This is a genomic window from Mycolicibacterium chubuense, assembly GCF_001044255.1.
Lineage (GTDB): Bacteria > Actinomycetota > Actinomycetes > Mycobacteriales > Mycobacteriaceae > Mycobacterium > Mycobacterium chubuense.
Map to the genome: position 1 here is coordinate 229045 of NZ_JYNX01000031.1, position 42902 is coordinate 271946.

44 protein-coding genes, 2 tRNA genes and 3 pseudogenes (1 of these 49 running past the window's edge) are annotated in these 42902 nt (G+C 68.4%); 34 read left to right on the forward strand and 15 right to left on the reverse strand.

Going from position 1 to position 42902, the window contains the following annotated elements; all coding sequences use genetic code 11:
• The 7 genes in view from MCHUDSM44219_RS09410 to MCHUDSM44219_RS09440 are tightly spaced (at most 44 nt apart) and all read left to right on the forward strand, a layout consistent with a single transcriptional unit that may run on beyond the window.
• A protein-coding gene (locus MCHUDSM44219_RS09410; protein WP_048417952.1) for an ABC transporter substrate-binding protein crosses the window boundary here: on the forward strand, nucleotides 1–562 show its 3' portion. It extends 377 nt beyond the left edge of the window; the window shows 562 of its 939 coding nt (coding positions 378–939); its start codon lies beyond the left edge, outside the window; its stop codon occupies nucleotides 560–562.
• Nucleotides 563–577: 15 nt separating this feature from the next.
• Complete coding sequence (locus MCHUDSM44219_RS09415; RefSeq protein ID WP_048417953.1) at nucleotides 578–1495, forward strand: amino acid ABC transporter permease; 918 nt, start codon at nucleotides 578–580, stop codon at nucleotides 1493–1495.
• A 26-nt stretch (nucleotides 1496–1521) separates the two neighbouring features.
• Complete coding sequence (locus MCHUDSM44219_RS09420; protein WP_048417954.1) at nucleotides 1522–2274, forward strand: amino acid ABC transporter ATP-binding protein; 753 nt, start codon at nucleotides 1522–1524, stop codon at nucleotides 2272–2274.
• A gap of 38 nt (nucleotides 2275–2312) precedes the next feature.
• A complete protein-coding gene (gene macS, locus MCHUDSM44219_RS09425; protein WP_413783592.1) occupies nucleotides 2313–3392 on the forward strand; it encodes a MacS family sensor histidine kinase in 1080 nt (359 codons plus the stop codon).
• Entirely contained in the window at nucleotides 3362–4018 is a 657-nt protein-coding gene (locus tag MCHUDSM44219_RS09430) for a response regulator (RefSeq protein WP_048418014.1), read from the forward strand. Before macS ends, MCHUDSM44219_RS09430 begins: the two co-directional genes overlap by 31 nt.
• A 44-nt stretch (nucleotides 4019–4062) precedes the next feature.
• On the forward strand, nucleotides 4063–5814 hold the full coding sequence (locus MCHUDSM44219_RS09435) for a DUF2339 domain-containing protein (RefSeq protein WP_048417956.1): 1752 nt from the start codon (nucleotides 4063–4065) through the stop codon (nucleotides 5812–5814).
• Nucleotides 5815–5852: 38 nt separating this feature from the next.
• Entirely contained in the window at nucleotides 5853–6350 is a 498-nt protein-coding gene (locus tag MCHUDSM44219_RS09440) for a Dps family protein (protein ID WP_048417957.1), read from the forward strand.
• On the opposite strand, the gene MCHUDSM44219_RS09445 is transcribed toward MCHUDSM44219_RS09440, so the two are convergent.
• A complete protein-coding gene (locus MCHUDSM44219_RS09445) occupies nucleotides 6325–7599 on the reverse strand; it encodes an adenylate/guanylate cyclase domain-containing protein (RefSeq protein WP_236695407.1) in 1275 nt (424 codons plus the stop codon). The genes MCHUDSM44219_RS09440 and MCHUDSM44219_RS09445 overlap by 26 nt on opposite strands.
• A 40-nt stretch (nucleotides 7600–7639) precedes the next feature.
• Between MCHUDSM44219_RS09445 and MCHUDSM44219_RS09450 the strand changes: the two genes are divergently transcribed.
• Nucleotides 7640–8437, forward strand: a complete 798-nt coding sequence (locus MCHUDSM44219_RS09450; RefSeq protein ID WP_048417958.1) for a nitrilase-related carbon-nitrogen hydrolase — start codon at nucleotides 7640–7642, stop codon at nucleotides 8435–8437.
• Here MCHUDSM44219_RS09450 and MCHUDSM44219_RS09455 read toward each other — a convergent pair.
• Nucleotides 8388–9008, reverse strand: a complete 621-nt coding sequence (locus tag MCHUDSM44219_RS09455; RefSeq protein WP_048417959.1) for a DUF998 domain-containing protein — start codon at nucleotides 9006–9008, stop codon at nucleotides 8388–8390. The genes MCHUDSM44219_RS09450 and MCHUDSM44219_RS09455 overlap by 50 nt on opposite strands.
• Before the next feature lie 500 nt (nucleotides 9009–9508).
• Here MCHUDSM44219_RS09455 and MCHUDSM44219_RS09460 point away from each other — a divergent pair, with 500 nt between their 5' ends.
• Complete coding sequence (locus MCHUDSM44219_RS09460) at nucleotides 9509–10636, forward strand: PE-PPE domain-containing protein (protein WP_162232088.1); 1128 nt, start codon at nucleotides 9509–9511, stop codon at nucleotides 10634–10636.
• A 77-nt stretch (nucleotides 10637–10713) separates the two neighbouring features.
• On the opposite strand, the gene MCHUDSM44219_RS09465 is transcribed toward MCHUDSM44219_RS09460, so the two are convergent.
• Nucleotides 10714–10787, reverse strand: a tRNA-Leu gene (locus MCHUDSM44219_RS09465).
• Between the two features lie 95 nt (nucleotides 10788–10882).
• Between MCHUDSM44219_RS09465 and MCHUDSM44219_RS09470 the strand changes: the two genes are divergently transcribed.
• The 7 genes from MCHUDSM44219_RS09470 (at nucleotide 10883) to MCHUDSM44219_RS29950 (ending at nucleotide 17075) form a co-directional block, all read left to right on the forward strand.
• Nucleotides 10883–11512 carry a two-component system response regulator PdtaR gene (locus tag MCHUDSM44219_RS09470; RefSeq protein ID WP_178044636.1) on the forward strand — a complete coding sequence of 210 codons (630 nt, stop codon included), beginning with the start codon at nucleotides 10883–10885 and terminating at the stop codon, nucleotides 11510–11512.
• Nucleotides 11513–11713: 201 nt separating this feature from the next.
• On the forward strand, nucleotides 11714–12925 hold the full coding sequence (locus MCHUDSM44219_RS09475) for a branched-chain amino acid ABC transporter substrate-binding protein (RefSeq protein WP_048418016.1): 1212 nt from the start codon (nucleotides 11714–11716) through the stop codon (nucleotides 12923–12925).
• Nucleotides 12926–12997: 72 nt separating this feature from the next.
• Nucleotides 12998–14008: a branched-chain amino acid ABC transporter permease gene (locus MCHUDSM44219_RS09480; protein ID WP_048417962.1), complete on the forward strand. Its 1011-nt coding sequence runs from the start codon at nucleotides 12998–13000 to the stop codon at nucleotides 14006–14008.
• Complete coding sequence (locus MCHUDSM44219_RS09485; RefSeq protein WP_048417963.1) at nucleotides 14005–15174, forward strand: branched-chain amino acid ABC transporter permease; 1170 nt, start codon at nucleotides 14005–14007, stop codon at nucleotides 15172–15174. Before MCHUDSM44219_RS09480 ends, MCHUDSM44219_RS09485 begins: the two co-directional genes overlap by 4 nt.
• A complete protein-coding gene (locus tag MCHUDSM44219_RS09490; RefSeq protein WP_048417964.1) occupies nucleotides 15171–15998 on the forward strand; it encodes an ABC transporter ATP-binding protein in 828 nt (275 codons plus the stop codon). The genes MCHUDSM44219_RS09485 and MCHUDSM44219_RS09490 overlap by 4 nt, the downstream gene beginning before the upstream one ends.
• Entirely contained in the window at nucleotides 15982–16725 is a 744-nt protein-coding gene (locus MCHUDSM44219_RS09495; RefSeq protein ID WP_048417965.1) for an ABC transporter ATP-binding protein, read from the forward strand. Before MCHUDSM44219_RS09490 ends, MCHUDSM44219_RS09495 begins: the two co-directional genes overlap by 17 nt.
• 176 nt (nucleotides 16726–16901) lie before the next feature.
• Nucleotides 16902–17075: a hypothetical protein gene (locus tag MCHUDSM44219_RS29950; RefSeq protein WP_157868757.1), complete on the forward strand. Its 174-nt coding sequence runs from the start codon at nucleotides 16902–16904 to the stop codon at nucleotides 17073–17075.
• Between the two features lie 133 nt (nucleotides 17076–17208).
• On the opposite strand, the gene MCHUDSM44219_RS09500 is transcribed toward MCHUDSM44219_RS29950, so the two are convergent.
• Both MCHUDSM44219_RS09500 and MCHUDSM44219_RS09505 read right to left on the reverse strand, forming a co-directional pair.
• Nucleotides 17209–18408, reverse strand: a complete 1200-nt coding sequence (locus MCHUDSM44219_RS09500; RefSeq protein ID WP_048418017.1) for a lipid-transfer protein — start codon at nucleotides 18406–18408, stop codon at nucleotides 17209–17211.
• A complete protein-coding gene (locus MCHUDSM44219_RS09505) occupies nucleotides 18405–18839 on the reverse strand; it encodes a Zn-ribbon domain-containing OB-fold protein (protein WP_048417966.1) in 435 nt (144 codons plus the stop codon). The genes MCHUDSM44219_RS09500 and MCHUDSM44219_RS09505 overlap by 4 nt, the downstream gene beginning before the upstream one ends.
• Nucleotides 18840–18981: 142 nt before the next feature.
• On the opposite strand from MCHUDSM44219_RS09505, the gene MCHUDSM44219_RS09510 reads away from it, so the two are divergent.
• Nucleotides 18982–19326, forward strand: a complete 345-nt coding sequence (locus MCHUDSM44219_RS09510; RefSeq protein WP_048417967.1) for a hypothetical protein — start codon at nucleotides 18982–18984, stop codon at nucleotides 19324–19326.
• Here the strand turns inward: MCHUDSM44219_RS09510 and MCHUDSM44219_RS09515 are convergent.
• Nucleotides 19320–19997: an alpha/beta fold hydrolase gene (locus MCHUDSM44219_RS09515; protein WP_048418018.1), complete on the reverse strand. Its 678-nt coding sequence runs from the start codon at nucleotides 19995–19997 to the stop codon at nucleotides 19320–19322. The genes MCHUDSM44219_RS09510 and MCHUDSM44219_RS09515 overlap by 7 nt on opposite strands.
• Nucleotides 19998–20082: 85 nt before the next feature.
• Between MCHUDSM44219_RS09515 and MCHUDSM44219_RS09520 the strand changes: the two genes are divergently transcribed.
• Nucleotides 20083–20961, forward strand: a complete 879-nt coding sequence (locus tag MCHUDSM44219_RS09520; RefSeq protein WP_048417968.1) for a LysR family transcriptional regulator — start codon at nucleotides 20083–20085, stop codon at nucleotides 20959–20961.
• Here the strand turns inward: MCHUDSM44219_RS09520 and MCHUDSM44219_RS30260 are convergent.
• Complete coding sequence (locus tag MCHUDSM44219_RS30260; protein WP_053081219.1) at nucleotides 20948–21532, reverse strand: TetR/AcrR family transcriptional regulator; 585 nt, start codon at nucleotides 21530–21532, stop codon at nucleotides 20948–20950. The two genes, MCHUDSM44219_RS09520 and MCHUDSM44219_RS30260, sit on opposite strands and share 14 nt — an antisense overlap.
• A 2-nt stretch (nucleotides 21533–21534) precedes the next feature.
• Nucleotides 21535–22335, reverse strand: a complete 801-nt coding sequence (locus MCHUDSM44219_RS09530; RefSeq protein ID WP_048417969.1) for an alpha/beta hydrolase — start codon at nucleotides 22333–22335, stop codon at nucleotides 21535–21537.
• A gap of 123 nt (nucleotides 22336–22458) precedes the next feature.
• Here MCHUDSM44219_RS09530 and MCHUDSM44219_RS30865 point away from each other — a divergent pair.
• The 4 genes and pseudogenes from MCHUDSM44219_RS30865 to MCHUDSM44219_RS09540 all read left to right on the forward strand — a co-directional run.
• A partial coding sequence (locus tag MCHUDSM44219_RS30865) for a DNA polymerase (RefSeq protein WP_236695408.1) occupies nucleotides 22459–24209 on the forward strand: 1751 nt, incomplete at its 3' end.
• A gap of 1 nt (nucleotide 24210) precedes the next feature.
• Nucleotides 24211–25167 (forward strand): annotated as a pseudogene (locus MCHUDSM44219_RS30870) (DNA polymerase); the annotation flags it as partial.
• Nucleotides 25167–25355, forward strand: a 189-nt coding sequence (locus MCHUDSM44219_RS30875) for an acyl-CoA thioesterase domain-containing protein (RefSeq protein ID WP_413783593.1), incomplete at its 3' end; no start/stop codon positions are given. The pseudogene MCHUDSM44219_RS30870 and the gene MCHUDSM44219_RS30875, both read left to right, overlap by 1 nt.
• Nucleotide 25356: 1 nt before the next feature.
• Nucleotides 25357–25956, forward strand: a pseudogene (locus MCHUDSM44219_RS09540) (acyl-CoA thioesterase); the annotation flags it as partial.
• On the opposite strand, the gene MCHUDSM44219_RS09545 reads toward MCHUDSM44219_RS09540, so the two are convergent.
• Nucleotides 25953–26594 (reverse strand): trimeric intracellular cation channel family protein, encoded by a 642-nt coding sequence (locus tag MCHUDSM44219_RS09545; protein WP_048417970.1) that lies wholly within the window; start codon nucleotides 26592–26594, stop codon nucleotides 25953–25955. The pseudogene MCHUDSM44219_RS09540 and the gene MCHUDSM44219_RS09545 overlap by 4 nt on opposite strands.
• Nucleotides 26595–26610: 16 nt before the next feature.
• Nucleotides 26611–27720, reverse strand: a complete 1110-nt coding sequence (locus MCHUDSM44219_RS09550) for a PrsW family intramembrane metalloprotease (protein ID WP_236695409.1) — start codon at nucleotides 27718–27720, stop codon at nucleotides 26611–26613.
• 175 nt (nucleotides 27721–27895) lie between these two features.
• On the opposite strand from MCHUDSM44219_RS09550, the gene rpsA reads away from it, so the two are divergent.
• Nucleotides 27896–29341, forward strand: a complete 1446-nt coding sequence (gene rpsA, locus MCHUDSM44219_RS09555) for a 30S ribosomal protein S1 (RefSeq protein WP_043408891.1) — start codon at nucleotides 27896–27898, stop codon at nucleotides 29339–29341.
• A 57-nt stretch (nucleotides 29342–29398) separates the two neighbouring features.
• On the opposite strand, the gene MCHUDSM44219_RS09560 is transcribed toward rpsA, so the two are convergent.
• Together MCHUDSM44219_RS09560 and MCHUDSM44219_RS09565 are read right to left on the reverse strand one after the other, a co-directional pair.
• Complete coding sequence (locus MCHUDSM44219_RS09560; protein WP_048417971.1) at nucleotides 29399–30619, reverse strand: RNA polymerase sigma factor; 1221 nt, start codon at nucleotides 30617–30619, stop codon at nucleotides 29399–29401.
• Nucleotides 30620–30624: 5 nt separating this feature from the next.
• Nucleotides 30625–31323, reverse strand: a complete 699-nt coding sequence (locus MCHUDSM44219_RS09565; protein WP_048417972.1) for a YciI family protein — start codon at nucleotides 31321–31323, stop codon at nucleotides 30625–30627.
• 183 nt (nucleotides 31324–31506) lie between these two features.
• Here MCHUDSM44219_RS09565 and MCHUDSM44219_RS09570 point away from each other — a divergent pair, with 183 nt between their 5' ends.
• The 4 genes from MCHUDSM44219_RS09570 (at nucleotide 31507) to coaE (ending at nucleotide 34925) form a co-directional block, all read left to right on the forward strand.
• On the forward strand, nucleotides 31507–31818 hold the full coding sequence (locus MCHUDSM44219_RS09570) for a hypothetical protein (protein ID WP_048417973.1): 312 nt from the start codon (nucleotides 31507–31509) through the stop codon (nucleotides 31816–31818).
• A gap of 61 nt (nucleotides 31819–31879) precedes the next feature.
• On the forward strand, nucleotides 31880–33244 hold the full coding sequence (locus tag MCHUDSM44219_RS30880) for a sigma-70 family RNA polymerase sigma factor (protein ID WP_053081220.1): 1365 nt from the start codon (nucleotides 31880–31882) through the stop codon (nucleotides 33242–33244).
• Nucleotides 33245–33341: 97 nt separating this feature from the next.
• Nucleotides 33342–33677, forward strand: a complete 336-nt coding sequence (locus tag MCHUDSM44219_RS09580) for a hypothetical protein (RefSeq protein ID WP_048417974.1) — start codon at nucleotides 33342–33344, stop codon at nucleotides 33675–33677.
• A gap of 30 nt (nucleotides 33678–33707) precedes the next feature.
• Nucleotides 33708–34925 carry a dephospho-CoA kinase gene (gene coaE / locus MCHUDSM44219_RS09585; protein ID WP_048417975.1) on the forward strand — a complete coding sequence of 406 codons (1218 nt, stop codon included), beginning with the start codon at nucleotides 33708–33710 and terminating at the stop codon, nucleotides 34923–34925.
• Between the two features lies 1 nt (nucleotide 34926).
• On the opposite strand, the gene MCHUDSM44219_RS09590 is transcribed toward coaE, so the two are convergent.
• The 3 genes from MCHUDSM44219_RS09590 to MCHUDSM44219_RS09600 are packed head-to-tail and all read right to left on the reverse strand — an operon-like array spanning nucleotide 34927 to nucleotide 36805.
• Nucleotides 34927–35694, reverse strand: a complete 768-nt coding sequence (locus MCHUDSM44219_RS09590) for a MerR family transcriptional regulator (RefSeq protein ID WP_082162131.1) — start codon at nucleotides 35692–35694, stop codon at nucleotides 34927–34929.
• A gap of 54 nt (nucleotides 35695–35748) precedes the next feature.
• A complete protein-coding gene (locus MCHUDSM44219_RS09595) occupies nucleotides 35749–36288 on the reverse strand; it encodes an Rv2576c family protein (RefSeq protein ID WP_053081221.1) in 540 nt (179 codons plus the stop codon).
• Between the two features lie 10 nt (nucleotides 36289–36298).
• Nucleotides 36299–36805: a ribonuclease FAU-1 family protein gene (locus MCHUDSM44219_RS09600; RefSeq protein WP_165762008.1), complete on the reverse strand. Its 507-nt coding sequence runs from the start codon at nucleotides 36803–36805 to the stop codon at nucleotides 36299–36301.
• 72 nt (nucleotides 36806–36877) lie between these two features.
• On the opposite strand from MCHUDSM44219_RS09600, the gene uvrB reads away from it, so the two are divergent.
• From uvrB to MCHUDSM44219_RS09635, 7 genes and pseudogenes are all read left to right on the forward strand, one after another.
• A complete protein-coding gene (gene uvrB, locus MCHUDSM44219_RS09605) occupies nucleotides 36878–39040 on the forward strand; it encodes an excinuclease ABC subunit UvrB (RefSeq protein WP_048418025.1) in 2163 nt (720 codons plus the stop codon).
• Nucleotides 39041–39079: 39 nt separating this feature from the next.
• Entirely contained in the window at nucleotides 39080–40501 is a 1422-nt protein-coding gene (locus MCHUDSM44219_RS09610; protein WP_048417977.1) for an MFS transporter, read from the forward strand.
• A 60-nt stretch (nucleotides 40502–40561) separates the two neighbouring features.
• Nucleotides 40562–40632, forward strand: a tRNA-Cys gene (locus MCHUDSM44219_RS09615).
• 78 nt (nucleotides 40633–40710) lie between these two features.
• Complete coding sequence (locus MCHUDSM44219_RS09620; protein ID WP_048417978.1) at nucleotides 40711–41052, forward strand: DMT family transporter; 342 nt, start codon at nucleotides 40711–40713, stop codon at nucleotides 41050–41052.
• A 3-nt stretch (nucleotides 41053–41055) separates the two neighbouring features.
• Nucleotides 41056–41376, forward strand: a complete 321-nt coding sequence (locus MCHUDSM44219_RS09625; protein ID WP_048417979.1) for a DMT family transporter — start codon at nucleotides 41056–41058, stop codon at nucleotides 41374–41376.
• A 157-nt stretch (nucleotides 41377–41533) separates the two neighbouring features.
• Entirely contained in the window at nucleotides 41534–42211 is a 678-nt protein-coding gene (locus MCHUDSM44219_RS09630; RefSeq protein ID WP_082162126.1) for a cutinase family protein, read from the forward strand.
• 161 nt (nucleotides 42212–42372) lie between these two features.
• Nucleotides 42373–42902 (forward strand): annotated as a pseudogene (locus MCHUDSM44219_RS09635) (hypothetical protein); the annotation flags it as partial.

Sequence of the window (42902 nt, forward strand, 5' to 3'; positions counted from 1 at the left end):
GTCCATCCAGGGTGGCACCTTCAACGTCGGGATGTCGTCGTTCACCGACAGCAAGGAGCGCGAGCAGTCCGTCGACTTCGTGACCTACTTCTCGGCCGGCACGCTCTGGGCGCAGAAGCCCGGTGCCGGGATCGATCCCGAGAATGCCTGCGGCAAGAAGGTCGCGGTCCAGGCCACCACCGTGCAGGAGACCGACGAGCTGCCCGCCCGCAGCAAGAAGTGCACCGACGCGGGCAAGCCGGCGATCGAGATCGTGCCGTTCGACAGCCAGGACGCGGCCACCAACGCCGTGGTGCTCGGTCAGGCCGACGCGATGTCGGCCGACTCGCCGGTGACGCTGTACGCCATCAAGCAGACCAACGGCAAGCTCGAGCAGGCCGGCGAGACGTTCGATTCGGCGCCCTACGGCTGGCCCGTCGCGAAGGGTTCCCCTCTGGCCCAGTCGCTGCTGCAGGCGCTCGAGCATTTGATCGAGACCGGCAAGTACAAGGAGATCGCCGCGAACTGGGGCCTGGAAGAGGGCATGATCGACAAGCCGGTGATCAACGGCGCGGTCTCCTAGTCGAAGGCGGGATTCATGAGTGATGCCGGCGCGCCGCCACAGGCCATCGACGCTGTACCGCTGAAACACCCCTGGCGGTGGGTGGCGGCGGCCGTCATCCTCATCATGGCCTTCCTGTTCATCTACGGGGCGGCCACCAACCAGGCCTACCGGTGGTCGGTCTTCGCCGAGTACGTCTTCGACAAGAGGGTGCTGACCGTCGGGCTGGTCAACACCCTGCAGTTGACGGTCTACTCGATGGCCCTGGCGATCGCACTCGGGGTGCTGCTCGCGGTGATGCGCCTGTCGCCCAACCCGGTGTTCCGCTGGGTGTCGTGGGTGTACCTGTGGATCTTCCGCGGCACCCCGATCTACGTACAGCTGGTGTTCTGGGGCCTGATCCCGACGATCTACCAGCAGTTACGCGTGGGCGTGCCATTCGGCCCGACGTTCACCGTGATCGATCTGCAGAGCTTGTCCATCCCGTTCCTGCTGGCGACGCTCGGTCTGGCGCTCAACGAGGCGGCCTACATGGCCGAGATCATCCGCGCCGGCATCAGCTCCGTTCCCGAGGGCCAACTGGAGGCATCGACGGCCCTGGGCATGTCCTGGGGGCTCGCGATGCGGCGCACGGTGCTCCCGCAGGCGATGCGCGTGATCATCCCGCCGACCGGCAACGAGGTGATCAGCATGCTGAAGACCACCTCACTGGTGACCGCGGTGCCGTTCACCCTCGACCTGTTCGGCATCACCGCCAGGGAGATCGCCGCACGTACCTTCGAACCTGTGCCGCTGCTCATGGTCGCCGCGTTCTGGTACCTGATCGTGACCAGCATCCTGATGGTGGGCCAGTTCTACCTCGAGCGGTACTTCTCCCGGGGCGCGTCGCGAAAGCTGACGACCAAGCAACTCGAGGCGCTGGCGAAGGCGCAGGCAGGCACAGGTGCGATGTGACTCGATCGGAGAAGGCCGCTGGGCCCATGGTGAAGGCCGAGCTGGTGTGCAAGGACTTCGGCGCGCTGAAGGTGCTCAAGGGCATCACGCTGGAGGTGCAGCAGGGGGAGGTGCTGGTTCTGGTCGGACCGTCCGGGTCGGGCAAGTCCACGTTCCTGCGGTGCATCAACCACCTCGAGACGGTGAGCGCGGGCCGGCTCTACGTCGACGGCAAGCTGGTCGGCTACACCGAGCGCGGCGGCAAACTGCACGAGATGAAGCCCGGTGACGTGGCCAAGCAGCGCCGCGAGGTCGGGATGGTGTTCCAGCACTTCAACCTGTTCCCGCACCGCACCGCGCTGGGCAACATCGTCGAGGCGCCGATCAAGGTCAAGGGCGTCAACAAGAAAGAGGCGATCGAACGCGGCAAGGATCTGCTCGAGCAGGTCGGCCTGGCCGAGAAGGCCAACGCCTATCCCGCCCAGCTGTCGGGCGGACAGCAGCAGCGCGTCGCGATCGCCCGCGCGCTGGCGATGGATCCCAAGCTCATGCTGTTCGACGAACCCACTTCCGCGCTGGACCCCGAGCTCGTCGGCGAGGTGCTGGGGGTGATGAAGACGCTGGCCTCGGAGGGCATGACGATGGTCGTCGTCACCCACGAGATGGGCTTCGCCCGCGAGGTCGCCGATGAGGTGGCGTTCATGGATGCCGGCGTCGTCGTCGAGCGGGGCAACCCGCGCGAGATCATGGCCAACCCGCAGCACGAACGGACCAAACTGTTTCTCTCCAAGGTGATGTAGCGCCCGACCCCGCCACGCCGCTGTGGCGGGCGGCCCAGGTGTTCCGCCTGCTCAGCTGCCTGTACGCGCTGGGCTTCGGGTTCGCCGTCAACGCCGACCTGGAGCGGCCCGTCGGCGGCTGGCTGGTGTTCGCGCTCCTGATCGGGTGGAGCGTCGCCTGCGCGGTGGCCTATCTGCAGGGTTTCGGGCGTCGGCCGGCCTGGGTGCTGACCGAGATCGCCGTCGTGGTGGCGCTGGTGCTGTCCACCGAACTCGTCGCGTCCGACCGGTGGATCGCCGACAACCAGTCGCTGCCAACCACCCTGTGGGCCACGAACGCCACCATCTCCGCGGCCATCCTGTTCGGTCCGATCGGCGGCATGCTGACCGGCGTGGTGGTGATGTCGCTGGGCGCGGTGCTCAAGGGGTACGTCAGCGTCGACCTCGGCCGCAACGCGACCATCGTCATCGAACTGGCGGTCGGCCTCGCGGTCGGCATGGCCGCGCAGACGGCTCGCCGCGCGCACGCCGAACTCGAGCGAGCGGCCCGGTTGTCGGCGTCGGTGGAGGAGCGGGAGCGGCTCTCCCGGCACGTGCACGACGGGGTTCTGCAGGTGCTCGCGCTCGTGGCCCGGCGTGGGCGCGAGATCGGCGGGGAGACTGAACAATTGGCTGAACTGGCGGGCGAGCAGGAGCGTGCGCTGCGCCGTCTGGTGGTCGCGGGCGAGGAAGCGGCCGGGGACGGCGCGCAGGCCGACCTCGGTGCGATGCTGCGCCGCCGCGCCGCCGACCGGGTGTCGGTGAGCGTGCCCGCGCACCCGGTGGTGCTCGACGCGGCCGTCGCCGACCAACTCTGCGCCGCCGTCGGCAACGCACTGGACAACGTCGAGGCGCACGCCGGGGACGGGGCGCGGGCGTATGTTCTGCTCGAGGATCTCGGCGAGTCGGTGACAGTCAGTGTGCGCGACGACGGCGTCGGGATTCCCGACGGACGGCTCGCCGAGGCAGTTCGGGAAGGTCGGATCGGTGTCGCGAAATCGATTGTGGGACGGATGGATTGGTTGGGCGGGCAGGCGACGCTGCACACCGGCCCGGGGTTGGGGGTGGAATGGGAGCTGACGGTACCGCGATCACGGTGATGGTCGTCGACGACCATCCCATCTGGCGTGACGCGGTGGCGCGTGATCTCGCCGACGACGGTTTCGACGTGGTGGCCACAGCGGACGGCGTCGGTGCGGCCGCCCGGCGAGCGGCGGTGGTGCGACCCGCGGTGGTGGTGATGGACATGCGGCTGGCCGACGGCGACGGGGCACAGGCCACCGCGCAGGTGCTCGCCGTGTCCCCGTCGTCACGTGTCCTGGTGCTCTCGGCGTCCGACGAACGCGACGACGTGCTCGAGGCCGTCAAGGCGGGCGCGTCGGGGTATCTGGTGAAGAGCGCGTCCAAGCAGGAACTCGCCGAGGCGGTGCGGGCCACCGCGCAGGGCCGCGCCGTGTTCACCCCCGGGCTCGCGGGTCTGGTGCTCGGGGAGTACCGGCGCATCGCGCGGGACGAGACCGGCCCGGCGCAGCCGAGCCTGACCGAACGGGAGACCGAGATCCTGCGCCATGTCGCCAAGGGGCTGACCGCCAAACAGATCGCCGCCCGCCTGTCGCTGAGCCATCGGACGGTCGAGAACCACGTGCAGGCCACGTTCCGCAAGTTGCAGGTCGGCAATCGGGTCGAGCTGGCGCGCTACGCGATCGAGCACGGCCTCGACGAGTAGTTGTACTCATCCGCCGGGCGGGTGTGTGTTGTCACGCTGGGTTCATGACCGAACCGCACACCGCTGTCGTCGCCCGGCTCTCGGCGGATTTCGCCGCGCTGTCGCATCAGCTCGCCCGGGCCTCGGCCGATCTCGCCGAACTCGATCGTGTTCTCGGGCCGCGGCCGCCCTGGCCGTACCCGGTGCCCCCGCCCCCGCCGCAGTACGCGCCACCGCCGCCGCGGCCCGTGTCGCCGCCCCCGCCGCCGAAGGCCCCACGGGAGCGGTCCGATGGCTGGATCGGCAAGCTGCTGGCCGTCGCGGGCGTCGGGGTCACGCTCGTCGGGGTGGTCCTGCTGCTCGTGCTGGCCGCGCAGGCCGGGATCCTGCGGCCCGAATTCCGGGTGGCCGCCGGTGCGGTGCTCGCCGCGGCGCTGGTGGGCGCGGCCTGGTGGATGAGCGGCAGGCCCGGCGGGCGGGTGGGCTCGATCGCGCTCGCCGCCACCGGTGTCGCCGCCGCCTACATGGACGTCGTCGCCGTCACCGCGATCTACGACTGGGTGCCTGCGCCGCCGGCGCTGATCCTCGCCTCGCTCGTCGGTGGCGCCGGGCTGACGCTGGCGAGGCGCTGGGACTCCCAGCAGCTGGGCCTGCTGGTGCTGGTTCCGCTGGTGGTGCTCGCACCGATCGTGACCGACGGCATCACCCTGCTCCTCGTCGGTTTCATGCTGGCGCTGTCTGCGGCGTCGCTTCCCGTGCAGATCGGCAAGGACTGGGTGTGGTTGCACGCCGCCCGCGTCGCTGCAGCGACGCTGCCTCTCCTGGTTGCGTTGGTAGTGCGGTTCTTCGATGCGCGCAACGATCTCTGGCTCGTCGGCGGCTGCGGCATCGCGGCGCTGCTGGCGCTGGTCGGCGCGATCGTGGTGCTGCCCGGGACCGCGCACCGCGGCACGGTGGCGCTGCTGACCGCGGCGGGGGTCAGTCCGGTGCTGTGCGTGGGGCTTGCGGTCGACCGGGGGGTGGCGGCGCTGATGATCGCCGCGCTCGCCGGCGCGATGCTCGTCCTCGTGTTGGCCGGCGACCGCCTGCCCGGGGTACCCGGCGTCGCGCGGCAGGTGTTCTCCGCGACGTCGGCGGTGGCGGCCCTGATCGCCGTGACCGTCGCGTTCGACGGCCCGGTCGCCGGACCGCTGCTGCTGGCCATGGCCGCCGTCACGGCCGTCGCGGGCCGGCGCGACACCGTCGCACGCTGGGCAGCCCTCGGATTCGCGGTCGTGGGGGCGGGGGTCCATCTCTGTGAGGCGCCGCTGGACGCACTGTTCGTGCCGACCGGGGTCAGCGCCGCGGCCGGGGTGTCGACGCTGGTGTCCAGTGTCCTGCTGGCGCTGGCCGCCGTCGCGATCGCCTGGTCGGTGTCGGGCGCGGACCGGACCGTGTGGGCCGGCGCCGCGGCGGTGGTCGCCTACGCGGTCACCTCGTTCACCGTGACGGCGGGTGTGCTGATCGGCGGGACGAGTCGCGGGTTCTACGGCGGGCACATGACCGCGACCATCTGCTGGATCGCCATGGCCGCCGCGGTCTTCGGATATGCCGTCCGCCTGCCGCGCGCCGACCGCTCGGTGCCCATCGCGGGTGGCCTCGGTCTGGTTGCCGCGGCCGTGACGAAGTTGTTCCTGTTCGATCTCGGAACCCTCGACGGGATGTTCCGCGTCGCGGTGTTCATCGTCGTCGGCCTGATCCTGCTGGGGATGGGCTCGGGATACGCCCGGTTGCTGGATCGCCAGGACAGGCAGGTTGTGACAACGAATACCCGCTAAAATGGACTCATTCCAGACTAGGAGGCGTTGACACGATCATGGGTACAGCATCACCGTCACGAAAGACCGAAGCCGAGGTCGCCGGATTCCAGGCCTCGCCCGCGCTGCGCGAAGCGCTGCAGCGAGTCCTCGTCGATCTCATCGAGCTCCACCTGCAGGGCAAGCAGGCGCACTGGAACGTCGTCGGCACCAACTTCCGCGACCTCCACCTGCAGCTCGACGAGGTCGTCGACTTCGCCCGCGAGGGCAGCGACACCATCGCCGAACGCATGCGCGCGCTCGACGCCGTTCCCGACGGCCGGTCCGACACTGTCGCCGGCAGCACCTCGCTGCCCGAGTTCCCCGCCTTCGAGCACAGCACCGGCGAGGTCGTCGACCTGATCGCCGCCCGCATCTACGCGGCGGTGGCCACCCTCCGGGAGGTGCACGACACCGTCGACGCCGAGGACGCGAGCACCGCCGACATCCTGCACCAGCTGATCGACGGCCTGGAGAAGCTCGCCTGGCTGATCAAGTCGGAGAACCGGAAGGTGTGACGGCCTGGGCCCGGTGCCCCACCAGATACCAGGTGTGCATCGGGCCCTTGCCCTTGACCTCCACGTAGCCGCGCTCTTCGAGCACGAAGCTGTCCCGCAGCCGCTCGTACACGTCGTCGGGAACCTGGATCCTGCCCTCGACGTCGGTCGTCTCCATCCGGGAGGCGACGTTGACCGCGTCGCCCCACACGTCGTAGAAGAACTTCTTGGCGCCGACCACACCGGCCACCACGGGCCCGCACGCCATGCCGATGCGCAGGGGGACCGCTCGGCCCTGCGGGTCGGTGAGCCCGGTGACCGTGTCGGCCATGTCGAGGGCGAGCGCCGCTAGCGCTTCGAGGTGGTCGGAGCGGGGCGTGGGCACACCGCTGACCACCATGTAGGAGTCCCCGCTCGTCTTCACCTTCTCTAGGCCGTGCCTGTCCACCAACGCATCGAGATCGGTGTACAGGCGGTCCAGGAAACGCACCAGTTCGGCAGGTGAGGTGTCGCTGGCGCGCTTGGTGTACCCGGCGATGTCGGCGAACAGGATCGACGCGTCGTCGTACTTGTCGGCGATCACCGAGCGTGCCGGATCCTTGAGCCGGTCGGCGATCGTCTCGGGAAGGATGTTGGCCAGCAGCCGCTCGGAGCGTTCGTACTCGGCTTCCATGGCCTGTTCGGCCCGTTCGGTCTCGCGCAGGGTGTACCAGAGCGTCGCGAGGATCATCACCACCGACGACACCACCGAGCTGATGAACCCCACCGTCAGCATCCAGGCTGGTCCGATGCCCCGATCGTTGGGCACCGTCAGCTCCAGCGCGATGATCAGCACGACGCCGATGGCCGCGATCACCGCGGCCAGTGCGATGCGCTCGATCCCGAGCACCAGGACTACCAGGGATGCCGACACCAGGAAGTAGAACTGCAGTCCGGATCCGGTGCCCATCGTGTAACAGAAGAAGCCCACCGACAGGTAGGCGAAGACGACGAACGTCACCGGCGCGACGATCTCGCCGAGCGGGCACAGCCGCGGGATGCTGAGGAACGCCAGCCCGCACAGGATGTTGATGACGCCCAGCCACCACAGCGAGCCGCCGATCGTCAACTGGAAGGTGCCGAAGGTGACTGAGACGGCGGCGGCGATCCACCCGGCGATGGTCAGCACCCGAATACGCCGGGAGACGGCTTCGGCGCGGTGGCGGTTCAGGGAGGTCGCGCGGCCCTGCAGTGCCACCTCGGGCACGCAGACGGGCCGAACGTTCAGCACGGCCGGAGCTTATCGCTCCCGCGACGGATAACCTGCTGGAATGACGCGTATCGCGTGCTGTCAGATCGATCCCGTGATCGTCGACCTCGACGGGAACTCCGATCGCATCGCCGCCGCGGTGGCCGATGCGTCCGCGGCGGGTGCCGACGTCATCGTGCTGCCCGAGTTGGTGACGTCGGGGTACATGCTCGCCGACGACGCCGAGGCCCGCGCCGCGGCGCTGGCGCCCGGCGATCCTCGGTTCGCGAAATGGGCTGCAGCGGCAGGGAATTCATGGGTGGTGCTCGGCTTCTGCGAACTGGGTGACGACGGGTTGCTGTACAACAGTGCGGCGGTGCTCGACGGGGGATCGGTGACGGCGGTCTATCGGAAGACCCATCTGTGGGATCGCGAGAAGCTGATCTTCACCCCGGGCCGGGAGCTTCCCCCGGTGCTACAGACGCGGCACGGCGCCATCGCTGTGATGCTCTGCTACGACCTCGAATTCGGGGAACTGACCCGGCGCGCGGTGGTCGACGGAGCCGATCTGATCGTCGCGCCGGTGAACTGGCCGCTGTTCCCGCGGCCCGAGGGCGAGCACCCCGGCGAGGTCATCACCGCGATGTCGACGGCGCGTACCAATCACGTCGCGGTCGCGGCATGCGACCGTGCCGGTGTGGAACGCGGTCAGCGGTGGACGGAGGGGACTGCGATCGTGAGCGCCGACGGCTGGGTGGTGGCCGAGGCCGGACCGGGGGAGCGCACGGTGATGGCCGATCTCGACCTGTCGCTGAGTCGGGACAAGATGCTCACCGAGTACGTCCACCTGCTCGAGGATCGTCGGCTCGATCTGTACTGAGGGGACGAGACGTCAGGACCGCCACGGCGGCCACCAGCTGCCACGCGATGATCGGGTAGATCGCGCCTCGTTCGCAGACACCGGTCGGCAGGCGCGCGGCGACCAGCAGTGCGCCCGACAGCAGCCCGATGGTGCCCAGCCCGTAGCCGGCCCGGCGGAGGGCGCGCAAGTGGTGCGGTAGGCCGGCCCACGCGGCGATGAGCACGGCGAGATTGCCGCCGACGATGGCGGCCGCCGCGCCACCGACGTGCAATCCCTGTGCGTTGCCGGTGCCCCCGCTGGGGAACAGCCCGACGACGACGGACCCGGCCCCATAGACGCATGCCGCCACCACGAACGCCAGAGCGCCCCGGCGCGGCGGACCCGTCCGGACCATCAGTGCGCCGGCGACCACGAACGCCATTCCCTGCACGCGGAACGCTGCGTTCATCCACCAGGACAGGGGGGACTCGGGGCGACCGAGGTCGCTGATGTAGTCGACGAGGTAGCTGTACCCCGGGACCCGTGCCGCCGCGACCGCCTCCGTGGCCAGGTAACCGACACCGGCGCCGATCCACAGAGTGGCCGCCATCCGACGGACCGTCGTCGTCGTCGGAACGTGCACTGGTCCAGCGTGCCAGGCGATTGCTGACGGCCCCGGTTCATGCCGTCGCGCTCGACCGCAGCGTTGAATCCAATTTGCTTGCTGAAACAACTAGTCGTCGTTGGGTTCGGCATCGTGACACCGTCCCGCACCGCGGACCGTCTCCCTCAGGGCCGCGGCGTGACAACTCTCTCTGAGAATTTGCTGAAACCGTTTCGGCAAACATTTTTCGCTGATAGCCTGCTCTGAAGAAGTTGGAAAACAACTTCCTAGTTCTGATCCGGGGGAGGGATCTGATGGGAAATCAATACTGTTCGCAGCGCGCCCGCAGGCAGTCTTTGGGGCTTGCCGGAGCCACGATGGTCGGAGCGTTGATCTTTGCTCCCGTCGCACATTCTGCAGATTCGGGCGCCTCGACCTGCCCGGGGGGGCCGTCGAGCACCAACGGGGTCACTGCGCTACTGGTCGGCGGACAGGGGTCGTACGCCGTGCTGACGCCGGAGCAGATGTGCACGGCGTTCGGGGGCTACTTCGCGCCGTACGACGACCGGATCAGCGTCCCGTTTCCGGGGGATGCGGAGTTCAACGACTCCATCCCCGAGGGTGCCACCAACCTCTACAACGCGGTTCTGGCCCAACCCGAAGGCGCGGTGCTGACGATCGGCGGGGGCAGCAAAGGTGCCCCGTCGGTGATCGAGGCGCTCCGGCAGTTGGAAGCGGCTCGTGAGAACACCACCGATGGCATCGACGTGCCCGACGCCGATCACATGAACGTGATGATCTACGGCGCGCCGAGCCGCATCTACTACTCCGGCGTGAAGTACCGCCCCAACCTTCCGGTCACGCCATACGACGTGTACATGGTGTCGGCGGAGTACGACGGCGTGGCGGACATGCCCGACAACCTGTTCAACATCCTCGCCGTGCTCAACGCGGCGCAGGGCGCGGACATGCTGCATGTGGACGCGGCGTTCAACACCGATTTCGCGAATGATCCCATGCACTACAAGGTGGAGACCAACGCCGACGGCGGGACGGTCACGACGATCCTCATCCCCTATACGGATCCCATTGTGCCGCTGCTGCATCCGATGCTCGAAGCCGGTGCGGACCCCGTGCAGCTGGCCAAGTTGAGCGCGATCCTCAAGCCGATCATCGACCGCGGATACACGCGCAACAACGCCTTCGAGAAGAAGAAGTGGATCAACGGGGTGGTGAACATTCCGCTCCCGGCGGCCGCGACGCAGACTCCGGGCGGCACGACCGTGGTCACCACCGCTGCCACCGTCGCGAAGGATCAGAGCGAGGTGACCACCGCGACCCCGCCGGCGCAGTCGACGGAGTACGTCGGCAAGCACCGGGCGGCCGAGCCGACCGGCGACGACACTTCGGCCAAGGACACCAAGAAGGTCGGGCGTGACTTCGTCAAGCAACTGAAGGACGACATCAAGAAGCTCACGACGAAGAAGGACAAGTCGGAGTCGTCCTCGTCATCCAAGGCCGACGACAAGACCGAGGCGAAGTCCGAGGAGAAGAAGGAAACCACGGCCCACGAGACGTCGTCCTCGACGTCGTCGTCCAGTGCCGGCAGCAGCGACACCGGATCGGAGAGCTGACCGCCCCTACGGCTCTCCCAGGACGCCCCGCCTTCGTCACGAGGGCGGGGCTTCTTGCTGGACAGGCGCGTGGTGAGTGCCCTCGGTGAGATTCGAACTCACACTGGACGGGTTTTGAATCCGTTTCCTCTGCCAGTTGGGATACGAGGGCTTCCCGGGGCAGTGCGTACACCGCCGTGCGGCCTCCCACCATAGAGGATGGCCCCGCGGTCGCTCATCCCGGCTTCGCCCGACACAATGTTGGTCATGACTGCGTCCCCGACAGATGCCGCCCCGCCGCGCCGAGTGCTCGTCGCCGAGGACGAGGCGCTCATCCGGCTCGACCTGGCCGAGATGCTGCGCGAAGAGGGCTACGAGATCGTCGGCGAGGCCGGCGACGGGCAGGAGGCCGTGGATCTCGCCGAGTCGCTGCGCCCGGATCTGGTGATCATGGACGTCAAGATGCCCCGCCGCGACGGCATCGACGCCGCGGCCGAGATCGCCAGCAAGCGCATCGCGCCCATCGTCATCCTCACCGCGTTCAGCCAGCGCGACCTCGTCGAGCGCGCCCGCGACGCCGGCGCGATGGCCTACCTGGTCAAGCCGTTCAACATCACCGATCTGATTCCGGCGATCGAGGTGGCGGTCAGCCGGTTCAGCGAGATCTCCGAGCTGGAGAAGGAAGTGGCCAACCTGTCGGACCGGTTGGAGACCCGCAAGCTCGTCGAGCGCGCGAAGGGTTTGCTGCAAACCAAGCAGAACATGACCGAGCCCGAGGCCTTCAAGTGGATCCAGCGGGCCGCGATGGACCGCCGCACCACCATGAAGCGGGTCGCCGAGGTGGTCCTCGAGACCCTCGATCCCCCCGCGGACGAGGCGCCCCCGGCAGTGCAGTGACGGCCTGTCCAGGCATAGTCCGTTAAGTCTGCGTTTCCGAAATCGACATTTGACGGATCCCGACACCCGATCGGCGCCACGCGTTCCTCAACATCACGCACCACGGCGGCGCGTTGGTTATGGTCGTCGCGAAGCACCGCCGCCTCCGCCGTCCGGGGTAGGCACGACGGTGTCGATCAACACATGAACCGGAGGTGGGACGTGCGCGGTCGCATGGCACGCAATGCATTTGCTCTCGGTAGCGCGGGACTGATTGTGCTGGCTCTTGCCGGCTGCAATCAGAGCGCGCCCGAGGAGGAGGCGTCGCAAGCGAATCTGAAGATCGTCGAGAAGGTCCAGATCGACGAGAACGGCGCCGAGGTCAAGGCTGCCGAAGGCGCCTCACCGGCCGATCCGGCAGGTGACGGCAAGGCCACCTGCCCGCCCGTGTCGATCGCCATGGCCGGCGCGCTCAACGGCCCCGACGCGGCCCTGGGCATCAACATCAAGAACGGTGTGCAGCTGGCCATCGACAAGCACAACGCGGCCAACCCCGGCTGCCAGGTGCAGCTCAAGCCGTTCGACACCGAGGGCGACCCGCAGAAGGCCACCGCCATCGCCCCGCAGATCGTCGACGACCAGTACACGATCGGCCTTGTCGGCCCGGCGTTCTCCGGTGAGACCAAGGCCACCGGCGGCGTGTTCGACCAGGCCGGCCTGGTCGCGACCACCGCGTCGGCGACGAACGTGACGCTGTCGGAGAACGGGTGGAAGACCTTCTTCCGTGGCCTGGCCAACGACGGCGTCCAGGGACCCGCGGTGGCGAATTACCTGAAGAACACGCTCTCCAACAAGAAGGTGTGCGTCGTCGACGACAGCACGGACTACGGTCTCGGCCTGGCCCAGGCGGTGCGAGACACCCTCGGGCCGGTCGCGGATTCGGCGTGCAACATCTCGGTCAAGAAGGGCGACAAGGACTTCTCGGCGGCCGTGACCCAGGTCAAGGGAGCGGCGCCGGACTCGGTGTTCTACAGCGGTTATTACGCCGAGGCGGCACCGTTCGTCCAGCAGCTCAAGGACGGCGGCTTCGAGGGCACGTTCGTCAGCGCCGACGGCACCAAGGACCCCGAGTTCGTCAAGCAGGCGGGTGAGTCCTCGAAGGGTGCGCTGCTGTCCTGCCCGTGCGGGCCGGCGACGGGCGCCTTCGCCGACGAGTACACCAAGAAGTTCAACCAGGCCCCCGGCACCTACAGCACCGAGGGCTACGACCTGGGCACCATCCTGCTCAAGGGCATCGACTCCGGGGCCATCACCCGGCCCGCGCTGCTCGACTTCGTGCGCAACTACGACGGTCAGGGCGTGGCGCGTAAGTACCAGTGGACCCCCACCGGTGAGCTCACCACCACGCTGATCTGGATGTACGAAGTTCAATAACCGCTGACGCGAAACGCGTCCGGGCTCGACGGCTCGGACGCGTTTTGCACTCGTCGAGGAGCCGCCACACCGATGATCCTGGCCGCCAACATCAACTTCAACGTCGGAGCGCTGTTCGACAGCTTCTGGCAGTTGACGATCGACGGGTTGTCCTGGGGCGCGATCTACGCCCTGGTGGCGGTCGGGTACACGCTGGTGTTCGGCGTGCTGCGGCTGATCAACTTCGCGCACTCGGAGATCTTCATGCTGGGCATGTTCGGCGCCTACTTCGCGCTGGACATGATCCTGGGGTTCACCCCGAGCGGCAACGCCTACAACAAGGGTGTCGTGCTGACGATCGTCTACCTCGGGGTGGCGATGTTGTTCGCGATGCTGATCTCGGGCGGGGCAGCGGTCGGATTGGAGTTCGTCGCCTACCGGCCGCTGCGCAGACGGAACGCCCGGTCGTTGACGTTCCTGATCACGGCGATCGGCATGTCGTTCGTCCTGCAGCAGTTCGTGCTGTTCATCCTGCCCAAGCTCATTCCGGGCTACGGCGGGCCGAACGCTCAGCAGCCGATCGTGCTGGTGCAGCCCAAGACCCAGTTCACGTTCTTCGGGGTGGCGATCTCCAACGTCACGATCGTCATCATCGTCGCCGCGCTGGTGCTGGCGGTGCTCACCGATCTGGCGATCAACCGCACCAAGTTCGGCCGCGGAATCCGTGCGGTGGCGCAGGATCCGACGACCGCGACGTTGATGGGGGTGTCGCGGGAGCGCATCATCATGACGACGTTCCTCATCGGTGGCGTGCTGGCCGGCGCCGCCGCGCTGCTCTACACGCTCAAGGTGCCGCAGGGCATCATCTACTCCGGTGGATTCCTGCTCGGCATCAAGGCGTTCTCGGCGGCCGTGCTCGGCGGCATCGGCAACCTGCGCGGCGCTCTGCTGGGTGGTCTGATCCTGGGCATCATGGAGAACTACGGGCAGGCCGTGTTCGGTACCCAGTGGCGTGACGTCGTCGCGTTCGTCCTTCTGGTGCTGGTGCTGCTGGTGCGCCCGACGGGCATACTCGGCGAGAGCCTCGGGAAGGCGCGGGCATGACGGCAACGTGGGCGCGGGTGACCGACTGGTGGGACGGGCTGTCCCGAGCGCAGAAGTGGGTGTTCGGCATCATCCTGTTCGCCGGGGTGGCGCTGTCGCCGTTGTTCACCCCGCCGTTCATCGACACCCCGGGCATCAGCTTCGGCGGCACGATGGCACAGTTCGCCATGGTCGCGATCATCGCGATCGGCCTGAATGTCGTTGTCGGACAGGCGGGCCTGCTCGATCTCGGTTATGTGGGGTTCTACGCGGTCGGTGCCTACACGGTGGCACTGCTCACCAGCCCGGAGAGTCCGTGGAACCAGGTCGGCCCAGAGGGCTTCTTCAGCACGCCGTGGGCCTGGCTGTCGTGCGTTCCGCTGGCGATGGCGTTCACGGCGTTGACCGGTCTGATCCTCGGCTTCCCGACGCTGCGGCTGCGCGGTGACTACCTCGCGATCGTGACGTTGGGTTTCGGCGAGATCATCCGGCTGATGGCCGACAACCTCGCCGACATCACCAACGGTCCGCGCGGCCTCAACGAGGTGGCCTTCCCACACTTCCTCGAGAGCGAGAAGAACCCGCAAGGCGTGTTCTCGGTGTCGAATTCGTCGGGCGACGCGAACTACGGCACGTGGTGGTTCTGGCTCGGCCTGATCCTGATCGTCGTCATCCTGCTGCTCGTGGGCAATCTCGAACGCAGCCGGGTCGGCCGGGCCTGGATCGCGGTGCGCGAGGACGAGGACGCCGCAGAGGTCATGGGCGTCAACACGTTCCGGTTCAAGCTGTGGGCGTTCACCATCGGCGCCGCGATCGGCGGTCTGTCCGGTGCGCTGTACGCCGGCCAGGTGCAGTACGTCGCCCCGCCGACGTTCAACATCATCAACTCGATGCTGTTCCTGTGCGCGGTCGTGCTCGGCGGGCAGGGCAACAAGCTGGGCGTCATCCTCGGCGCGTTCATCATCGTGTACCTGCCCAATCGCCTTCTGGGCGTGCACTTCCTGGGTATCGACATGGGCAACCTGAAGTACCTGTTCTTCGGGCTGGCGCTGGTGGTGCTGATGATCTTCCGGCCGCAGGGTCTGTTCCCCGCCCGCCAGCAGCTGCTCGCGTACGGCAAGGCCGCACGGAATCTGTTGCGTGCCGGGCCGAAGGACACGCCGACGGTGAAGGAGCCGGCGCAATGAGCATCGAAGATCTCGCCGGCGTGCACCGCGAGATCGCGGCCGATGAGGGGGAGGTGCTGTTGCAGACCACGGATCTGACCGTGAAGTTCGGCGGCCTCACCGCGCTCGATTCGGTGACCTTCGACATCCGTCGCGGTGAGATCCTCGGGCTGATCGGCCCCAACGGCGCCGGCAAGACCACCTGCTTCAACGCGATCACCGGGGTGTACCGGCCGAGTGCGGGTTCGGTGGTGTTCGACGGCGAGCCCATCGGCCGGATCAAGCGGCACCAGATCACCCGGCGCGGCATCGCCCGCACATTCCAGAACATCCGGCTCTTCGGGGAGATGACCGCGCTGGAGAACGTCATGGTCGGAACCGACGCGCGGCACCACACCTCGGTGCCCGGCGCGCTGTTCCGCTCACCGCGGCACCGCCGCGAGGAACGCTCGGCCATCGAGAGATCGGCTGCATTGCTCCACTTCGTGGGCATCGCGCACCGCGGGGAGGAGAAGGCCAAGAACCTGTCCTACGGCGATCAGCGCCGCCTCGAGATCGCCCGCGCCCTGGCCACCGAACCCAAGCTGCTGTGCCTGGACGAGCCGGCGGCCGGCTTCAACCCGAGCGAGAAGTCCGCGCTGATCGACCTGATCCGCAAGATCCGCGACGACGGCTACACCGTGCTGCTGATCGAACACGACATGCGGTTGGTGATGGGGGTGACCGACCGGATCGTGGTGCTGGAGTTCGGTCGCAAGATCGCCGACGGCCTGCCCGCCGAGATCCGCGAGGACCCCAAGGTCATCGCCGCGTACCTGGGGGTTCCCGATGACGACATCAGCTGATCCTCGGCCCGTGCTGCTGGAGGCACGCGACCTGGTGGTGCACTACGGCCGGATCAAGGCCCTGCACTCGGTGTCGCTGACCGTGCACGAGGGGGAACTGGTCACGCTGCTCGGCTCCAACGGCGCGGGCAAGACCACGATGATGCGGGCCATCTCGGGTCTGCTGCCGCTGACCTCGGGTTCGGTGTGGTTCGACGGCCGCGACATCAGCCGAGTCAAAGCGCACCGCCGGGTCGCCGACGGGCTGATCCAGGCACCCGAGGGCCGTGGCGTCTTCCCGGGCATGACGATCGTCGAGAACCTCGAAATGGGCTGCTACGGGCGCAAATTCGCGTCGAAGGCCGAACACGACGAGCGGCTCGACTGGATCCTCGAGACCTTCCCGCGGCTTGCAGAGCGCCGAACCCAGGTGGGCGGCACGCTGTCGGGCGGGGAGCAGCAGATGCTGGCGATCGGCCGCGCCCTGATGGCGCGGCCCAAGGTGTTGCTCCTCGATGAGCCCTCGATGGGGCTTGCGCCGATGGTCATCTCGCAGATCTTCAAGATCATCGCTGAGATCAACGCGACCGGGACCACGGTGCTGCTGGTCGAGCAGAACGCCCAGCAGGCGCTGAGCCGGTCCGACCGCGCGTACATACTCGAGACCGGTGAAGTCACCCACACCGGCAACGCGCGTGACCTGCTGGCCGACGACAGCATCCGCGCGGCATACCTCGGCGTCGCTTAGCCCTTACCCCTTCTCTCGCCGAGCGTGCGTGCCTGCGGGCGCCACGCCGGGCGGATCCGCGAGTTCACGCACGCTCGTCGCCAGCGAGCGCCGTGACAGTGAACCCGTTGGGCCTCTCCGTCGTCATCACTGTGTAGGGGTGTCGATGCTGAGGCGCCCGGAAACGGAGTGGACTCATGATGTTCAAGCTCATCGCCGCGAGTGGCCTCGCCGGCATGGCCGTTGTCGGCGCGGTCGCCCTGACCGTCGCGCCGGGTCAGACGCCGTCCGGGCCCTATCTGACCAACCAGTCGACGGTGATCACCACGACGTCCAGCCCGCCGACCTATACCGGCCGCCCGGGCTACTGATTGGCGTTGCCGTCGACTGCCCGCTCGTCGTCACGAGCGTGCGGAATGTCCCGAATTTGTGCGGCGTGTTGGCCGCGGACACGCACGCTCGCGGGAGAAGGGTGCCCCCAGCGGAGAAGGGTGCCCCCCGCCCCTAGCGGGCGACGACGACCGAGGAGCCGTGGCCGAACAGGCCCTGGTTGGCGGTGACGCCGACCGTGGCGCCGTCCACCTGACGGCCGGTGGCACGCCCGCGCAGCTGCCAGCTCAACTCGCAGACCTGCGCGATGGCTTGCGCCGGAATGGCTTCGCCGAAGCTGGCGAGGCCGCCGGAGGCGTTGACCGGGATGCGGCCGCCGATGGTGGTCGCGCCGCTGCGCAGCAGATGCTCGGCCTCACCCTTGGCGCACAGACCGAGATGCTCGTACCAGTCGAGTTCCAGCGCGGTGGACAGGTCGTAGACCTCGGCCAGACTCAGGTCCTCCGGCCCGATGCCGGCCTCGGCGTAGGCGGCGTCGAGGATCTGATCTTTGAACACCCGCTCGGGGCCCGGCACCACGGCGGTGGAATCCGTTGCGATGTCCGGCAATTCGGGCAGATGCTGCGGGTACTGCGGCGACTGCAGGCTCACCGCGCGCACCGACGGCACACCCTCGACCGAGCCGAGGTGCTTCTCGGCGAAGGCCTTGCTCGCCACGATCAGCGCGGCAGCGCCGTCCGAGGTCGCGCAGATGTCGAGCAGCCGCAACGGATCCGACACCACCGGGCTGGCCAGCACGTCGTCGACGGTGGCTTCCTTGCGGTAGCGGGCGTTCGGGTTGTTCAGACCGTGCCGCGCGTTCTTGACCTTCACCGCGGCGAAGTCCTCGAGAGTGGCGCCGTAGAGGTCCATGCGGCGCCGCGCCAACAGGGCGAAGTACACGGTGTTGGTCGCGCCGATGAGATGGAAGCGCTGCCAGTCGGGATCGTTCTTGCGCTCCCCGCCGACGGGCGCGAAGAAGCCCTTGGGGGTGGTGTCGGCTCCTATCACGAGGGCGACGTCGCAGAAGCCGGCCAGGATCTGCGCCCGGGCGCTCTGCAGTGCCTGAGATCCGCTGGCGCATGCCGCGTAGCTCGACGTGACGGGAATGCCGTTCCATCCCAGCTTCTGGGCGAAGGTCGCGCCGGCGACGAAGCCGGGGTAGCCGTTGCGGATCGTGTCCGCCCCGGCGACGAGCTGGATCTGGCGCCAGTCCAGACCGGCCTCGGCCAGCGCGGCGCGGGCGGCGACGACGCCGTACTCGGTGAAGTCGCGCCCCCACTTGCCCCACGGGTGCATGCCGGCACCGAGGATGTAGACGGGTTCCGGGTTCATGCGATCCTCCACGCGTGCACGATGCGTTCGACTCCGTCGTCGTCGACGTAGAGCGGCATCGTGGTCAGTTCCATCTCCATGCCGACCTTCAGGTCGGCGGCCAGCGTGCCCTCGACGACCTTGCCGAGCACGATCAACCCTTCTTCGGCCAACTCGACCGCCGCGACCGCGAAGGGCTCGAACGGATCCGGCGACGGGTACGGCGGCGGTGGCGCGTAGCGGTTCTCCGTGTAGCTCCACAGCGTGCCCCGCCGAGACAGCGGCACCTGCGCGAGGTCGTCGCCGTCGCAGCCGGGGTTGGGGCAGTTGTTGGTGCGCGGCGGGAACACATAGGTCCCGCACTGGTGACACTTGGCGCCGATCAGATAGGGCTGACCCGACCCGTCGGTGGCGAACCAGCCGTCGACCGCAGGTTGTGTGGATGCTGACACGCGGTCAGCGTACCCAGTCGGCCCCGAAAACTGAAACGTGTTCCAGTTTGGAAGTTGGGATCGGTAGCGATCGGCTCCGGATGCACTGATGCCGGAGTAGCGTCCCCGCCACAGCCGGGGGCCGGAGCGATCGGAGACACCCATGGGACTGTTCAAGAAGGCCAAAGAGGCGGCTCAGCAGGGCATGGTGCATGTGCACGGCGCCGGGCCGGTCGATCCTGCCGTATTCGGCGGACCGTCGACGCGTTCTGTCGCTGCCGACGACCCGATCTGGGAGCCGATCAACGGGGTGTCGCTGCAGGACTACGCCAGCCTCGCCCGCGACGCGCAGGCCCGCGGAGTCACCGATGAGGCCGGCATGATCGCCCTCGCATCGGAGCGGGGCTGGAACCCCGCCGACACCAAAGCCGCTCTCGACGGCTGGGTGCAGCGGATGGGCGAGTCGATGGCGGTGGGTCAACAGTTCCGGAAACTCCTCGGCTACTGAGGACTGGCCTCGAGCAGGATGCGCAGGAGGTCCTCGGGCTTGTCCCGCATCAGGTTGTGCTTGCCGTCCAGTTCGTGGACCACCCAGGACGGGTCGTGGCGCACCCGCTCGTAGGAGGGGCGTAGCGGCGAGTCGCCCGGCCAGTCCAGCGCGTAGACGAAGACGCGGCGGCGGAACCGGCTCAGTTCGCCGCGCAGGCGCAGTGGTTGCAGCACCGTCGCGAGGGGATGCGACGTGGCCCGGTCGTCGAAGAACGGCATCGGCGGGACACCGAATCCGGTGTCGTCGACCGCGACGTACCACTGCCGCTCCTCGTCGTTGACCAGGTCCCAGCATGCATCGCCATCGCGGGGTACCACGGCGTCGAGAAACACCAGCGAGTCGACCCGATCGGGGATTCGGTCAGCGACTCCGGTGATCACCATGCCGCCGTAGCTGTGCCCGACGAGGATCAGGTGGTCGTCTGCGGCGGAGTCGTTGTCGATGGCGGCGAGGACGTCGGCGATGTGGGTGTCGAGGTTGACTCCGCCGGGTAGCAGGTGCGCGCGTTCGGCGACGCCGGTGAGGGTGATCGCCAGCACGTGGTGGCCGGCGTCCCGCAGGGACGTTGACAGCTCGTCGAAACACCAAGCACCGTGGCACATTCCGGGCACGAGGACGTAGGTGGACATCGGGTCTCCTTCCTCCTTCCAGGGTGCGCCGGCTGCCATCGATAAGTCCAATACATGTTGATGCACATGGCTATAAGCTGACGTTATGGAGCTACGTCAGCTCGAGTATTTCGTCGCCGTCGTGGAGGAAGGCAGTTTCACCCGGGCCGCCCAGCGCGAGCGCGTCGCCCAGCCTGCGGTGAGTGCGCAGATCCAGCGCCTCGAGCGGCAGGTGGGCCAGCCCCTGCTGACGCGGTCGAGCCGCGAGGTCCGCCTCACGCAGGCCGGTGCTGCGATGCTGCCGCACGCGCGGGCCGCACTCGCCGCCGTCCGCGACGCCCGGCAGGCGGTCGACGAGGTGGCGAACCTGGTGCGGGGCACGGTGGCGATCGGCACGGTGACATTGCATCCGGTCGACGTCGCGCACCTGATGGCCGATTTCCACAGCGCCCATCCCGGCGTCGAGATCAGCCTTCGCACCGACAACTCCGACGTCCTGCTGGCCGAACTCGCCGACGGGAGACTCGACGCGGCCATCGTGTCCATCGCTGTCGACCAGGCGCCGGCGGATCTGGACTGTGCGGTGATCACCGACGAGAGCATCGAGCCCGCCGTCGCGTTGACCCATCCGCTGCGGGCGCGCAAGACGTTGTCGCTCAGTCAGTTGTGCGAGTACCCGCTGATCTCGCTCCCGGTGGGGACGGGGCTGCGATCGCGGCTCGACGCGGCCTGCGCAGCAGCAGGGCTGCGGCCGCGTATCGCGTTCGAGGCCTCCAGCCCCGACGAACTCGCGCAGCTGGCGCGCCACGGGCTCGGTGTGGCGATACTGCCGCGATCGATGGCGCGCGGTACCGCCGGACTGCACCCGATGCGACTCACCCCGCACCTGCGCGGCCGGCTGGTGTGGGCGTGGCGCCGGGAGACGACCAGCCCGGCGGCGCACGCGTTCTGCGCGCTCGCGCGGCGGGCGATCAGCTCCGCGTAGCCTGCAGTCCGCGGATGAGGGCGTCGATCGTCTGATCGAAAGTCGCTGCGGCATCAGGTGTCTGGAGAACGCCGGCGAGTTCGAGGGTGACCGCGCCGTGCTGGCCGTTCCACATGGCCTGTGCTGCGTGGACCGGGTCGAGCCCGCGGCGCAGGGCCAGGCCCCTGACCATCTGGACCAGGGTCTCGAACACCTCGCGCCCGCGTGTCGTCACGGGGGAGGCAGGGTCGGCTGCCGGGGATCCGACGTCGAAGATCAACGTGTACCGGGCAGGGTGTGACAGGGCGTATCGGCGGTATCCGCGGCTGGCCCGGCGCAACCTGTCGGCGGGTCCACCGTCCGGTCCGACGTCGATGGCCGCGGCGAGCTCGTCGAACGCCCGGATCGCGAGCGCGGCGAGCAGCCCGTCCTTGTTCGAGAACCTGTTGTAGACGCCCATCGGCGCGACGCCCGCTTCCCGGGCGACCGCCCGCACCGTGACGGCCGCGACGCCGTCCCGATCGAGCACGGTCTCGGCCGCGTCGAGCAACGCGGCCGAGACCTGTTCACTGGCGGTCCGGTGTCGGGGCACCGTCAGGCCACCTCGACCACGCCTCGGCGCGCCAGCCAGGCCAGCGTCTCGTCGGCGACGTCCCGCCAGCCGTGATCGATGGTCAGGGAGTGCCCGCGGCCGTCGAACTCGTGGAAGTCCGTCACGGCCTCGGAATCCCGGTAGAGCCGGTGCGCGGCTTTGGTCGATACCAGCGGCACGGTGTGGTCGGCGGTGCCTCCGGTGATGAGCAGCGGTCCTCGGGCGGAGTTGGCGGTGTCGACGCGAGCCGGCGAATGCGGAGCGAAGTTGGCCGTCGCCGCCTCGAACAGCGGCTTGCCGGGCGAGGGGATCGACCACTGCTCCCACAGCGCGTCGGATTCGGCGGAGCTCAGCGCATTACCGAAGCCGTAGCGCCACTGCGACGGCGTCAGCGCCTTGGCGCGGCCCCGGTTGAGCGGGTTGCCCAGCACCGGCAGGGCCGACCGGAGTTGGGTGAGCGGCAGCGGCTTCACCCCTTTGATGGGTGCGGGGTCGATGGCCACGGCGGCCGCGGCCTTGTTCTCGCCGAGCAGCTTCTGGGCGATCAGCCCGCCGAAGGAATGCCCGATCACCACGGGCGGCGTGTCGAACTGCTCGAGAACCCGTGCGTAGTGGGCGGTGAGCTCGTCGATGCCGAATCCGGCCTGGGCGGAGGCCTGATCGCGGGTCTCCTCGACGGTGGGCAGTTCGCCCGGCCAGGCCGGGGCGATCGCGCGATGGCCGTGTTCGGCGAAGTAGGTGATCCAGGGCTCCCAGGAGGTATGGGCGACCCAGAGTCCGTGGATGAAGACGATGTTCGTCATGGCGGTGCGCTCCTGATCCTTATAGAACAGTGTTACATAAGATCGACATGGGCTGTAACCGCCCGCCCCCTGCGTTCATTCCCGATGGATCCGGTGTCGGCCCCGGTGCCTAGAGTGAAGGCCGTGAGCCCAGCCAAGACCGCATCGGCGACCGACGAGAAGCCCACCTTGATGCTGCTGGACGGCAACTCCCTGGCGTTCCGCGCGTTCTACGCGCTGCCGGCCGAGAACTTCAAGACCCAGGGCGGGCTGACCACCAACGCGGTCTACGGATTCACCGCCATGCTCATCAACCTGTTGCGTGACGAGCAGCCCAGCCACATCGCCGCGGCCTTCGACGTCTCGCGGCAGACCTTCCGGAAAGAGAAGTACCCGGAGTACAAGGAGGGCCGGTCGGCCACCCCCGACGAGTTCCGCGGCCAGATCGACATCACCAAGGAGGTGCTGGGGGCGCTGGGCATCACGGTGCTCGCCGAGGCGGGCTTCGAGGCCGACGACATCATCGCCACCCTGGCCACGCAGGCCGAGAACGAGGGCTATCGGGTGCTGGTGGTCACCGGAGACCGGGACTCGCTGCAACTGGTCAGCGACGACGTCACCGTGCTGTACCCGCGCAAGGGGGTCAGCGAACTGACCCGGTTCACCCCGGAGGCCGTGGTCGAGAAGTACGGGCTAACACCGTCGCAGTACCCCGACTTCGCGGCGCTGCGCGGCGACCCCAGCGACAACCTGCCGGGCATCCCGGGGGTGGGGGAGAAGACGGCCACCAAGTGGATCGCCGAGTACGGGTCGCTGCAGGCGCTGGTCGACAACGTCGACAAGGTCAAGGGCAAGGTCGGCGATGCGCTGCGCGCCCACCTGTCCAGCGTGGTGCTCAACCGGGAGCTCACCGACCTGGTCAAGGAGGTGCCGCTGGCCCAGACGCCGGACACGCTGCGGATGCAGCCGTGGAACCGGGACCAGATCCACCGGTTGTTCGACGACCTGGAGTTCCGGGTGTTGCGCGACCGGCTGTTCGACACCCTGGCCTCGGCCGATCCCGAGGTCGAGGAGGGCTTCGAGGTCCGCGGTGAGGCGTTGCAGCCCGGGACGCTGGCGGGCTGGCTCGAGGAGCACAGCGACGGGCGCCGCTCCGGGCTGGCCGTGGTCGGCAATCACCTCGCCTTCGACAGCGACACCACCGCGATCGCCATCGTCGCGCCCGACGGCGAGGGCCGTTACCTCGACACCACCACGCTGGACCCGGCCGACGAGGCCGCGCTGGTGTCGTGGCTGGCCGATCCCACCCAGCCCAAGGCGCTGCACGAGGCCAAGCTCGCGATGCATGACCTGGAAGGTCGCGGCTGGCCGGTGGCCGGCATCACCTCCGACACCGCGTTGGCCGCCTACCTGGTCCGGCCCGGTCAGCGCAGTTTCACCCTCGACGACCTGTCCCTGCGCTACCTCAAGCGGGAGTTGCGCGCGGACAACCCTGAGCAACAACAGCTTTCGCTGCTGGATGACTCCGACGGCGTGGACGACCAGGCCGTGCAGACGCTGCTGCTGCGTGCCAGCGCGGTGATGGACCTCGCCGACGCGCTCGACGAGGAGCTCGCCCGTATCGACTCCTCGGCGCTGCTGGGCAGCATGGAGCTGCCCGTCCAGCGGGTGCTGGCGGACCTGGAAACCGCCGGCATCGCCGTCGATCTGGACACCCTCACGGAACTGCAGAGCGAGTTCGCCGGTCAGATCCGTGACGCGGCCGAGGCGGCGTACGCGGTGATCGGCAAGCAGATCAATCTCGGCTCACCGAAGCAGCTGCAGGTGGTGCTCTTCGATGAGCTGGAGATGCCGAAGACCAAACGCACCAAGACCGGCTACACCACGGATGCCGANGCACCTGGCTTACGGCGCCACGCCCCGGCGGTCATCTCGATGCAGCACCTGCTCGCCCACCGGGACGCCACTCGTCTGAAGGTCACCGTCGACGGGCTGCTCAACTCGATCGCCTCCGACGGCCGGATTCACACCACGTTCAACCAGACGATCGCGGCCACCGGGCGGCTGTCCTCGACCGAGCCGAACCTGCAGAACATCCCCATCCGCACCGAAGCCGGGCGGCGGATCCGGGACGCATTCGTCGTCGGCGCCGGCTACGCGGAGCTGATGACCGCCGACTACAGCCAGATCGAGATGCGCATCATGGCGCACCTGTCGCAGGACGCAGGCCTGATCGAGGCGTTCAACACCGGCGAGGACCTGCACTCCTTCGTCGCGTCCCGGGCGTTCGACGTCCCGATCGACGAGGTGACGCCGGATCTGCGGCGGCGAGTGAAGGCCATGTCCTACGGGCTGGCCTATGGGCTGAGTGCCTACGGGCTCGCGGCGCAGTTGAAGATCTCCACCGAAGAGGCCAAGGTCCAGATGGACCAGTACTTCGCGCGTTTCGGCGGGATCCGTGACTACCTGCGCGACGTCGTCGACCAGGCTCGCAAGGACGGCTACACCTCGACGGTGTTCGGACGCAGGCGCTACCTCCCCGAACTCGACAGCAGCAATCGCAACGTGCGCGAGGCCGCCGAGCGCGCCGCGCTGAACGCACCGATCCAGGGCAGCGCGGCCGACCTCATCAAGGTCGCGATGATCAATGTTGACGCCGCGATCAAAGAGGCGGGGTTGTCGTCGCGCATGCTGTTGCAGGTGCACGACGAGTTGCTCTTCGAGGTCGTCGACGGGGAGCGGGAGGCGCTGGAGGTGCTGGTGCGTGAGCACATGGGCAACGCCTACCCGCTGAACGTGCCGCTCGAGGTGTCGGTGGGCTACGGCCGCAGCTGGGATGCGGCGGCGCACTGATGACGGGTCACTCCTTCGACGACGCGGTCGCGCTGCAGCACACCGCGCCCGGCCGGATGCGCGCGAAGACCAGCCCCGACTGGGCGAACATGGTCGGGCCGTTCGGCGGCCTGACCGCGGCGCTCATGCTGCGCGCGGTGGAGGAGCAACCGGACCGGATCGGCGAGCCATTGTCGTTGACCGTCAACNTGCAGCACCCCCGACATCACCAGCTGCCACGACGCGACCAACCGCACCAACCAGCACTGGCTGGTCGAGCTGTCCCAGGACGGCGTCGTGACGACCGCGGCGACAACGGTTTTCGGCATCCGCAGGGACACGTGGTCGGAGACCGAGGCCTCGCCGTGGCAGGTTCCCTCGCCCGAGGAGATCGCTCCGACGGGTCTGCACCCGACGATCGCGTGGGCGCGTAACTTCGAGTTGCGCTTCGTCGAGGGTGCGGTCCCCGGCGCCGATGCCGAACCGTCGCCGTCGTCGGTGTCCACGCTGTGGGTGCGCGACGTGCACGGACGCGGTCTCGACTTCGCCTCTCTCACCGCGGTCAGCGACGTCTTCTACCCACGGGTGTACCTGCGCCGCGGCGCGGTGTCCCCGGCGGGAACGATCTCGCTGACCACGTACTTCCACGCCGACAGCGGCGACCTCGCCGCGATCGGCGGGGACTTCGTGCTCGCCCGCGCGCACGCGAGTCGCTTCTCGCGCGGCTACTTCGATCAGTCAGCGCAGCTGTGGAGCCGGGCCGGCGAGTTGCTCGTGTCCACCCATCAGATGGTCTATTTCAAGACCTAGGGGCCGGGGTGGGGCGGGTGCGCGCGCATGATCAGTTCGCGGGGACCCGTCGGCAGTCGCCAATGGAACGTGATCGCCGCGAGCCGCAGCAGCGTCGCGACCAGCGATCCGACCGCCACCCCGACCCACTGCGGACCGTAGTAGTCGATGACGACGTAGATCACCGAGCCGAGCATGGCGGGCACGGCATACATGTCGTCGGGTCCCATCACCACGGGCACGTCGCGGGCCACGACGTCGCGGATGATCGTGCCGGCCAGTGCCGAGACCATGCCCAGCAGCGCAGCGGCGAACCAGCTGGCGCCGTGGTCGACGGCCAGCGCGGCGCCCGACGTGGCGAAGAAACCCATCCCGACGGCGTCGAGCATCGTCACCGGCTGGTGCAGTCGGATCACCGTCCTGGCGAACAGCGTCGCGAGGGCGGCGGCGGCCAGGCACACCGTGATGTCCTGCCAACGCTGCAGGGACTGCGGGGGATCGATGGCGAGCAGGACGTCGCGCAGGACGCCGCCGCCCACCCCGGTGACCACCGCCATCGCCGCGATGCCGAACAGGTCGAACCCCTTGCGGACACCGAGCACCGCCCCTGAGGCCGCGGCGGCGCCGATCCCGAGGTAGTTGAGGATGTGCTGGATCACGAGCCGAGTATGGCGGTCAGGACGTCCGGAAACCGGCCAGCTGGTGCAGCGCGGGCGATGACGCCCGGGTGGCATACAGCGCGTAGGTCTCCTCGTGCAGCAGCGCGAGGACCCGCGGGTCACCGAAGCCGCGGTCGATCCGGTCGCGCACGAAGGCCAGCTCGACCACCTGGTGCGCGAACCGCTTCACCGCGGCCCCGGCGGGCTTGCCGCCGAACCGTGTCGCCTCGGTGATCGCGAGCCTTCGGGTCCGGATCGAGCCGAGCCAGGTCGCCTCGTTGGGGCTGACGACGCCCGCGGCCACCATGCCGGGCAGCGTCGCCGCGACGACGCGCTGCTCCCGACGGCGGCTCCGCACCGCGAGGGTGATCGCCAGCGCGAACACCGGCACCATCCAGAACGCGTACACCGCGAAGTACGCTCCGGCCCCGAACAGGGACGAGCCGTTCCACATGGCGTGCAAGAGGACGGCCCCGACGTACCCGAGCACGATCGCGCCCGCCTTCCCGGCGGCCGACCGCCGCTGCAGCGCGTACCAGACGCCGATCGCGGTCATCGTGGTGAACAGCGAGTGGGCGAACGGGGACATGATCAGCCGCAGGGCCGCGGTGAACAGCGAGTCGGCCACCGAATCCGCGTTGGCGATGTAGAGGATGTCCTCCAACCAGGCAAAACCGGCTCCGACCAGGCCGGCGTAGACCAGGCAGTCGGTCAGCGAGTTGAGCTCGTGGCGGCGCACCCCGGTCATCATCAGCAGCAGGAACGCGCCCTTGGCCGCCTCCTCGGTCAGCGGCGCGCCGACGACCAGGGTGAACGGGCTGATATCGCCGGAGCCGCCGGGGTTCACCCAGGCCTCGAGCACGATCTGCAGGATCGAGGAGATGACGACGGCGGCCGACGTCCCCCAGATGAACGCGAAGATCAGCAACCGGGGCGGCTCGGGTTCCCACCGATCCAGCCACAGGTAACACAGCACGACGACGGTCATCGCGATGCTCGAGAGCACGAACCCGATCGACGTGCCGACGGGGTTGACCGCCGTCAGTACGATGACGATGAGCCCGGCGAGCGTGCCCAACGCGATGAGCACGCCCAGAGGAGCGCCGACCCGGCGAACGCGTATCACGTCCAGCAGGGTAGCCGCTCGACGGGGCGGGTTTGTCCTGCGTGGACCCTGTCGAGTAGCCTTGTCAGGTACCTGTGTGCGCACCCGTGGGTGCTCACGATCGCAGGTACATCGAGAACACCAGATCTGTCCTTTTCTGTCCCTACGATTGAACCTGTCCGGAGCAACCCACCACATGCCAAGTCCCTCCGTCACGTCTCCGCAAGTAGCCCTCAACGACATCGGCTCCGCGGAGGATTTTCTCGCCGCCATCGACAAGACCATCAAGTACTTCAACGATGGCGACATCGTCGAAGGGACGATCGTCAAGGTCGACCGCGACGAAGTTCTGCTCGACATCGGTTACAAGACCGAAGGTGTCATTCCTTCCCGTGAGCTCTCCATCAAGCACGACGTCGACCCCAATGAGGTTGTGTCCGTCGGCGACGAGGTCGAAGCTCTGGTCCTCACCAAGGAGGACAAGGAAGGCCGCCTGATCCTGTCCAAGAAGCGCGCTCAGTACGAGCGTGCCTGGGGCACCATCGAGGAACTCAAAGAAAAGGACGAGGCCGTCAAGGGCACCGTCATCGAGGTCGTCAAGGGCGGCCTGATCCTCGACATCGGCCTGCGCGGCTTCCTGCCGGCATCGCTGGTGGAGATGCGTCGTGTCCGCGATCTGCAGCCGTACATCGGCAAGGAGATCGAGGCCAAGATCATCGAGCTCGACAAGAACCGCAACAACGTGGTGCTCTCGCGCCGCGCCTGGCTGGAGCAGACCCAGTCCGAGGTGCGCAGCGAGTTCCTCAACCAGCTCACCAAGGGCGCGATCCGCAAGGGTGTCGTCTCCTCGATCGTCAACTTCGGCGCGTTCGTCGATCTCGGCGGCGTCGACGGTCTGGTGCACGTCTCCGAGCTGTCCTGGAAGCACATCGATCATCCGTCCGAGGTGGTTCAGGTCGGCGACGAGGTCACCGTCGAGGTGCTCGACGTCGACATGGACCGCGAGCGGGTCTCGCTGTCGCTCAAGGCGACTCAGGAAGATCCGTGGCGTCACTTCGCCCGCACCCACGCCATCGGCCAGATCGTGCCCGGCAAGGTCACCAAGCTGGTGCCGTTCGGTGCGTTCGTCCGGGTCGAGGAGGGCATCGAGGGCCTGGTGCACATCTCCGAGCTCTCCGAGCGCCACGTCGAGGTTCCCGACCAGGTGGTCCAGGTCGGCGACGACGCGATGGTCAAGGTCATCGACATCGACCTGGAGCGCCGCCGCATCTCGCTGAGCCTCAAGCAGGCCAACGAGGACTACAACAGCGAAGAGTTCGAGGCCTGGAAGTACGGCATGGCCGACAGCTACGACGATCAGGGCAACTACATCTTCCCCGAAGGCTTCGACGCCGAGACCAACGAGTGGCTCGAAGGCTTCGAGAAGCAGCGGGACGAGTGGGAAGCCCGGTACGCCGAGGCGGAGCGTCGTTACAAGATGCACACCGCGCAGATGGAGAAGTTCGCCGCTGCCGAGGCCGAAGAGGCCGCGCGTCCGGCGACGTCGAACGGTTCCTCGCGGTCCGAGGAATCGGCCGGCGGCTCGCTCGCCAGCGACGCACAGCTCGCCGCGCTGCGCGAGAAGCTGGCAGGCAACGCCTAGTTGGTTCGTCACGATCGAAGGCCCCGACTCACCGAGTCGGGGCCTTCGTCGTTCCGGTCACCCTCCGCACTCGTCGATGCGGCGCTGCAGGAACCGACGGGCGGGTTCGGATCCGTTGCGTCCAAGTGCCTCTCGATACCACTGCACCGCCTCGGCGGGCCGGCCCGCCCGGCGCAGCAGATCCGCGCGAATGGTGGCGGGCAGGGCGGAGCGGACCAACCGCGCGTGGTCGGCCACCTCGTCGAAAGCGGCCAGTCCGGCGTCCGGTCCGTCCCGGAATCCGACGGCGAGCGCGCGGTTGACCCGCACCACCGGTGACTCGGTGATGGCCAGCAGGCGATCGTAGGCGGCGCAGATCGTCGTCCAGTCGGTCTGTTCCCAGGACTGCGCGGTCGCGTGAACCGCGGCGATCACGGCCTGCGGCAGGTACGGGCCTGTCGAGCCGCCGGCGCGGCGGGTGTACTCCAGCCCGCGGGCGATCTTGTGACGATCCCAGCGCCGCCGGTCCTGTTCCTCGAGCGGGATCAGCGCGCCCCGGGCATCGACGCGGGTGGCCCGGCGCGAATCGTGCAGCAGGACAAGCGCTGTCAACGCGGCGGCCTCGGAGTCCCCGGGCAGCAGCCCGCTCAACTCACCGGCGAGGCGAACCCCTTCGTCGCAGAGTTCGTCGCGCACCGCCGAGGGCCCGGCCGTCGACCAGTACCCCTCGGTGAACACCGAGTAGACGCAGGCCAGGACATGCGGCGTCCGTGCGGGCAGCATGTCGGTCGGCGGCACGCGCAGCGGGATGTTCGCGTGCCGGATCTTGGCTTTCCCGCGGGTGATGCGGGCGCCGATGGCGGTGTCGCTCTGCAGCAGCGCCCGCGCGATCTCCGGAACCGTCAGGCCCGACACCAGCCGCAGGGTCAGCGCGAGCTGCGACGCCCGATCCAGGGCCGGATGCGCGCAGGTGAACATCATCCGTAGTTCGTCGTCGCGGATCCGGTGCGGCACCTCGGACCGGTCGGTGCGGGCAATGATGTCGTCGACCACCGCGGCCAATTCCTTTCCCGGACGGACTGATTCGCGTCGTAGACGGTCGCGGGCCCGGTTCCGTGCCGTGGTGATGAGCCAGGCTCCGGGCGCGTCGGGCATCCCGTCCCGGGGCCAGGTGCGCACGGCGTCGGCGCAGGCTTCCTGGACGGCGTCCTCGGCGACGGTCAGGTCGCCGCACCACCGCGCGACCGCGGCGACCGCGCCGCCCCACTCGCGCCGAAAGACGCCGTCCAGGGGCTGCATCGTGGCTAGAGCCCGGACACACCCGCGAGGCGGCGCAGCTGCACCGCCGACGCCGGGATCATCGCGGCGATCTTCGCCGCTTCCTCCCGGTCGCCGGCCCTCAGCAGGTAGAAACCGTTGGCCACCTCGGCGCCCTCGGCGAACGGTCCGTCGGTCAACAGCACCTCGGATCCGCGCACCCGCACCGTCGTCGCGGTCGCCGGGAGGTGCAGAGGCGCCCCGCCCAGCACGTGCTCACCCGCCGCGGCGTTGAAGTCGGCATGGCGGCACGCGCCGTCCTCCCATTCCGGGGTGCAGGGCTCGGTCAGCTGCTCGGCGGGTTCGAGCAGCAGCGCGAGCCAGTCGGCGCCGGTGGTCGGCTGGTCAGGAGCGTTCCAGTGCACCATCGGCCACACCTCCACGGCGCCGTAGGTGGCTGCGGGGATCTGACGAGCGAGCTCCAGCGCCTCGTCGAGGTTCTCGGCCTCGAAAACGTAGAAGCCGCCGGCCACCTCCGCGCCCTCGGCGAAGGGGCCGTCGGTGATCACCGGGCGGTCCGGGCCGCCGTCGATGCGCACGGCCTCGGCCACCGGCGCCAGCGCATCACCGGCTCGGATGGCCTCGGCAGCCCGCGCATGGAAGTCGGTGTAGGCCTGCATCTCCGCCTGGAGATCCGCCGGGTCGAGTTCGCGCTCCGGTGTCTGCAGCACTGCGAAGTAGTACATCGTGATGTCCTCCGGGTCGGGAGTGGAACCCTGTCGTCCACTCTCTACCTGACCGACGAACGGCGCCGACCCAATCCGACAGTCGAGACGCGGCGATCTCAGAAAAAGTGTCCGGTCTACGTCTGTGCGTGCTCTTACCCGTCACAGCGGCCAACGGGGTCGCGATACCCGAAGGAGCACGAGATGAGGACGACCGGACGCATCCTGACCGCGTCGGTGGTGGCGCTGGCCCTGCCGTGGGTGACGATCTCCGCAGCGGAGGCGAGACCGAAGTTCGACCTGACCCAGTTCGAGAGGTGCTTGGCCGCGCCGAGCCTCAAAGATTCCTACGGTGTTCGTGAGTCGTCGTTCGCGAAGCGGCAACGATGCTGCGCGTCGGCGGGCGGAGTGCTCGTGATCAGCACCCAGGGGCCGCCCAACTGCGTGCAGCCCGGCGCGGAGGGCCCGCGCGCGGTGATCGACATGCCGTCGGTGAGCGTGCTGACACCGGCGTGAGGGAACCCGGGGTGGCCGGTGGTCGGCGAAGCTAGGATGACGGGGTCAACGGGGGCAGTTCATGACCTTCCCACCAGATGCCGATCCCACCGACGCCGAGCTCGCCGTGGCGGCTGCGGCAGGAGACCCCCACGCGCTGGCGGCAATCTACGACCGTTACGCCGACCGACTGCACGACTTCTGCATCGGGATGCTCAGGGACCGAGACGCGGCGGCGGACTGTGTCCAGGACACGTTCTGCACGGCGGCAGGGCGCCTGGCACAGTTGCGCGAACCCGACAAACTCCGCAGCTGGCTCTACGCCGTCGCACGCAACGAGGCATTGCGCCGGATCCGCGCGCGTCGCCGGGAACGATCCGTCGATGCGGTGCCTGAGGTGGCTTCCACCGAGGCAGGACCCGAGGTCCTGGCTGCCCGCTCCGCGTTGGCCGATCTGGTCATCGAGGCTGCCGGCGGGTTGTCCGACCGCGACCGCGTTGTCCTGGAGTTGAGCTACTACCACGGCCTGGACGGTCCCGAACTGGCCGAGGCCCTGGAGGTCAGCCCGGCCGCGGCCACGAAAATGGTGCAGCGGCTGCGCGACACCGTCGAACGGTCACTCGGCGCCCTGCTCGTGGCACGGAATGCCGGTCGTGGGCCGGACGCGTGTGCCGGCCTGGCGGCAGTGCTCGACAGGTGGGACGGGCGTTTCACCGTCCTGATGCGCAAGCGCGTCGCCCGGCACATCGAGGCATGCGGGCAATGCGACGACGAACGCCGTCGTCGAGTCAGTCCCAAGGCTCTCCTCGGCGCCACCCCGGTGTTCGTCCCCGCACCGCCTGAGTTGCGGGAGCGCACTTTGAGAGCAGTTCGATTAACCTCTGCTGCAACAGAACTCAATCATTCACGATCGAACACCGCTCGGCTGCTGGCCGTGGTGGGTGCGGCGATGCTGGCTTTGAGTGTGATCGTCTTCGTCGCTGTCGGCCGCGCGCCGCAGACGACGCCGGTGAGTCCGGTCGACATGGAGGCGACCACGACGAAGGCGGGCCGCCCGCCCGCAGGCTTTGTGCCGCCGTCGGCCACCACCGGCCCGGCCGTCGCACCCCGGATCGCCGAGCCGGTCACCTCGGTGCCGACGATGACCGCGCCCGCCGGTGGTGAGCCGGTCACGGCGACACAGCGCACGACGCGCGCCACCGACGATGCGGTCCAGACCTCGTCGGTGACCATAGAGGTGCAGGAGTCCACGGTGCCGACGACGGCGCGGAAGACGACATCGAGGACGACGACACCGGAGACGGTCGCGCCGGACACCCCGACGCCGGAGACCACGCCGAATCCGACGCCTCCGCGGACCGCGCCGGCGCGGACCGTGCCGCCGGGACCGCTCCAGACCTTCACCCCGGACGAGCCTGTCGTCACCACGGTGCCGCCCATCGGCTGATCACCGGCGCCGAGAAAAGTGTCCGGACTTCTGCCGCTCGTGCTCCTACCCATGACGGCGGCCCGCCGGGCCGCCGATGAGACAACAGGAGTACGACATGTCCCACTTCATCGAGCGCGCAACGACATCGGCGCTGATCGCGGTCGCCGCCGGAACGGCGGCTCTGGGCATCGCCCTCGGATCCGCGACCGTCGCGAATGCGGAGTCCTTCAAACAGGACCCGGGCGGCCTCAAGATGATGTGCGACCGCTACGGCGGGAGCTACATCGAAAAGTCCGCGGGCTCGGGCGCGTGGTGCGCCTGGAAGGACGGGTCCACGACGGTCTGCGACAAGAACGACAACTGCACCATCGTCGAACCGGCCAAGATGGTGCGGGACGAGCCGGGGCGGGTGGTGCTGCAGCCCGGTGGGGTGCTGGTGCCGCTCGGCTGAGCCCCCGGTCGTTCCTGACAGACTGTGGGGGTGCTGCGAATCGGATTGACCGGAGGAATCGGGGCGGGCAAGTCCACGGTGTCGGCCACGTTCAGCGAGCTCGGCGGCGTCGTCGTCGACGGCGACGTCATCGCCCGCGAGGTCGTGGAACCGGGCACCCCGGGGCTGAAGAGTCTGGTGGAGGCGTTCGGGGAAGAGATCCTGCAGCCCGACGGGGCCTTGAACCGGCCCGCGCTGGCGGCGATCGCGTTCAGCGACGACGAGAAGCGCGCCACCTTGAACGGCATCGTGCATCCACTTGTGGCGCAACGTCGTTCGGAGTTGATCGCGGCCGCTGCCGAGGACGCCGTCATCGTCGAGGACATCCCGCTGCTGGTGGAGTCACAGATGGCGCCGATGTTCCCGCTCGTCATCGTGGTGCACGCCGACGCCGACCTGCGGGTCAAGCGGTTGATCGAGTACCGGGGGTTCAGCGAGGAGGACGCCCGCGCGCGCATCGCGGCCCAGGCCACCGAGGAGCAGCGCCGCGCGGTCGCCGACGTGTGGCTCGACAACGCCGGAAGTGCCGATGAACTCGTCGCGGCCGCCCGAGCGCTGTGGCACGACCGCATCGAGCCGTTCGCGGCCAACATCGCCGCGCGCCGCCCCGCGCAGGCCCCGCTGCAGTTGGTGGCGTCCGACCCGCAGTGGCCGGCCCAAGCCCAGCGGATCGTGGCCCGGCTGCGGACCGCGTGCGGACACCGAGCGGTCCGCATCGATCACATCGGGTCGACCGCCGTCGCGGGGATGGCCGCCAAGGACGTCATCGACGTGCAGGTCACCGTCGACGCTCTCGGCACGTCCGAGGAGATCGCCGAGGCGATGCTCGGAGCCGGCTACGTCGCGACACCGATCACCGAAGACGCCGCCAAACCCGAGGCGCGCAGCACCGTGGCCGACTTCGACCACGTCGACGATCCCGCGCTGTGGCGCAAGCGGCTCTACCGTTCCGCCGACCCCGGACGCCCCACCAACGTCCACGTGCGGGTGCAGGGCTGGCCCGGGCAGCAGTTCGCGCTGCTGTTCGTCGACTGGCTCCGGGCCGACCCCGGTGAGCAGGCCGCCTACCTGGATCTCAAGCACCGCGTCGCCGCGCGGGGGCACGCCACCACGGACGACTACGCCGAGGACAAGGAGCCGTGGTTCTCCGACGCCTACCGGAGGGCGTGGCAATGGGCCGACGCCACCGGCTGGCGACCCGGAGACTGAGTCAGTGGCCCGCCCGGTCGGCGTTCGCGTGGATCGCGTCGCGGCAGTAGGCCGCGAGGCCAGGAAGCCCGAATGACTCGTCGTATGTCTCCACATATCTGGGGTCGCTCACATACATGTCGCCCAGATTGCGGTGGAAGGCCGGCGGGCAGTCGTAGAACCAGCGATTCACGTGGAGCCGGTGCTGCTCCGCGGCGTTCATCGCCTCTTCGGAGTCGGCGGGGAGGCCCGCGCGGAACGCGTCGGACAGGGCCTTCTCAACAGCTTCTCCCTCGGCCTTGATCTGAACCCACTCGTCTTTTCCGTAGGACTTCGTCCGGCGCTGCGATTCCTTCCACTCTGCGGTCTCGCCCCACTTCTGCTCGGCCTCTGCCTGGTAGTCGTCGAAGCTGTCACCGAAGAGTTCGCGCATGTCGTCGTCGGTCATGGGGGTGTTCGTCATTGCTTTCTCCAATGCCTGATCGATTGCCTCGACGAGGTCCTTCATCTCATCGAGCCGGGACATGACGCGTTCGCGCTGTCGAATCAGGTGGCTGATCTCGTTGCCCTCGTCCAACAGGCGGGCGATCTCGTCGAGAGGCAACTCGAGCCGGCGGTACACGATGATCTGGGACAACCGCGTCAGATCGGCCGACGTGTACACCCTGTAGCCCGAGGCGCTACGCCGACTCGGAATCAACAACCCGATGTCGTCGTAGTGGTGAAGCGTCCGCACCGTGATGCCGAATCGCTCCGCGACTTCACCCACGCTGAGTTCGCCCACCTGCATCTCCCGCGTCACGTCGATCAGGTTGGTGCCTCACGCCGCGTGAGGGTCAAAAACTCAGGTCGCGGGAGCCTCGGCCTGCACGGCTTCCGCGGTGGGCGCCGCGCCGTCCGTCCCGGGTGTCGGGATGTCGAGCGGGGCGCCGCACTGCAGGGTGCCGTACAGCGGATCGTCCTTGACACGGAAGAACCTGGGCGCGATGAACTGATCGGCCTGCGCCACGATCTGGTCGTCGACCAGGATCTCGCAGTGCAGGTTGGACCCGTACGGCCACTGGATCGAGATCTGCATGCCGGCCAGCTTGGGGTCGGTCAGCACGGTGTTCACCTCGAACGTCTGACCCGGCAGCATCGTCGGCTGGGCGCTGTTGACGTTCTGGTCGTCCTGTTTGTAGGCCACCACCGCACCGCGGGAGGTGCCGTCGGCACGGGCGCGGTAGAGGACGTTGTGCTGGACGGGCGGGGCCGGGGTCTCGACCACCGGAGGCGGCTCCGGATCCGCGGCCGCGGTGGTCATCGGCGACACGGATCCACCGGCCAGCATGACCGCTGCGGCGCCGACCGCCCACGCACCTCGCGTCCGTCTGCTCGAACTCACACCGCGGATTCTATGCTGCACGCCACGTCAGGGTGATCCCGATGGTGTTCAGCCAGCTGTCGAGGTGGTAGCCGTGGCGGGCCAGCGCCTCCACGGTCGTCACCGCGGTCCGAATGGCACGGTCGGCGTCTTCGGGGCTGAGCAGGCCCTCGCGGACGGCCAGCACGAGCTCGTCGACGTCGGCCACCGTCGCCTGACGGCCGGTGCGCAGCACCAGATCGAGGTAGTGATCCTCGCTGTGCCAGACGTGCGGCCCGGCGGTGTAGACGCCTACGTCGAGGTAGAAGTCCTGGTCGCGCTCGTAGCCGGGGTTGAAGTGGAAAACCGTCACCCGCAGGTTCAGCGCGGGCAGCAACCACGATTCGAGATAGTGGAACTGCGCCCGGCCCGGTGCCGGCCGGGCCAGGTAGAGGCCCCACGGCTCGACGGTGTAGACGTCGACGTCCCGCACGACACCCTTCGGGTCGGTGTTGGTGCGGGTCGCCAGATCGAAGGTCTCGCGCTTGGGAGGGTGGATGCCGACCAGGATAAACACCGTCGGCTCCCCGCGGAACAGAAGTTGTCGGTGCCGGGTTCTACCCTGGTGAACATGGCTTTCGCGACTGAACATCCCGTACTCGCGCATTCGGAGTACCGCCCCGTGGATCAGGTCGTGCGCGCCGGTGCCCGCTTCGAGGTCGTCAGCGAGTATCAGCCGGCCGGCGATCAGCCTGCGGCCATCGAGGAGCTGGAACGCCGGATCCGGGCCGGGGAGCGCGATGTGGTGCTGCTCGGCGCCACCGGTACCGGTAAGTCAGCGACCACGGCGTGGCTGATCGAGCGGCTGCAGCGGCCCACGCTGGTGATGGCGCCGAACAAGACGCTGGCCGCGCAGCTGGCCAACGAGCTGCGAGAGATGTTGCCGCACAACTCGGTTGAGTACTTCGTCTCCTACTACGACTACTACCAGCCCGAGGCGTACATCGCCCAGACCGACACCTACATCGAGAAGGACAGCTCGATCAACGACGACGTCGAGCGGTTGCGGCACTCCGCGACGTCGAGCTTGCTGTCCCGCCGCGACGTCGTGGTGGTGGCCTCGGTGTCCTGCATCTACGGCCTGGGCACCCCGCAGTCCTATATGGACCGCTCCGTCGAGCTGAAGGTCGGCGACGAGGTGCCGCGGGATGCGCTGCTTCGGCTGCTGGTCGACGTGCAGTACACCCGCAACGACATGTCGTTCACCCGCGGCACGTTCCGGGTGCGCGGCGACACCGTCGAGATCATCCCCTCCTACGAGGAGCTGGCGGTCCGCATCGAGTTCTTCGGCGACGAGGTCGAGGCGCTGTACTACATGCACCCCCTGACGGGCGACGTCATCCGCCAGGTCGATTCGCTGCGGGTTTTTCCCGCGACGCACTACGTGGCCGGACCGGAACGGATGGCGCACGCGATCTCCACCATCGAGGCCGAACTCGAGGAGCGGCTCAAGGAGCTGGAAGGGCAGGGCAAGCTGCTCGAGGCCCAGCGGCTGCGGATGCGCACGAACTACGACGTCGAGATGATGCGCCAGGTCGGGTTCTGCTCCGGCATCGAGAACTACTCGCGGCACATCGACGGCCGTCCCGCGGGGTCGGCGCCCGCCACGCTGCTGGACTACTTCCCGGAGGACTTCCTGCTCGTCATCGATGAGTCGCACGTGACGGTGCCGCAGATCGGCGGCATGTACGAGGGCGACATGTCGCGCAAGCGCAATCTCGTCGAGTTCGGGTTCCGGTTGCCGTCGGCCGTCGACAACCGGCCGCTGACGTGGGAGGAGTTCGCCGACCGGATCGGGCAGACGGTGTACCTGTCGGCGACGCCGGGCCCGTACGAGCTCAGTCAGACCGGCGGGGAGTTCGTGGAGCAGGTGATTCGGCCCACCGGTCTGGTCGATCCGCAGGTCATCGTCAAGCCGACCAAGGGGCAGATCGACGACCTGATCGGGGAGATCCGCAAGCGCACCGAGCGCGACGAGCGGGTGCTCGTCACCACGCTGACCAAGAAGATGGCCGAGGACCTCACGGACTATCTGCTCGAGATGGGCATCCGGGTGCGGTATCTGCACTCCGAGGTCGACACGCTGCGCCGTGTCGAACTGCTCCGGCAGCTGCGGCTGGGGGAGTACGACGTGCTCGTCGGCATCAACCTGCTGCGGGAGGGCCTCGATCTGCCCGAGGTGTCGCTGGTCGCGATCCTGGACGCCGACAAGGAGGGCTTCCTGCGCTCGCCGCGCAGCCTGATCCAGACCATCGGTCGCGCGGCGCGCAACGTCTCCGGCGAGGTCCACATGTACGCGGACACGATGACGGACTCGATGAAGCAGGCCATCGACGAAACCGAGCGACGCCGCGCCAAACAGATCGCCTACAACGAAGAGCACGGGATCGATCCGCAGCCGCTGCGCAAGAAGATCGCCGACATCCTCGATCAGGTGTACCGGGAAGCCGACGACACCGATGCCGCGGTCGAGGTGGGCGGCTCGGGCCGCAACGCGTCCCGGGGCCGGCGTGCACCCGGCGAACCGGGTCGGGCGGTCAGCGCCGGTGTGTTCGAGGGCCGCGACACCCGCAACATGCCGCGGGCGGAGCTGGCCGATCTGATCAAGGACATGACCGCGCAGATGATGGCCGCCGCACGGGATCTGCAGTTCGAACTGGCCGCCCGGATCCGCGACGAGATCTCCGATTTGAAGAAGGAACTCCGTGGCATGGACGCGGCCGGCCTCAAATGAGTTGATCTCAACCGCCGTTGAGGTCCTACGGTCGACGGCGTGACTGATACCGAGGCGCCCGCCGGCCATCCCGCGGGATCGTGGCGCGACCTGCTGGGCCCGCGACATCTCGGCGCGTCCACGGTGCTCGCGGGCGGCGTCGCGCTGTACGCGACCAACGAGTTCCTGACCATCAGTCTGATGCCCAGCGCCGTCGCCGAGATCGGTGGGCAACGCTTCTACGCCTGGGTGACCACGGTGTACCTGGTCGGGTCGGTGATGGCGGCCACCACGGTGCACGCGGTGCTGATGCGGTGGGGGCCGCGGTGGTCCTACCTCTTCGGGCTGACCCTGTTCGGTGCGGGCAGCCTCGGCTGTGCGATCGCGCCGAGTATGGAGTTCCTGCTCGCCGGCCGCACGGTGCAGGGCGCGGCCGGCGGACTGCTGGCCGGGCTCGGGTACGCCGTCATCAACACCGCGCTGCCGAGCGCGCTGTGGACCAAAGCGTCCGCACTGGTGTCGGCGATGTGGGGCGTCGGGACGTTGGTGGGCCCGGCCGCCGGTGGGCTGTTCGCCCAATACGGCTCGTGGCGTTGGGCTTTCGGTGTGCTCGTGGTGATGACGGTCGCGATGTCGGTACTGGTGCCGCTTGCGCTGCCCGGCACCCGCGACGCGACGGTGCCGCAGAGCCGCGTCCGCATCCCCGTGTGGTCGTTGCTCCTGCTCGGTGCGGCCGCGCTACTGGTCAGCGCGGCGGGCGTCCCGCACGACACGCGCGCCACCGCGGGACTGGTCGTCGCGGGCTTCGGTCTGGTCGCGGTGTTCCTGGTGGTCGACCGCCGGGCAGGGGCGTCGGTCCTGCCGCCCAGCGCGTTCCGCGCCGGCCCGCTGAAGTGGATCTACCTGACGTTGGGCGTGCTGATGGCCGCGACGATGGTCGACATGTACGTGCCGCTGTTCGCGCAGCGGCTCGCGCACCTGGCCCCGGTGGCCGCGGGCTTTCTCGGCGCCGGGCTGGCCGTCGGCTGGACCGTCGGCGAGATCAGCAGCGCCTCGCTGAGCCGGCAAGCGGTGATCGTGCGCACGGTGGCCGTGGCGCCGCTGGTGATGGCTCTGGGGTTGGCGATCGGTGCGCTGACCCAACGCGAGGACGCTTCCGGGTGGTTCGTCGCGGCGTGGGCGGCGGGACTCGTCATCACCGGGTCCGGGGTCGGCATCGCGTGGCCGCATCTGTCGGCGTGGGCGATGAGCAAGGTGGACGACCCCGCGGAGGGACCTGCGGCGGCCGCGGCCATCAATACCGTCCAGGTGATCTGCGGAGCGTTCGGCGCCGCCCTGGCCGGTGTCGTGGTCAACGTCTCCGATCGCGGCGATGCGACGGCGTCGCGGTGGCTGTTCGCGGTGTTCGCGGTGCTGGCCGCCTCGGCCGCGGTCGCGTCGATCAGGAGCGGCCGTCCCGCGCGGCGGATCGACACCGACTAACGCTCAGCGGGATTGCAACGGTGTTCTGCGTGCGAGGCCACTGGCACCGTGGACGTCAGTGCGGGTGTGGCTGAGTGGCTAGGCACCGGCCTGCAAAGCCGTTTACACGGGTTCGAATCCCGTCACTCGCTCGCATGGGCGGTGCTCCACCGGGTTTCCGGTGGACCCGCCCGCTTTCGACCCCGGCCACGCCAGTACGTTGAGTCGTCATGACGTGGCTTCTGCTGTTGCTCGCCATCGTCAGTGAGGTGGCGGCGACGTTGTCGCTCAAGGCCGCCATGACCACTCCCGCGCTGTACGTGATCGTCGTCAGCGGCTACCTCGCCTCCTTCGTCTTCCTGACCTTTGTGCTCAAGCGGGGCATGGGACTCGGTGTCGCGTACGGCATCTGGGGCGCGATCGGGGTGGCGCTGACCGCCGTGCTGTCCGCGGTCGTCTTCGGCGAGGCGTTCACCGCGGTGATGGGCATCGGGATGGTCTGCATCATCGGCGGCGTACTGCTCGTGGAGATCGGCTCACACCGCGTCGACGACCCGTCCGACGGTGCGTGAGCGGTGCAATACCTGCTTCTGATGGCAGCCATCGGGTCGGAGGTCACCGGGACGCTGGCCCTGCGGGTCGCGGCGGCCGGCCGGCGGGCGTTCTACGGTGTGGTCGTCGTCGGCTACATCGTGGCCTTCACCTTGCTGTCCGCGTCGCTGCAGCACGGCATGCCTCTGGGCGTCGCTTACGGGATCTGGGCGGCGGCCGGGGTCGCGCTGACGGCCGCTGCGTCGCGCCTGCTGTTCCGGGAACCGCTCACCCCGACGATGATCGCCGGCATGGGTCTGATCGTCGCCGGCGTGCTCCTGGTGGAGGTCGGTGCGGCGCGTTGATTCATCCGCGCCGGTTGTCCGGCCAGCGAAAGCACCGCGCGAATATCCGACAATCGCCGAATTCCCTAGCGTCTGCGCAACACGGTTCGGCAACTGATCGATCACCGTTGTGTTGCCCAGCTGGCGGAGTTTGCTGAAACTGTGTCACCGTGTTCGCGTGCGCACTCGCCAGGCCGCCCGTGCCCTCGGAGTCGCGGTGACCACCGCGTTGGCATTGTGCACCACCACCGTTCGGGCGCCGGTCGCGTCCGCGGACGCGTGCCCCGACGTGGAGGTCGTGTTCGCACGCGGCACCAGTGACAAGCCCGGCTTCGGTCCGGTGGGCAAGCAGTTCATCACCACCCTGCAGAAAAAGCTGATCGGCAAGAAGATCTCCGCGTACGCGGTGGATTACTCGGCCAGTTGGGACTTTTCGAAGTCGACGTCCGAGGGGGCGGTCGACGCGAACAAACACGTGCAGTACACGGCCGGGGTCTGCCCGAAGACCAAGATCGTGCTGGGCGGCATCTCGCAGGGTGCCGGTGTCATCGATCTCATCACCATCGGCAAGCGCCGACTGTGGTTCTTCACGCCCTCGCCCCTGCCCGACACGATGGTCAATCACGTTGCGGCGATCGCGGTGTTCGGCAATCCGTCTCGGGACTACGCCACGCTCGGGCCGCTGACCACGCTGAGCCCGCTGTACGGCAGCAGGGCCATCGACCTGTGCGCCGCCAACGATCCGTACTGCACCAAGGGCGCCGATCTGTTTGCCCATTTCTCCTATCTGTGGAACGGAATGATCGATCAGGCCGCCGTTTTCGCCGCGCGACGAGTGCTGGGTACCGCGACCTGAGCTCGACGTCGTTCTCCTGGCGCACTTTTTCGGCCTGTTTCGCCCTCATCACCAAAGCACCTCGCGGCGATATCTATTCGGTAACCGCATCATCGGCCCGGGCGCGGACGGGATAGGTTTCTCGTCGGCGGGGGGCGCCGATGAGAGTTCAAGGAAAGACGATGCCAGCCAACATCACTCGCGTCGGTGCCGGGTTCGCGGTGACGGCGCTGTACCTGCTCGGCGCGGGAGGCGTGACGGCTGCCGCCGAACCCAGTCCGGGGGTGCCCTGCCTGGACATGGTGCAGCAGCTGGCCGCGTCACCGCCGTCGGTTCCCGAGGTGCTCGAGACGGCCGCCAATGCGCTCAACGGCATTGTGCCTGAGGAGGCGCCGGTCGAGGCGCCTCCGCCCGTGCCGGCCGAGGAGGTCGTGCACGGCCTGACAGCGCTGGCACCCCCCGGCCCGGTGCCGGCGCCGGTCGAGGCGGCGCCGATCGCCGCGGCGCCCATCGAGCAGGCGGCCGCGATTCCGGAGCCGGCCTCTGCAGCGGTTCCCGTTGTGGCGCCGGTGATTCCGGCTGCTCTACCGCCGGTTCCGGTTGTCGTCGCGCCGTCGCCGCCGGCCGCCCCGCTGACGCAGTCCGCCGCGGCGGAACCGGAGGTACCGGTGGCGGCTGCCGCGCCGATGGCTGCGCCCGAGCAGATCGGAAG

Excerpts from the sequence above, each read along its gene's own strand:
- MCHUDSM44219_RS09415 (WP_048417953.1), top strand. The coding sequence starts at position 578 with ATGAGTGATGCCGGCGCGCCGCCACAGGCCATCGACGCTGTACCGCTG.
- MCHUDSM44219_RS09420 (WP_048417954.1), top strand. The coding sequence starts at position 1,522 with ATGGTGAAGGCCGAGCTGGTGTGCAAGGACTTCGGCGCGCTGAAGGTG.
- MCHUDSM44219_RS09430 (WP_048418014.1), top strand. The coding sequence starts at position 3,362 with ATGGGAGCTGACGGTACCGCGATCACGGTGATGGTCGTCGACGACCAT.
- MCHUDSM44219_RS09435 (WP_048417956.1), top strand. The coding sequence starts at position 4,063 with ATGACCGAACCGCACACCGCTGTCGTCGCCCGGCTCTCGGCGGATTTC.
- MCHUDSM44219_RS09440 (WP_048417957.1), top strand. The coding sequence starts at position 5,853 with ATGGGTACAGCATCACCGTCACGAAAGACCGAAGCCGAGGTCGCCGGA.
- MCHUDSM44219_RS09450 (WP_048417958.1), top strand. The coding sequence starts at position 7,640 with ATGACGCGTATCGCGTGCTGTCAGATCGATCCCGTGATCGTCGACCTC.
- MCHUDSM44219_RS09455 (WP_048417959.1), bottom strand. The coding sequence starts at position 9,008 with ATGGCGGCCACTCTGTGGATCGGCGCCGGTGTCGGTTACCTGGCCACG.
- MCHUDSM44219_RS09470 (WP_178044636.1), top strand. The coding sequence starts at position 10,883 with ATGACTGCGTCCCCGACAGATGCCGCCCCGCCGCGCCGAGTGCTCGTC.
- MCHUDSM44219_RS09480 (WP_048417962.1), top strand. The coding sequence starts at position 12,998 with ATGATCCTGGCCGCCAACATCAACTTCAACGTCGGAGCGCTGTTCGAC.
- MCHUDSM44219_RS09485 (WP_048417963.1), top strand. The coding sequence starts at position 14,005 with ATGACGGCAACGTGGGCGCGGGTGACCGACTGGTGGGACGGGCTGTCC.
- MCHUDSM44219_RS09490 (WP_048417964.1), top strand. The coding sequence starts at position 15,171 with ATGAGCATCGAAGATCTCGCCGGCGTGCACCGCGAGATCGCGGCCGAT.
- MCHUDSM44219_RS09495 (WP_048417965.1), top strand. The coding sequence starts at position 15,982 with ATGACGACATCAGCTGATCCTCGGCCCGTGCTGCTGGAGGCACGCGAC.
- MCHUDSM44219_RS29950 (WP_157868757.1), top strand. The coding sequence starts at position 16,902 with ATGATGTTCAAGCTCATCGCCGCGAGTGGCCTCGCCGGCATGGCCGTT.
- MCHUDSM44219_RS09500 (WP_048418017.1), bottom strand. The coding sequence starts at position 18,408 with ATGAACCCGGAACCCGTCTACATCCTCGGTGCCGGCATGCACCCGTGG.
- MCHUDSM44219_RS09510 (WP_048417967.1), top strand. The coding sequence starts at position 18,982 with ATGGGACTGTTCAAGAAGGCCAAAGAGGCGGCTCAGCAGGGCATGGTG.
- MCHUDSM44219_RS09515 (WP_048418018.1), bottom strand. The coding sequence starts at position 19,997 with ATGTCCACCTACGTCCTCGTGCCCGGAATGTGCCACGGTGCTTGGTGT.
- MCHUDSM44219_RS09520 (WP_048417968.1), top strand. The coding sequence starts at position 20,083 with ATGGAGCTACGTCAGCTCGAGTATTTCGTCGCCGTCGTGGAGGAAGGC.
- MCHUDSM44219_RS09530 (WP_048417969.1), bottom strand. The coding sequence starts at position 22,335 with ATGACGAACATCGTCTTCATCCACGGACTCTGGGTCGCCCATACCTCC.
- rpsA (WP_043408891.1), top strand. The coding sequence starts at position 27,896 with ATGCCAAGTCCCTCCGTCACGTCTCCGCAAGTAGCCCTCAACGACATC.
- MCHUDSM44219_RS09560 (WP_048417971.1), bottom strand. The coding sequence starts at position 30,619 with ATGCAGCCCCTGGACGGCGTCTTTCGGCGCGAGTGGGGCGGCGCGGTC.
- MCHUDSM44219_RS09565 (WP_048417972.1), bottom strand. The coding sequence starts at position 31,323 with ATGTACTACTTCGCAGTGCTGCAGACACCGGAGCGCGAACTCGACCCG.
- MCHUDSM44219_RS09570 (WP_048417973.1), top strand. The coding sequence starts at position 31,507 with ATGAGGACGACCGGACGCATCCTGACCGCGTCGGTGGTGGCGCTGGCC.
- MCHUDSM44219_RS30880 (WP_053081220.1), top strand. The coding sequence starts at position 31,880 with ATGACCTTCCCACCAGATGCCGATCCCACCGACGCCGAGCTCGCCGTG.
- MCHUDSM44219_RS09580 (WP_048417974.1), top strand. The coding sequence starts at position 33,342 with ATGTCCCACTTCATCGAGCGCGCAACGACATCGGCGCTGATCGCGGTC.
- MCHUDSM44219_RS09590 (WP_082162131.1), bottom strand. The coding sequence starts at position 35,694 with ATGCAGGTGGGCGAACTCAGCGTGGGTGAAGTCGCGGAGCGATTCGGC.
- uvrB (WP_048418025.1), top strand. The coding sequence starts at position 36,878 with ATGGCTTTCGCGACTGAACATCCCGTACTCGCGCATTCGGAGTACCGC.
- MCHUDSM44219_RS09620 (WP_048417978.1), top strand. The coding sequence starts at position 40,711 with ATGACGTGGCTTCTGCTGTTGCTCGCCATCGTCAGTGAGGTGGCGGCG.